Here is a 40803-nt window from a genome sequence, read left to right on the forward strand (position 1 = left end):
TTGCCGTTCTGCAGTTTCACCGCCACCGCGCCTTCTGCGCCAGTGATCAATTGATCGCCGGCATACAAACGATCGCCTTCGAACAGCGGCCGTTTGATGCCGTCGCCCGCCTGAGCGAATACTTGACCGATGATTTTTGTGACCGTACCGATGAGCGTTGCCATGTGAAATCCTCCGCTGCCGACCACCGTCGGCACTGGTTCGCGAAGCAGCCCATGGCTCAATCGGGTTGCCGGGGGCGACGCTCGCACCCTCGACAGTTCGTTTCGCGGGTGCCTTGCCGGAAAACCTCAGCGCATTCAAGCACTTCGGCACCCTGTCCAAGGCAATACACCCACTAGCGCTACGTAACGGTGGTGAATCACCTGAGTGACAAAAATCTGTCGCTCATCGACCGTTACGCGTCCCTCCCCTTCAGCAGTACTTCGCCGTCTAAAGCAAAGTGAATGGAACTTTCCTCAAGCCCTTTTGAGCTCCCTAAAGCGCATAAAACAAAGGCTTTCGAGCTGAACAATGTGCTGCTTTTGAAAAACCGCATAAGTTTTTTTTGGCATAAGCCTTATGAAAATTTTTTCTTAGCTACGCTTCAGGATGTTCTTAGCTCTGATGTTACAAGAGTGAGACGCCGACACCTTAAAATATCGTCAAATATTTGGCGACAGTAACACACCATCAGGACTTACGGAGATGCACCCATGCGCGTACTAACCCCCCTCTGCAGCGCGGTTTTGCTGGCCATGGCTTGCACTTCTCAAGCCCACGCCATGAATCTGACTGAAGCCATTCAAAGCACTATTGCCACTCACCCGGAACTGGCGTCGCGCGTGGATGCGCGACTGTCGGCGGATGAACAAGTCAAAGTCGCCAAGGGCGGTTTCTATCCGTCCGTCGACCTGAACGCCGCTTACGGACGCGGCTATAGCGACAACACCAACACTCGCGCCTTCGGCAATCACAACACCGAAATCCTCAATTACACCCAGTCCGAACTACGGCTGCGGCAGATGATCTTTGACGGCTTCAACACCGCCAACGAGGTCGAGCGCACCAAAGGCGTGTCGAATTCACGCGCCTATTACGCGCAAGGCACCGCGCAGGATCTGGCCCTGCGCACCATTGAGGTCTATCTGGAAGTGCTCAAGCGTCGCGAACTGGTGACGCTTGCGAAGAACAACCTGCAGGCGCACTTGCGCGTCAACGACCAGATCGGCTTGCGCACCGAGCGTGGCGTCGGCAGCACGGCAGACTCCGATCAATCGGTAGCGCGTAAGGCGCTGGCGCAAAACAACCTGGATACCGCCGAAGTGGATCTGGCCGACGCCGAATCGAACTTCTACAGCGTGGTCGGGCGCATGCCCGATGAGCTGGAAACGCCGGCCTCGACCCGCGGCGAACTGCCGACCGAATTGCGCGAAGCCCAGCAGAGCATGGTTGATAACAACCCGTACCTGAAATCGGCACAGGCTGACGTGCAGTCGGCCGAAAGCCAATACGAAGTAGCGAAGTCGCCGTTCTACCCACGCTTCGACGCCGAAGCCGCGGTGGGCGCGAACAACAACGTGCAAGGCGACGAAGGTCACGACAACGAATGGCGTGTCGGCGTGGTGATGAACTACAACCTGTTCCGCGGCGGCAGCGACAAGGCGCGCCTGGCGGCCAACGCCCACGACATCAACCAGGCGATGGACATCCGCAACAACGCCCTGCGCCAGCTCAACGAAAATATTCGTCTGGCCTGGAATGCCATGGAAAACGCGAAGAAACAAACGCCGACCGCGCGCGAGTACGCCGAAACCACCAAACGCGTACGCGCCGCCTATCAGGATCAGTTCGGCCTCGGCCAACGTACCCTGCTCGACCTGCTCGACAGCGAAAACGAGCTGTACAACGCCAACCGTCGCTACACCGAAATTCGTTACACCGAGGAATACTCGATGTACCGCGTGTTGGCGAACATGGGCCAGTTGCTGAGCAAGCAACGAGTGGTGCTGCCGGCCGACGCGATTGCCGCGACCGAGGTGAAAAACCAGGCGCGCTTGCCTGAGTTGAAGTAACACACACAGGCGCCGTGGACACTGATCGTTCCCACGCTCCTGCGTGGGAATGCCTCTAGGGACGCTCCGCGTCCAGTGACGCGGAGCGTCACGGGGCTGCATTCCCGCGCGGGAGCGTGAGAACGATCCGACGATCTGAAGACGTCGTTCACCTCGCATCACCGTTCAACAGAGGCAATCAATATGACCCGCATGGAAACCGGCGCCGCCGGCATCGATCCGCGTTTGAGCTTCGATGATCCGTTACTCGACGGTCTGCTGATTCTCTGCAAACTGCACGGTGCGACGGTCAGCCGCGCCAGCCTGAGCGCCGGGTTGCCGCTGAACAAACAACGCCTGAGCCTGGATCTGCTGCCCCGCGCTGCCGCCCGCGCCGGGTTGCAGGCGCGTCTGCTGCGCCGTGATCTGAAAGATATTTCGTCGCTGAACCTGCCGATTCTGCTGCTGCTCAACGACGGCCGCACGGCGGTGCTGCGGCGTTTTGGCGACGACGGCAAAGCGTTGCTGTTGCCCAGTGAAGCCGACGGCGGCGAGCAATGGGTCAGCCGCGACGAACTCGCCGAACATTACAGCGGCCAGGCCTTGTTCGCCCGGCCGCGGCACGAACTCGAAGACCTGCGCGCGCCACTGGTGCCCCGGGTGCAGGCGTGGTTTCGCGACACCTTGAAGCTGTCGAAATGGCTGTACAGCGACGCGATTCTCGCCAGTTTCCTGATCAATCTGCTGGGCCTGATGGTGCCGCTGTTCGTCATGCAGACCTACGACCGAGTGGTGCCGAACCAGGCCACCTCGACTTTGTGGGTGCTGTCGATCGGCCTGTTGATCGGCACCGGGTTCGAACTGGTCCTGCGCGTCGTGCGTGCGCATTTGCTCGACACCGCCGGGAAGAAAACCGATGTGATTTTGTCCGCGACCTTGTTCGAACGCATCACTGGCATGTCGATGAAGGCGCGGCCAGCGACCATCGGCGGGTTCGCACAAAGCATTCATGATTTTCAGGGCCTGCGCGAATTCCTCACCGCCGTGACCCTGACCAGCCTGATCGACCTGCCGTTTGTGGTGTTGATGCTCGCAGTGATCGGCCTGCTCGGTGGCTGGCTGGTGGTGATTCCGCTGCTGGCGTTTCCGCTCACCATCATTTTCGCCATGGTCATTCAGGTCAAACTGCGCGACACCGTGCAAAAGAGCCTGAGCCTCGGCGCCGAACGCCAAGCGCTGCTGATCGAAACCCTCGGCGGCCTGGAAACCCTCAAGGCCTGCAGCGCCGAAAGCGAACGCCAGCACCAATGGGAAAGCACCCACGGCGCCCTCACCCGCCTCGACAGCCACGCGCGCAACCTCTCGGCGCTGGCGACCAACGGCACCTTGTTCATTCAGCAGTTTTCCGGGATGGCAACGATTGTTGCCGGGGTCTACAGCATCATTGCCGGTAACCTCAGCGTCGGTGCGCTGGTCGCCACCTACATGCTCGGCAGCCGGGTACTCGCTCCGCTGGGGCAGATCGCCGGGCTGATCACCCGCTATCAGCAAGCGCAACTGACCATGAAAAGCACCGATGCGCTGATGGCCTTGCCGCAGGAACGCGACGGCAAGCAGCGGCCACTGGAACGCACGCAACTGCAAGGCGCGCTGGACGTCAGCGGCGTGACCTTCCATTACAACGGCCAGAACGCGCCGGCGCTGAGCAACGTCAGTTTCAGCCTCAAGCCCGGCGAACGGGTCGGCATCATCGGCCGCAGCGGCTCAGGCAAAAGCACCCTGGCGCGGCTGGTGATGGGTTTTTACGAACCCGAAGAAGGCCAGTTGCTGCTCGATGGCCTCGACCTGCGCCAGCTCGATGTCGCCGACCTGCGCCAACAGATCGGCTACGTCGCCCACGACCTGCCGCTGCTGGCCGGCAGCCTGCGCGACAACCTCACCCTCGGCGCCCGCTACATCAGCGACGCGCGCATGCTTGAAGTGGCCGAGCTGACCGGCGTCACCGAACTGGCTCGACAGCACCCGCAAGGCTTCGACCGGCCGGTGGGCGAACGCGGACAATTGCTCTCCGGCGGCCAGCGCCAGGCGGTGCTGCTGGCACGCTCGTTGTTGCTCGACCCGCCGATCATGCTGCTCGACGAACCCACCAGCGCCATGGACAACAGCAGTGAAGACCAGCTGCGGCTGAAACTGCATCAATGGGTGCAGGGCAAAACCCTGTTGCTGGTCACCCACCGCACCTCGATGTTGAGCCTGGTCGATCGCTTGCTGGTGCTGGATAACGGCCGGGTCGTCGCTGACGGTCCGAAAGAAGCGGTCATCGATGCACTGCGCAAGGGCCGTGTCGGCTCGGCGGCGGTCTAGGAGTTGCCCATGTCTGCTTCCACCGATAGCAAGGATCGCGGCTACTTCGACAGCTTCGGCAAAAGCGCCGAGGCCGACTTCATGCCGGAAACCGCCGGCGCCTCGTTGCAGGACTCGCCGCGCAAATCGCGGATCACCGTGTGGCTGGCAGCGGCACTGCTGATCAGCGCGGTGGTCTGGGCCAAATTCGCCGTGCTCGAAGAGGTCACCATGGGCGAAGGCAAGGCGACTCCGTCGAGCAAGGTCCAGGTGATCCAGAACCTCGAAGGCGGCATCGTCACCGAGATTTTCGTTCGCGAAGGCCAGATGGTCGGCAAGGGCGATACCCTGCTGCGCCTGGATGACACGCGCTTTCGCTCGAACAAGGGCGAAAGCGAGGCCGACCGCTACGCGCTTACGGCGCAAGTCGAACGCCTGTCCGCCGAAGCCGAGGGCCGGCCGTTCAAACTCTCCGCGGAGGTGATTGCCAAGGCGCCGCAAGTCGCTGAAGACGAGCGCTCGCTGTACGAACAGCGCCAGCGCCGCCTCGCCAGCGAGCAGCGTACCTTGAGCGAACAGCTGCGGCAGAAAACCCAGGAGCTGGCGGAGTTTCGTTCCAAGCAGGGCCAGTTCAGCTCCAGCCTGGCGTTATTGCAGCAAGAGATGAACATGTCCGAACCGCTGGTGAAGACCGGCGCCGTGTCACCGGTGGAAATTCTTCGCCTCAGGCGCAGCGCGGTGGAAATTCGTGGCTCGCTGAACGCCACCACGCTGGCGATCCCGCGCGCCGAATCGGCGATTGCCGAGATCCGCAGCAAGATCGACGAATCGGAGCAGACCTTCCGCTCCGAGGCCGCCAAAGAGCTCAACGAGAAACGCACCGATCTGTCGAAAATTACCGCCACCAGCATCGCCATCGACGACCGCGTCACCCGCACCACGGTGACTTCGCCAGTGCGCGGGGTGATCAAGCAGATGAAAGTCAACACCATTGGTGGCGTGGTCCAGCCGGGCAGCGACATGGTCGAAATCGTGCCGCTGGAAGACAACCTGCTGATCGAGGCCAAGGTACGCCCGCAGGATGTGGCGTTCCTGCATCCGGGCCAGAAAGCCATGGTCAAGTTCAGTGCCTATGACTACACGATCTACGGCGGCCTGAGCGCCAGACTCGAGCTGATCGGCGCCGACACGATCACCGACGACAAGGGCAACAGCTTCTACCTGATCCAGGTGCGTACCGATAAAAACCATCTGGGCGGGGACGTCAAACCGCTGCTGATCATTCCGGGAATGGTGGCGACGGTGGACATCATCACCGGCGAAAAAAGCGTACTGGATTACCTGCTCAAACCGGTACTGAAAGCGCGGACCGAGGCGATGCGCGAGCGCTAGAGATATCCGGATTTTGTGGTGAATTGACTGGCCCAATCGCTGGCAAGCCAGCTCCCACAGTGTCCGTGTCGACCACAAAACCTGTGAACATCTCAGAACCTGTGGGAGCTGGCTTGCCAGCGATTGGGCCAGCAAGAACACCGACTATCTTTCAGCATGATTACGCTGAAAAGTCTCCTCCCCCATCGCCGCAATCTGCCCTTCGATCAACGCTTCAAACGGCTTGAGCAACGGCTCGAACGAAACCGGCGCTTCCAGGGTCTGCAACGCCTGCACAATCGCCTCGATAGTCGACAATGCCCCAGGCCCCGGCGCCTTGCGCAATCGATAACGCGACACGCCGCCCTCTGCCAGCGTCACCCGTGGCAACGCCGCCAGCAGTGGATTGAGGTGCAGCATCTTGCGTGCCTTGCGCCAGGTACCGTCCGGCACGACCAGCAACAACGGTTCGTCAGTCGGCTCGTAAGCCTGCATCGGCTGCGCATCATCAGCCGGGAATAACAGCCGCGCCTGATAGCCCGGCCGGTTCAACAATGTCGGCAAATCGTCGAACACTTCACCAACGATCAACTCGGCATTGATCAGGCCCAACGCGGCTAGCCGCGCGGTATTCAACGCATGATTGACCTCGCTCGGATGCTGCAACAGCAACACCCGGGTGCGGCTGTCGAGGCTGGGGATCAGTGGGCACAGACAGTGGGTTTGAGGGCGCAGGCAGCGCGGGCATTGTGGTCGGGACATGAAGGGTTACGCCTGATTCAACTGGGCTTTGAGCAAATCGCGGAAGGTCTGGATCAACGGCTCGCGACTGCGACCGCGGCGCATGATCATCGAAAACGGCGCCTGATAGCCGAACGTGGCCGGCAGCAACACGCGCAAGTCGCCCTTGTCGGCCCAGGCCTGGGCGTAGTGTTCCGGCAAATAACCGATGTAAGCACCGGAGAGCACCAGAATCAGCTGCGCTTCCATGCTTTCCACGGTGGCGGCGCTGTGTTTGAAACCATGCCGGGCCAGTTCCGCCTGGCTCCAGTAACCGCGCCCGACCATGCGCTGCTGGGTGATGACCTGCTCGGGAATGCGCCGTTCGTTGAACAGCGGATGGCGACTGCTGCAATACAACCAGTGTTGCTCGCGGTACAGCGGCATGTAGACAAGCCCGCTCATGCGCGTGGAGAACGCGCCGATGGCCAGGTCGAGGCGGTTGTCCTGCACGCCGAGTTGCAATTCATACGGGCTCATCACCGACAAATGCAAATGCACCGCCGGGTGCTCCTGGCTGTAGGCGCCGATGGCTTCGGCAAAGGGCAAGGCCTTGTCACTGACAGTGGAATCGATTACTCCGAGATTGAGGGTGCCACGCAATTCGCCTTTGAGCGCGGCGGCGTATTGCTCGAAGCCCTCGAGCTCGCCGAGCAGGCGCAACGTTTCCTGATGAAACAGCTCGCCCTTGCTGGTCAGGCTGAACCCGCCACGCCCGCGATGGCACAGCACCAGGCCGAGCGCCGCTTCGAGCTGGCTCATGTAGGTGCTGATCGCCGAGGTCGACAGGTTGAGTTCCTGCTGCGCGTTGGCAAAACCCTGATGGCGCACGACGCTGACGAAGATGCGCAAGAGTTTCAGGTCGGGTAAAGCGTTGGCCATTGGTACTCCGGGCTGTGCAACTGTGTGTCTGTGGAAAAAGCCCCTCACCCCAGCCCTCTCCCGGAGGGAGAGGGAGCTGATCTCCATGGCTTTCAAATCCTGAGTTCGACTCGACTTTTCAGATCGATGCAGATTCCGCCAACAACTCGGTCGGCCCCCTCTCCCTCCGGGAGAGGGCTGGGGTGAGGGCAACAATCTTCAGCCCTACACTTCATTCGAACCCGCGAAAGTCTAATCCCCCCACCTCCATTAGTTTAGAAAAATCTGAACTAAGTTTTTGCCCGTAGCGATTCTTCCCCGCCACTACATTTCGCATCATCGCCCCCACAGCGGCGTCCGAACCCGTATTTATCGGCGCGCCGACATAAATAAAACAATGACGATGAGGCCCTACCCGTGGACAAGATTCTTCACCAACCACTGGGCGGCAACGAAATGCCGCGCTTCGGCGGCATCGCCACCATGCTCCGACTTCCCCATGTACCGACCGCTGCCGGTCTGGACGCTGCCTTCGTTGGCGTGCCGCTGGACATCGGCACTTCGCTGCGGCCCGGCACTCGCTTCGGGCCGCGCGACATCCGCACCGAATCGGTAATGATCCGCCCGTACAACATGGCCACCGGTGCTGCGCCGTTCGATTCGCTGTCGGTTGCCGACATCGGTGACGTAGCGATCAACACCTTCAACCTGCTCGACGCCGTGCGCATCATCGAAGAAGCCTACGACAACATCCTCGAGCACAACGTCATCCCGATGACCTTGGGCGGCGACCACACCATCACCCTGCCGATCCTGCGTGCGATTCATAAGAAGCATGGCAAGGTCGGCCTGGTGCATATCGATGCCCACGCCGATGTGAACGATCACATGTTCGGCGAGAAGATCGCCCACGGCACCACCTTCCGCCGCGCCGTAGAGGAAGGCCTGCTCGACTGCGACCGTGTGGTGCAGATCGGTTTGCGCGCGCAGGGTTACACCGCTGATGACTTCAACTGGAGCCGCGATCAGGGTTTCCGCGTGGTGCAGGCCGAAGAGTGCTGGCACAAGTCGCTGGCACCACTGATGGCCGAAGTGCGCGAGAAAGTCGGCGGCGGCCCGGTGTACCTGAGTTTCGATATCGACGGCATCGACCCGGCCTGGGCGCCTGGCACCGGCACCCCGGAAATCGGCGGCCTGACCACCATTCAGGCAATCGAGATCATCCGCGGCTGCCTGGGCCTCGACCTGATCGGTTGCGATCTGGTAGAAGTCTCGCCCGCTTATGACACCACCGGCAACACCTCGCTGCTGGCCGCCAACCTGCTGTACGAAATGCTCTGCGTACTGCCTGGCGTGGTTCATCGCTGAGGGTCGGGTCATGAACGAACGTGATCAGGTTCTGCACGCGGCCGCCGAATTGGTCGCCGCGTTTGCCCGCAACGACCGCGAAGCCTACTTCGGTGCGTTCAGCGCCGATGCGAGCTTCGTGTTTTACACCCTCGAACAGCCACTGCTGTCGCGCGACGCCTGGCAGGCGTTGTGGGACCGCTGGCGCAGCGAGGATGACTTCGAGGTGCTGTCGTGCACCTCAAGCAACGCCTTCGTCAGCCTGCAGGGTGACGTGGCGATTTTCATTCATGACGTGGCCACCGAGCTGCGCATGCAAGGGGAGCAACACTTCAGCCAGGAGCGCGAGACGATTGTTTTCAAAAAACAAGCGTCGAGCCTAGAACAACAAGGCCTATGGCTGGCCTGTCACGAACATTTGTCCGCAATGCCGGAAGGGCTGCCATCCCCTTAGCCAATGGTGACGCTCACGCACGATGAGCGCGCCTGATGATCGGAGCAGATCATGAATAACAACAACAACGAAAAAAGCCTTAGCAGCATTGAAACCAACGGGGTCGAACAGATCCCGGATCATGAGCGCGACGCCCGGCCCAGCGACCTGTTTCGCTTGATCTTCGGCGGCGCCAATACCTTTGCCACGGCGGTGCTGGGCAGTTTTCCGGTGCTGTTCGGTCTGTCGTTTCAGGCCGGCGTCTGGGCGATTGTCCTGGGTGTGGTGGTCGGTGCGCTGATTCTCGCGCCGATGGGCCTGTTCGGCCCGCTCAACGGCACTAACAACGCCGTATCTTCCGGTGCGCACTTCGGCGTGCACGGGCGGATCGTCGGTTCCTTCCTGTCATTGCTGACCGCAATCGCGTTCTTCTCACTGTCGGTGTGGAGTTCGGGTGACGCGCTGGTCGGCGGCGCCAAACGCCTGCTCGATCTGCCGGAAACCGACCTGACCCTGGGCTTGGCCTACGGCTTGTTCGCGTTGCTGGTGCTGACCGTATGCATCTACGGCTTCCGCTTCATGTTGTGGGTCAACCGCATTGCGGTGTGGGCCGCGAGCCTGTTGTTCCTGCTCGGGATCTTTGCCTTTGCGCCGGCGTTCGACAGCCAGTACGCCGGCAGCGTCGCGCTCGGTCAGGCCGGTTTCTGGGCGGCGTTCATTGGCGCGGCGCTGGTGGCGATGAGCAACCCGATTTCCTTCGGTGCGTTCCTCGGCGACTGGTCACGCTACATCCCACGGGCAACGCCGAAGGGCCAGATCATGCTGGCGGTGATCGCGGCGCAACTGGCGACGCTGATTCCGTTCCTGTTCGGCCTTGCCACCGCGACCATCGTGGCGATCAAGGCTCCCGACTACATTGCCGCGAACAATTATGTCGGCGGCTTGCTGGCGGTATCGCCGAGCTGGTTCTTCCTGCCGGTGTGCCTGATCGCGGTGATCGGCGGCATGTCGACCGGCACCACCTCGCTGTATGGCACCGGGCTGGACATGTCCAGCGTGTTCCCGCGTGTGCTGTCGCGGGTCAAGGCGACGTTGCTGATCGGCGTGCTGTCGATTGCCTTCATCTTCATCGGTCGTTTTGCCGCCAACCTGGTGCAGAGCGTGTCGACCTTCGCCGTGCTGATCATCACCTGCACCACGCCATGGATGGTGATCATGATCATCGGCCTGGTGGTGCGTCGCGGCTTCTACTGCCCGGATGACCTGCAAGTGTTCACCCGTGGCGAACAGGGCGGGCGCTACTGGTTCAGCCACGGCTGGAACTGGCGGGGTCTGGGTGCGTGGATCCCGAGCGCGGCGGTCGGCCTGTGCTTCGTCAACCTGCCGGGGCAGTTCGTCGGCCCGCTCGGTGAACTGGCTGGCGGCATCGACATCAGCCTGCCGGTGACCCTGGGCCTGGCGTCGGTGGTGTATCTGACACTGCTCAAGCTGTTCCCGGAACCGCGCGAAGTGTTCGGGCCGACCGATGTGCGCCGGGAAGCTGCAATAAAACCTCAACTGCGTCAGGCCGCCTGACACCGATCCCCGGTGGGAGCGAGCTTGCCCGCGATGACTGCGGCACATCCAACAAAGATGTGCCTGACAGACCGCCATCGCGAGCAGGCTCACGCCTACAAGGGAACTGATTTCAGCCCCAATATAAAAAAGACAATCGGAGACTCGCCATCATGGCTTTGGATTTATTCGTCGTACTCCTCTACGCCGCCGCGATGCTGATACTCGGCTACTACGGCATGCGCAAGGCCAAGACCCACGAGGATTACCTGGTCGCCGGGCGTAACCTGGGGCCGTCGCTGTACATGGGCACCATGGCGGCTACCGTTCTGGGTGGCGCGTCCACCGTCGGCACCGTGCGGCTGGGTTACGTGCATGGCATTTCCGGGTTCTGGCTGTGTGCGGCACTGGGTTGCGGGATCGTCGCGCTGAACCTGTTCCTCGCCAAACCGCTGCTGAAGCTGAAGGTGTTCACCGTCACCCAGGTGCTGGAAAAGCGCTACAACCCGATGGCCCGCACCGCCAGCGCAACCATCATGCTCGCTTACGCGCTGATGATCGGCGTGACCTCGATTCTGGCGATCGGCACCGTGCTGCAAGTACTGTTCGGCCTGCCGTTCTGGATCTCGGTGCTGCTGGGCGGCGGTATCGTGGTGATCTACTCGACCATCGGCGGCATGTGGTCGCTGACCCTGACCGACATCGTCCAGTTCGGCATCCAGACCGTCGGCCTGATGTTCCTGCTGCTGCCGATCTGCCTGTACCGCGTCGTTGGCTGGGATCAACTGGTGGCGCAATTGCCGGCAGCCAGCTTCAACTTCACCAGCATCGGCTGGGACACGATCATCACCTACTTCATGATCTACTTCTTCGGCATCCTCATCGGTCAGGACATCTGGCAGCGCGTGTTCACCGCCAGGAGCGAAAAGGTCGCCAGGTACGCCGGCACTTCGGCCGGGATCTACTGCATCGTCTACGGTCTGGTCTGCGCGCTGATCGGCATGGCCGCGCATGTGCTGATTCCGGATCTGGACAACGTCAACAACGCCTTTGCCGCCATTGTCAAAGTCTCGCTGCCGGACGGCATCCGTGGCCTGGTGATCGCTGCTGCACTGGCGGCGATGATGTCCACCGCCAGCGCCGGCCTGCTCGCCGCCTCCACCACGCTGACTGAAGACCTGCTGCCGAAACTGCGCGGCGGCAAACAATCGAACGTCGCCGTCAGCCGTCTGTTCACCCTGCTGACCGGCGTGGCGGTGCTGGGCATTGCACTGGTGGTCAACGACGTGATCAGTGCTTTGACTCTGGCTTACAACCTGCTGGTCGGCGGCATGCTGATTCCGCTGATGGGCGCGATTTTCTGGAAACGCGCGACCACCGCCGGGGCGATCAGCGCCATGACGCTGGGCTTTATCACTGCGCTGGTGTTCATGGTCAAGGACGGTATGGACGCGAACACGCCGATCTATTACAGCCTCGGGGTCAGTCTGGTGAGCTTCGTGCTGGTCAGCCTGTTTTCGCCGCGTCCGGCGGCTGTGGCGCCTGCGATTTGAACTTGATGTAACGACTTGCTGCTTTCTTCGACGGGTGTGGCGTCGGTTGCCACACCCGTTTTTTTACGTCTGCAGAAAGCCAAAAATCGCAGCCTCCGGCCGCGCCTGCCAGGTATTGGCAAGTGCGGCCGAAGACTGCGATTTCACTGAATCTGGAAATCCGGGGGCGTTAACGCCGACGTGGCTGGCGGCGGCGCTGCTCGTCATCGGTGCGAATCGGCACAGGTTGCATTGGCGGTTCGATCAAGCCGAGCGCAACACCCAAATCGTGCAGCCAGTTTTGAATTTTCTCTTTCATCGTCGTGCCCCCTTCAGGGTGGTGCTGAGCGGCCGGAATTCTGAGGCCGCTTCGCACTGATAATAGTCCGAAGTCCTACGCAATGCTCGGCCAAATCCGCAATGATCTGTTACTGAATTGATCAGGATCGGCTGTCATTGGTTCAGGCTGTTTCGCGGGCTTGCGCCACAGGCGCGGGATAGACCGCTTGCTGCACGTCGATCCAGGCATTCAGATTGGCCCCAAGCATGCCTTTACGCCACATGAGCCACGTTGTCGCACCCACGAACGGCTCGGCCAGCGGATGCACCGCGACGCGCTCGCGCCCCGGCAAACTGGCCAGCATCGACTCGGCCATCAGCGCGACGCCGCTGCCGGCAATCACACAGGCGAGCATGCCTTGATACGACTCGATCTCCATCGCCCGCCCCATCGCCGCGTGATAATGGGCGAACCAGGCTTCCAGCCGCATGCGGTACGAACAGCCCTGGCGAAAGGTGAACACCGCACGCCCCGCGACATCCAGGGCGGTGCGCACCGGCGGATGTTCGGGTTCGGTAATCAACACCAGACGCTCGTCGCACAGCGGCACGCCGTCGAGCCCGGCCAGCTCCAGCGGGCCGTCGACCAGTGCAGCGTCGAGGCGCCCGGTGAGCAAACCTTCCAGCAGCTCGCCGCTCGGCGCTGCCTGCACTTGCAGATTCACTGCGGGATATTGCTGGTGATAGCGCGCCAGCAGTTCGGGCAGATGAATCGCCGCCGTGCTGTACATCGTGCCGAGCACAAAATCCCCGGCCGGTTGCCCGCCCATCACCGCCGCGCTGGCCTGATCGCGCAGGGCGAACAGCTTGCCGGTGTAGTCCAGCAGGACTTTTCCCGCAGGCGACAACTGCAACCGCTGACGCTCACGCACGAACAGTTCGACGCCCAATTGCTCTTCGAGCTGTTTGAGCCGGGTCGACAGATTCGACGGCACCCGATGCAAGCGCTCGGCGGCGCGGGTGATCGAACCTTCCTCGGCGACGGCCTGAAAGATTCGCAGTTGACTGAATTCCACCGACCTTCTCCAGAACAGAACAAGTTACTCACTATTATTCAATTTTAAAGAAAGTCAATCGGTCCTAGCCTGACGGTCATTGCTCTCTCGACGGAAGCCCGACCATGTCGCCTCTGATTCGCTTATCCGCCTGCTTCGTTGCCCTGATGATGGCCATGGGCATCGGCCGTTTCGCCCTGACCCCGCAAATGCCCCACCTGCTCAGCGAAGGCCAGATCGACCTGACGGGCGCAGGCCTGATCGCTGCAGCCAACTACCTCGGTTACCTGCTCGGCGCGGTGGATGCGATGTTTGCGCATCACCCGTCGCAAGTGCAGCGACGCCTGCACGGTGGCTTGTGGCTGTGCGTGTTGCTGACGCTGGCGTCGTTCTGGGCGGATGGCTTCTGGTCGCACTTGCTGCTGCGCTTCGGCACCGGGGTGGCGAGCGCCTGGGTGCTGGTGATGATTACGGCGTTGAGTCAGCCGCTGGCAGCGGCAGCGGGTCGACCACGGCTGGGCGCGCTGGTCTTTGCCGGACCGGGGCTGGGGATTTTTCTGACCGGGTTGCTGGCGCTGGCCTCGCATCGGCTGCAGCAGACATCCGCGACGCTATGGCTGATTTATGCGGCGGCCGCGCTGGTGATGATGTTGAGCGTCTGGCGTCTGTTGCCGACGCCAGTCGCCACGGTTGCAGTGGCTGCGCCGAGGGCGAGCCCGGCGAATCGTGGCATCGGCAGGCTCGCGCTGATTTATGCGTTGTACGGCATCGGCTACATCATCCCGGCGACCTTCCTCTCGCAAATGGCCAATGCGCAATTTGACGGGCGATGGCAGGCCGATCTGTTCTGGCCGTGCTTCGGTCTGGCGGCGGCGCTGGGGGTGTTGCTGGTCAGCCTGCGTCGTCACGATCCGCAAACCACGCGGCACTGGTTGATGGCGACGTTGTGGCTGCAAGCGGGCGGAGTGTTCGCTTGCTTGCTCGGCAGCGGCGTCGGTCTCGGCCTTGGTGTGATCCTGTGCGGCACGCCGTTTCTGGCGTGCATGCAACTGGTGATGCAGCGCTCGCGGGAACTGGCGCCCCACGCCACCCAGCGCAACGCCGGTTTGCTGACTGCCTGCTTTGCCGTCGGCCAGCTCAGTGGCCCGTTGCTGGCGGCATTGAGCAGCCACTTCAGCGGCGGCTTGCAACCGGCGCTGGTGATCGCCGCTTGCGGCTTGCTGATCGCTGGCGGCCTGGCGATGCAGGCGTCTAGCGTTGGCCCAGCGCGCTGCGCAAACGCCGACGCAGCCACTGCTCGGCGCTGACGAAAGTGATGCCGAGCAACACCAGCACGGCGCCGAGAACGAAATTCAGCGTCAGTTGTTCGCCCAGCAGCAACACGCCAAAGGTCACCCCGAACAGCGGCGTCATGAACGAAAACACCGCCAGATTCGCCGCCAGATAGCGACGCAGCAGCCAGAACCAGACCAGGTAACTGAAGAACGACACGACCAGTCCCTGGAACAGCACACTGGCGACCGCCACGGTGGTCAGGTTGACATGAGTGATCTGGCCGCTGAACAGCGCAATCAGCAACAGGCCAAGGAAGCCGACGATCAACTGATAAAAGAGCGTCAACGTCACCGGCGCTTCCGACAGCCGCGAAGCGCGCACCACCACCGTGGTCGCGCCCCAGCAGGCGCCGGCCAGCACGCCAAACGCATCGCCAAGCAGCATGCGCCGATCGAGGTTGTCCCACGACACACCGCCGGCGAAGGCGATCGCGATGCCGATAAAAGCGAGAAGAATCCCCAGCCATTGCAACGGTCGCAGGCGCTCACTGGCCAGCAGAAAGTGCACACCGAGCGCGGTGAAAATCGGCGCGGTATAGAGGAATACAGACATGTGCGCGGCGGTGGTCAGTTGCAGGCCTTCGGCGATAAACAGAAACTCCAGACCGAACAGCGCACCGGCCAGCAAGCCGCCGCGCCAGGTGTTGCCGACCTGACCCCAACCGCCCTTCCAGCAGATCAGCAAGCCGACCAGCAATGCGGAAATCCCCGAACGCGCCGCCGCCTGCATCACCGGTGCGATATCCGCCGCCGCCCACTTGATCAGCACTTGCTGTACACCCCAGATCAGGCACAGGCCAATCATCACTTGCAGGGCAAAGCTATCGGCATTGCGCCGCTCGACACTCACCGCAACACCTCGAACACACACGACATGGGCAGGCCATCCAATGGTCAGAAAACAATGCTGGGGATTATTGATCAGACGCGCGGAAAAAGGCGTCTGGAAAAGACATTTTGTTTATCAGTGACGTCAACTTTTAATGGCGGATGGCTGCGCCATCCATCGCCAGCAGGCTGGCTCCCACACTGATTGTGGTGAATCCCCCAATACTGGGCTGCTCACAATTCCCCTGTGGGAGCCAGCCTGCTGGCGATAGCGGCAGCCGCCACAACATCAATTACCGATCTGTATGACCAAATCGATTCGCCAACAAAAAACCCACCGCACAGGCCACCGCCGTGGCAAAGGCCCCCCACGCCCAGTCCATCAGACTCACCTGCACCGACCAGCCGCGCAACGTCGCCCAGTTGGTCAGGTCGTACGTGCCATACGCCACCAGCCCAAGCAACGCGCCCATCTTCGCCGCACGCTGCCAAGTGAGGGCCGGCAACACCACAAACACCACGCAACCCATAACGTACAGGCAATAAAAAACCGCTGCGGGGATCAGCAGCGGTTTGTCGAGCATCAGCGGACCGAGCAGTTCGCGATAGGTCGGCGCCATCAACAGGCCGAGCCAGACGCCGTCGAGCAAAAGAAACGTCAGCAGCGTGGCGACGTAGGCGATCAGCGTTTTTTTCATCGAACCGTTTCCCTGTGTGCCCATGGAGCATGGGCCATCCAGGGCTCAGGTTAGTTCAATGCGATCGGCATGGATGACAATCTTGCCTTCCTTGTACAGCGAACCGATAGCCTTCTTGAAGTTGCCTTTGCTCACGCCGAACAGGCTGCTGATCAGCGCCGGATCGCTTTTATCGCTGACTGCGAGCGTGCCGCTGTTGTCGCGCAATTTGGCGAGAATCTTCGAACTCAGGCTGCTGGCGGCTTCCTGACCGACAGGTTGCAGGCTCAGGGCAATCTTGCCGTCGGCACGCACTTCCTTGATGTAGCCTTTCTCAAGCATGCCGGCGCGCATGAACTTGAAGATCTCGTTCTTGTGAATCAGACCCCAGTGCTTGTTGTTGATGATCGCTTTGAAGCCCATGTCGGTGGCTTCGGCCACCAGCAAATCGACTTCCTGGCCCGGGCTGTAGTTGGCCGGGGTCTTGTCGAGGTAGCGATCCAGACGCGCCGTGGCGGTGATGCGACGGGTGTGCTTGTCGAGGTAGACGTGCACCACGCAGTATTCGCCGGCGGTCAATTGGCGTTTTTCTTCGGAGTACGGCAGCAACAGATCCTTGGGCAGACCCCAGTCAAGGAACACACCGATGCTGTTGACTTCAACGACCTTCAGGCTGGCAAACTCGCCGACCTGGACTTTCGGTTTTTCTGTGGTCGCGAGCAGTTTGTCTTCGCTATCCAGATAAACAAAAACATTGAGCCAATCTTCATCTTCACTGGGAATATCCTTGGGGATATAACGGTTGGGCAGAAGGATTTCGCCGTCGGCACCGCCATCCAGATATAAACCGAAGTTAGTGTGTTTAACCACTTGCAAACTGTTGTAACGCCCGACTAAAGCCATTTTCCAGAACCCTCATTGCGTGGGCGGCATTCTACCCGTTTTTGGCGTGAGCGTCGGGCGACAGATCCGCGCGTGGCGTTTAATCGGCGCAACGCCTTGATTTATCTGATTGGCGGACGGTCCATATGCCATTCGTCAGACCGACGTGCCCACGCCCGAGCGAATACTCAACACCTGCTCCAGATAAATCTTCTTATTTAAAACAGCAGGTTAGACGGTTATCTCAGAGATAGAAGCGATAATGATGCAGCGCAGCGGTCGGTTATTCCGAAGGATATTTACCAAGCAATTGTCAAGTTATTCCTGTACGATGCCTGGCCGAGTTACTTTCTACAGGTTAATGGCCGCCATGCGTGTAAAAGCATCCACCAGCAAAGCAAAGCCAGCTCCAGCCGTTGAAACCAGCGAATCGATCAACGATCAGATCGCCGCGTTCCTCAAGTCCGGCGGCGAGATTCAGCAAATTGCCAAAGGCGTCAGTGGCCAGACATTCGGCCCGTCCAAGCAGATCAGCCTGGGCAAGAAGTAATACCCGGTTTTACACCCGTCCAGAGGCGCTTTGAGCTTCGAAGCGTCTGGACTGGCACCGCGCAATTCCCTCCGCATTAAACAAAAATCCCTGAAAATCGACGAACGGCCCTCAATGCCGAGCATTCGCCGGTATCCTTGCACGCGTCTAGATCAAGCGTTTCAGCAGGCGCAGCCCTGCCCTCGCGGTTCATGGAGTGACGCATGCGCCCATCTTCCTGTTTATTGCTCGTCAGCCTTTGCGCCAGCGCGTCCGCGTTTGCGCAGGTATTTCAGCGTGAACTGGGCGACTTCGACCTCAAGCTCGGCACCACCCCGAGCCGCAGCATGGCCCAGGGTCTGGTCAAACCGGCGGCGGTCGGCTCGTTCCACGGCGGCCTCGATCTGAGCCATGACAGCGGCCTGTACGTCGGCCAGTACGCACCGAGCATGGGCCTGACGCCGGGCAAGGATCTGGAAATCGACTCCTACGTAGGCTTCAAGCAGCCTTTCGATCAGGTCCTCGGCTACGAAGTCGGCATGATCCACTACAGCTATCCCAGCGTGGATACCCTCGACAGTCAGGAACTGTTTGGCGGCCTGACCCTGCTCGGCAGCCGTTTCGGCGTGGCCCTCAGCAACGACCCGGACAAACAGAACAACACCCTGTTTGCCGACCTCGGCGGCAATCAGCCGTTCGGCATCGGCGTCAGCATGAAATACACCACGCACCAGCTGAACACGCCGGTGGCGGTGGACGGCGGGTACGTCAGCAGTTTCACCGATTGGTCGGTGAAGTTGTCGCGGCCGTTCATGGGCGTCGACCTCGACCTGATCTACAGCAATTCCAGCCTCAGCGGCGACGATTGCTCGGCCTATTCCGGGCACAACAGCCAGTGCGATGGCCTCGTCACCCTGAAAGCCGCACGCGCGTTCTATTGATCGGCTGAACTGCCGCGCGCATCCCGCATCACATAAGAATCAGATTTCCGACGCCAGGCTCTCGCAAGGATTTGCCCATGTCTCGCTGGTTCAAACACATCGCCGCTTTATTGATCTTCACCCTCGCCCTCGGCGCCTGTAGCCGTGTCGGCCTGGCCTACCGCAATCTCGACGTGATCATTCCATGGACGCTCGGCGATTACCTGGACATGAACGGCGAGCAGAAAGACTGGTTCAACGAACGGCTCAGGGAACATTTGAGCTGGCACTGCACCACGCAATTGCCCGGTTATCTGGATTGGCTCGATCGCCTGCAAAGCATGGTCGAAAGCAATCAGGTCACCGACGCTGCCCTGCAGGAACGCACCGCCGAAGCCAAACAGGCGATCGCCCAGACTGCTCGGGAAATCACGCCGTCGGCCATTGAGCTGCTGCAGGGTCTGGATGACAAACAGGTAGCGGAAATGAACGACGCCTTCGCCAAGGACTTGCGCAAGCGCCAGAAGGAATACGTCGAGCCGCCGGTGGCGCAACAGATCAAGGAACGCGGCGAGCGTATGGAAAAACGCCTCGGCGACTGGCTCGGCCCACTCAGCGACAGGCAAAAACAACGGGTGGCGCAGTGGTCCGCGGCGCTAGGCGATCAGAACACCCAATGGATCGCCAACCGCGCCCATTGGCAGCAGCAATTCAGCGCCGCCGTGGCACAGCGCCAGAGCCCTGAGTTCGCCCAACGCATCGAGACGCTGCTGGTCAACCGTGAGCGTTTATGGACGGCGGACTACCGCAAGGCCTACGCCAACACCGAAGCACAGGGCCGCGCGCTGGCAGTGGACCTGATGGCCGACAGCACGCCGCAGCAGCGTGAACGCTTGTTGAAAAAGATCGAGGGCGTGCGTAAGGATTTCAACGACCTGAAGTGCCTGAAGGGCGCAAAGAAACCCTGAGAAAATCGAGATCCCCTGTAGGAGTGAGCCTGCTCGCGATAGCGGTGGTTCAGTCATCAGTGATGTGACTGATCGACCGCTATCGCGAGCAGGCTCACTCCTACAGGTTCAGGTGTTGGCTTCAGGCAATCTGGGCCTTGGACGCCACTTCATCAAACGTCAACTCATCCAGCGCATCCTCCTGCTCATCCAGCACCTGACGCGGATGGTCATTGCCCGGAATGCTGCTGTCGATCAGGCTCAGCAGGCTCGCACCGCGCGGGGTCAGGACGAAGTTTTCGCCGTTGCCACCCTCGTCCTCTGGCCGTGGCTCGATGAAACCGCGTTCCAGCAGCAATTTCTCGTATTGGCACGCCTGCGTTTTCAGATGATCCAGGTTTTCCACCGGCTCACCCGACGCCGCCATATTCGCGGCGTGCTCCTCGGCATAGGGGCGCGGCGTGAAACTGTGTCCGGCGCTGTTCTGAACTTCATGCAGCAAGCGTTCAATCAAATCCCAATTGTATGTGGTCATCCTGATTCAACCTCCGGTGCGCATCGGTAATGGTGCGTTCTCAGGTTGTGACCGGAGCGGCGCACAGCCGTTCAGCCGCGTTTCCGGCACTGACCGACCGGCGGTCTGTCGATTTGCCCGGCGGTTGAACGACTAGTCTTAAACAGCCGGTTCAACCCCGCAGGAGACATCGTCATGAACGTCGAAAACCATCCGGTGGTATCGCGCGAAGAATGGCTCGCCGCGCGCCAGCAACACCTGGCCCAAGAAAAAGCCTTCACCCGCGAACGCGACCGTCTCAGCGCCGAACGCCGCGCCTTGCCCTGGGTCAAGGTCGACAAGGATTACCACTTCCAGGGCCCGAACGGCGAACTGAAGCTCACCGACCTGTTCGGCAAGCACAGCCAGCTGATCATCTATCACTTCATGTTCGCCAAGGGCTGGCAGGAAGGCTGTCAGGGTTGCTCGTTTCTCAGCGACCACATTGACGGCGCCAACCAGCATCTGGCCCATCACGATGTCGCCGTGGTGGCCGTGTCTCACGCACCGTTCAGCGAGTTTCAGGATTTCAAGAAACGCATGGGCTGGAAATTCGACTGGGTGTCGTCAGAGGGTTGCGACTTCAATTATGACTTCGACGTATGTGCACGCGTGGCCGACGTCGCAGCAGGAACGGCTACCTATAACTACGAGAAAACCGACAGCGCCGAGGAAGAAATGCCCGGGTTAAGCGTGTTTTATCGCAACGACCAAGGCGAGATTTTCCACACCTACTCAACCTATGCACGAGGCCTGGACATGCTGGTCGGCGCCTATCACTACCTTGACCTCACGCCCAAGGGCCGCAATGAAGACGAGATCATGGAATGGGTGCGGCATCATGATCGGTATGAAGAAGCTATCCGCTCCGGTTGCAGCCACGGCAGTTGAGACGAATTCGGGATGAACTTTTCCCTGCGTCTCGCCCTCAACCGCGTAACCCGCCTTAACCGGAACTGAGGCCTGCCCCGATGAAAACTCTGATCAAGCTCATCCTCGCCGCTACGCTCGTCTGCGCCCTGCCCGTCTGGGCTTGCACGCCGGAAGAAGCGACGATCAAACGTGAACAACTGGCGAAGGAAGTCTCGAAACTGACCGAGCAGAACCCGGAAAAAGCCAAGGAGATCAACGCTGAGTTGCAGAAAATGGACCTGGGCACGGCGAGCGCCGATCTGCCCGACAAATGCCAGTTGATCGACCAGCGTCTGAAAGAACTGGGCTCGGCAGAGAAAAAAGCTGATAGCTGAAGACATAAAAAAACCGGACATCGTCCGGTTTTTTTGTGCGCGTATTAAACGCTTACTCAGCCGCAGGCTCGGCCGGTTTGCGGCGCTTGAGCGGGGCCATGCCGTCGCTGCTCACCAGTGAATCCGGTTTTGGCCGGTTGGCGCTCTTGCGCTTGGTCGGCGTCTTGGCCGCGGTTTTCTTCTTGTCGCCCTTGGCGTCAGTCTTTTTCTTTTTCACGCCAACAGCCTTGCCCGAGGCCTTGACCTTTTTCGGCCCGCTGTAGGTGCCTTTGACTTCCTTGATGGTGCGGCGCTCGAAGCTCTGCTTCAGATAGCGCTCGATGCTCGACATCAGGTTCCAGTCGCCATGGCAGATCAGCGAGATCGCCAGACCGTCGTTACCGGCACGCCCAGTACGACCAATGCGGTGCACGTATTCATCGCCGCTGCGTGGCATGTCGAAGTTGATCACCAGATCCAGACCATCAACGTCCAGACCACGGGCCGCAACATCGGTCGCCACCAGAATCTTCACGCCGCCCTGCTTCAGGCGATCGATCGCCAGTTTGCGATCCTTCTGGTCTTTTTCGCCGTGCAGCACGAACGCCTTGTATTCCTGCGCCACCAGGCGGCCGTAGATGCGGTCGGCCATGGCGCGGGTATTGGTGAAAACAATCGCTTTCTGGTAGGTCTCGTTGGCCAGCAGCCAATTCACAATCTGCTCTTTGTGCTGATTGTGGTCAGCAGTGATGATTTGCTGACGGGTGGTCGAGTTCAGTTGGCTGACCGCGTTGAGCTGCAAGTGCTCAGGGTTGTTCAGCACCTTGCCGATCATCTCGCGCAGGCCGGAACCGCCGGTGGTGGCGGAGAACAGCATGGTCTGCTGACGGTTCGGGCATTCATCGACCAGACGCTGCACATCTTCGGCAAAACCCATGTCGAGCATGCGGTCGGCTTCGTCGAGCACCAGCACTTCGACTTCCTTGAGGTCGAGGTTGCCGGCGTTGAGTTGCTCGATCATCCGGCCAGGAGTGCCGATGAGGATGTCCGGCACTTTGCGCAGCATCGCCGCCTGGACCTTGAAGTCTTCGCCGCCGGTGATCAGGCCGGATTTGATGAAGGTGAACTGCGAGAAGCGTTCGACTTCCTTCAAGGTCTGCTGGGCCAGTTCGCGGGTTGGCAGCAGGATCAGCGTCTTGATGCTGACGCGAATCTTCGCCGGGCCGATCAGGCGATTGAGGATGGGCAGAACGAAAGCGGCGGTTTTGCCACTACCGGTTTGCGCCGTCACCCGCAGATCACGCCCCTGGAGCGCCAGCGGAATGGCCGCGGCTTGCACAGGCGTTGGCTCGACAAATTTCAGCTCGGCCACAGCTTTAAGCAGGCGTTCGTGCAGGGCGAATTGGGAAAACACGGGTGCTACCTCGAAGATATGCAAAAAAACAGCTGCATAGGTTACCGGTTTCGAGCGCTCAGGCCGAGTTTCTTTGTGCAAACGGGCGCAATCAGTGGTTTTTTTGTTGCCTGAGTTGTCTCCAATCGTAATACGCAGCGTCTTAAATGCTCTAATCCCCCCTCGCGCCTTATAGAAGAAACGTTTCGCTTATGGATATCAAACAGCTCTGGCTCAAAGCTCAGGACCTCTGGGGCACCCTGGAACAGCACCCGCTGTTGCAATCAGGGCTGGCGCTGATGGTGCTGCTGGTTATCGCCCTTGTCCTCGGACGAGTGGCGCGCTATCTGATCCTGCACGCCAGCCGCATGCTCGGGCGTCAGCCAGCGCTGCACTGGATCAACGACTTTCGTCACAACAAGGTGTTTCAGCGTCTGGCGCAGATGACGCCGTCGCTGGTGATTCAGTTCGGCCTGCACCTGGTGCCCGAGCTGAGCAAAAACGCGATGAACTTCCTTGGCAACGTGGCGCTGGCGTTCACCATTCTGTTCCTGCTGCTGGCGGTCAGCGCCCTGCTCAATGCCCTGCTCGACATCTATGCGCGTACCGAACATGCACGTACGCGCTCGATCAAGGGCTACGTGCAACTGGCGAAAATGGTCTTGTACGTGTTCGGCGCGATCATCATCGTCGCCACCCTGATCGACCGCTCGCCGCTGTTGCTGCTGTCCGGTCTGGGTGCGATGTCGGCGGTGATTCTGTTGGTCTACAAGGACACCCTGCTGTCATTCGTTGCCAGCGTGCAACTGACCAGCAACGACATGCTGCGGGTCGGCGACTGGATCGAGATGCCGCAGGTTGGCGCCGACGGCGATGTGGTCGATATCACTCTGCACACGGTCAAGGTGCAGAATTTCGACAAGACCATCGTCTCGATCCCGACCTGGCGGTTGATGTCCGAGTCGTTCAAGAACTGGCGCGGCATGCAGCAATCGGGCGGGCGGCGGATCAAGCGCAGCCTGTTCATCGACGCCAGCGGCGTGCGCTTCATCCGTGACGATGAAGAAGAAAAGCTCTCGCAAGTGCACCTGCTGACCGACTACATGAGCCGCAAGAAAGCCGAACTCAAGGCCTGGAATGAGGCGCAGGGTAACGTCGCGGCGATGTCGGCCAACCGCCGGCGCATGACCAACATCGGCACCTTCCGCGCCTATGCGCTGGCGTACTTGAAGAGTCACCCGGAGATTCAGCCGAACATGACCTGCATGGTGCGGCAGATGCAGACAACCGCCCAGGGCATTCCGCTGGAAATCTACTGTTTCACCCGCACCACCGTTTGGGCCGATTACGAGCGGATTCAGGGGGACATTTTCGATTACCTGCTGGCGGTGTTGCCGGAGTTTGGCTTGAGTCTGTATCAGCAGCCGAGTGGTGGGGATTTGCGTTCGGGGTTGTTGCCGGCGGTGTTGGGTTCGGCGAGCATTCCCGAGCCTGAAAAGCATTTGATGTAGTTCACAAACGAATGTGGGAGCCAGCCTGCTGGCGATTGAGGTGTGTCAGTCACATCGATAATGACTGACACTCCGCTATCGCCAGCAGGCTGGCTCCCACAGGGTTATATGTGAATCAAGAGTTATGCGGTCGCCGGGGATTTGCGGATACCCAACCGGCTGATCCAAACGGCGGCGAGAATCACACTCCCGCCAAGGAACAACCGCCCCAGTTCCTCATGCTGATTCCAGATCAGCAGGTTCAACAACAACCCCACCGGCACATGCAGGTTGTTCATCACCGCCAGCGTGCCGCCGTTGACCATGCACGCGCCCTTGTTCCACCAGTACAGACCCAACGCCGTTGACACCAGCCCCAGAAACAACAACACGCCCCATTGCAGTGGCGCTTCGGGCAGAAAATTGGCTTTACCGAACAGCAGAAACGCCGGCAATACCACGGCGAGTGCGCCGAGGTAGAAGTAGCCGAAGCGCCGGTAATGCGGCAGATCGCTCGGGTGTTTCGCCACCAGATGCTTGTACAGCACCTGCCCCGCCGCGTAAGTGAAGTTGGCCAGTTGCAACAGCAGGAACCCCATGAAGAAATCCGGGCTGATGCTGTCGAAGCGAATCACCGCCGCCCCGCCCACCGCCACCAGCGCAGCAATCAACGCCCAAGGATTAAAGCGGCGGTTCAGCGCGTCTTCGATCAACGTCACATGCAGCGGCGTCAGGATGGTGAACAGCAAGACTTCCGGCACGGTCAGCACACGGAAGCTCAGGTACAGGCAGACGTAAGTCACACCGAACTGCAATGCGCCGATCAGCAGCATGCCGCGCATGAACGCCGGCTCCACCGAACGCCAGCGCGTCAACGGAATGAACACCAGCCCGGCCAGCACCACGCGCACCAGCACCGCAAAATAACTGTCGACATGCCCCGCCAGGTATTCGCCGATCAGACTGAAGGAAAACGCTTGGATCAGCGTGACAAAAAGTAGATAGCCCATGCTCGCCTCGGAAATCGAATGGCGGCGACGATAGCGGTTTTCGATTCTGCAACCAACACAAATCCCCTGCAGGAGTGAGCCTGCTCGCGATCGCGGTCGTTCAGGCGCATCTGTATTGGCTGACACACCGTCATCGCGAGCAGGCTCACTCCTACAAGGGGAATTATGTCGATCATCAAATCCCAGGCAAAAAAAAGCCCGATCTCGCTAAAGCGTTCAATCGGGCTACAGCACTCAGGAGCAAAAGTGCAAAGGGAGGTTCGTTGCGCGTAAAGCCTTGAAGGGGTTGCGCCAGGTCACTAGACCATCCAGCGATTATCTGGCGATTAACATATCAAGCGACCTGGGACAGTTTGGCGTTGGCCTGATTGAGGCCCTTCTCCTGGAAGTCGCCACCGAGGTTCATGCCCTCGGCGTGAATGAACGTCACGTCGTGGATGCCGATGAAACCCATGACCTGACGCAGATACGGTTCCTGATGATCCGCCGGGCCACCGGCATACACCCCGCCACGTGCCGTCAAGACAAAGGCACGCTTGTCATTGAGCAGGCCTTGCGGACCGCTTTCGGTGTACTTGAAGGTCACCCCGGCGCGCAGCACATGGTCCAGCCAGGCCTTGAGCGTGCTCGGAATGGCGAAGTTGTACATCGGCGCCGCCATCACCAGCACGTCGGCCGCCAGCAGCTCATCGGTCAAGGCGTTAGAGCGGTCCAGCGAGGCTTGTTCGATTTCGTTACGTTGTTGCGCAGGCTTCATCCAACCGCCCAGCAGGTTGGCGTCCAGGTGCGGCACCGGGTTAACGGCGAGGTCACGCACGGTGATCTGATCGTTCGGGTGCGCGGCTTTCCACTGAGCGATGAAGGTCTGGGTCAGTTGACGGGAAACCGAGTCTTGCTGACGGGCGCTGCTTTCGATGATCAGAACGCGGGACATGCTGTGTAGCCTCCATCCGAATATGTTGTAGGTCGATGGAGTGAACATTAAACAGGGCTGAATCGATTAAAAAGCGCAATTATCCGCTGTAACCGATCGATAAATTCGTTTATAAGCTAACCCATACCCCTTGTAGGAGTGAGCCTGCTCGCGATAGCGGTGGATCAGCCGATATCACCGGCAACTGACACACCCGCTATTGCGAGCAGGCTCACTCCTACAGGGGATTACCGTTATTTCGGGGTGCAGGTCAGTTTGATGCGCAGCTTGATGATTTCGCGGGTGAACTTGGCCGTGGCGTTTTTATGTTTGCCGGCCGGCACGTCGATACTGCGCGTGCGCGGCGCTTCCGGACCGTTGCTGAATACCGCGCGACACGTCGCATCGACGTCACCGTAGTTGGCCACCCGAATCGAGCCGATGTCGTTATCGGTGTCGAAGGTCTCGTAGTCGATCTTCATGCCGTTGAGGTCTTTCTGCACATCGATCGGATAAGCAAAAGCCGTCAACGGCAGCAACGCCAGCACCACACAACAGAATTTTTTCATTCGCCGCTCTCCATGGGGAACGGCCAGCTTAGGACAAGAGGAGCTATTGATGAAAGCGCCCCGCGTGACACTGGATCAATGGCGAACGTTGCAGGCCGTGGTCGACCACGGCGGATTCGCCCAGGCCGCTGAGGTCTTGCACCGTTCGCAGTCGTCGGTGAGCTACACCGTGGCGCGCATGCAGGACCAGCTCGGCGTGCCGCTGCTGCGCATCGACGGCCGTAAAGCCGTGCTCACCGAAGCCGGCGGCGTGCTGCTGCGCCGTTCCCGGCAACTGGTGAAACAGGCCAGCCAACTCGAAGACCTTGCCCACCACATGGAGCAAGGCTGGGAAGCCGAAGTGCGGCTGGTGGTCGACGCGGCGTACCCGAGCGCGCGTATCGTGCGGGCATTGACCGCGTTCATGCCGCAGAGCCGCGGCTGCCGGGTGCGTCTGCGCGAAGAAGTATTGTCGGGCGTTGAGGAAGTCCTGCTCGAAGGCGTTGCCGACCTGGCGATCACCGGTCTGAGCATTCCCGGTTATCTGGGTGCGGAATTAAGTGACGTCGAGTTCGTCGCCGTCGCCCACCCTGATCACCCGTTGCACCGGCTCAATCGCGAGCTGAGCTTTCAGGATCTGGAGACCCAGATGCAAGTGGTGATCCGCGACTCCGGTCGCCAGCAGCCGCGCGATGTCGGCTGGCTCGGCGCCGAACAACGCTGGACGGTCGGCAGCCTTGCCACTGCCGCAACGTTTGTCAGCAGCGGACTGGGCTTTGCATGGCTGCCCCGGCACATGATCGAGCGGGAACTCAAGGATGGCTCGCTGAAACTGCTACCGTTGGACCGAGGCGGCAATCGCAATTCCAGCTTCTATCTGTATTCGAACAAGGACAAACCCTTGGGCCCGGCCACGCAAATCCTTATCGAACTGCTGCGCACCTTCGATACCTTGCCGCTGGACGCCCCGTTCGCCGCCCCCGAGCAAGCCTGACACGGAGTTCACCGATGGCCTTTTTCGAGCACGATGGTTGCAGCCTGCACTACGAAGAATATGGCCACGGCGCCCCGTTATTGCTGGTCCACGGGCTTGGTTCGAGCACGCTGGACTGGGAGATGCAGATCCCGGCACTGGCCGCGCATTACCGGGTGATCGTCCCGGATATTCGCGGTCACGGCCGCTCGGACAAGCCGCGTGAGCGTTACAGCATCGCCGGTTTCAGCGCCGACCTGCTCGCGCTGATCGAATATCTGAACCTCGGCCCGGTGCACTATGTCGGCCTGTCGATGGGCGGGATGATCGGCTTCCAGCTCGGCGTCGATCAGCCGCAGGCACTGAAAAGCCTGACCATCGTCAACAGCGCACCACAGGTCAAACTGCGCAGCCGCGACGATTACTGGCAGTGGTTCAAGCGCTGGAGCCTGATGCGCCTGCTCAGCCTCGAGACCATCGGCAAAGCCCTCGGCAGCAAGCTTTTTCCCAAGCCGGAACAGGCCGACCTGCGACGAAAAATGGCCGAACGCTGGGCAACAAACGACAAACGTGCTTATCTCGCCAGCTTCGATGCGATTGTGGGTTGGGGGGTTCAGGAACGACTTTCCCGGGTGACCTGTCCAACCCTCATCGTCAGCGCCGACCGCGACTACACGCCTGTGGCGCTGAAAGAAACCTATGTAAAACTGCTACCGAATGCGCGGCTGGTGGTGATCGCCGACTCGCGCCACGCCACCCCGCTCGATCAACCCGAACGCTTCAACCACACGCTGCTGGAGTTTCTCGCCGCAGCCGACATTCAATCTCAGGATCACTGACCCATGCTGAAAAAACTCGCCCTCGCCGCTGGTACCGTGCTGTTTGCCGCCAACCTGATGGCTGCCACCCCAGCCAAGGCGCCCCATGTTTTGCTCGACACCACCAACGGCCAGATCGAAATCGAACTGGACCCGGTCAAGGCACCGATCAGCACCAAGAACTTTCTTGAGTACGTCGACAGCGGCTTTTACACCAACACGATTTTCCACCGCGTGATCCCGGGCTTCATGGCACAGGGCGGCGGCTTCACTCAACAGATGCAACAAAAAGACACCAAGGCGCCGATCAAGAACGAAGCCAGCAACGGCCTGCACAACGTTCGCGGCACCCTGTCGATGGCCCGCACCTCCAACCCGGATTCGGCCACCAGCCAGTTCTTCATCAATGTGGCTGACAACGCGTTCCTCGATCCGGGCCGTGATGCCGGTTACGCGGTGTTCGCCAAAGTGGTCAAGGGCATGGACGTCGTGGATATCATCGTCAACTCGCAAACCACTACCAAACAAGGCATGCAAAACGTGCCTGTCGACCCTGCGATCATCAAGTCGGCCAAGCGCATCGACTGATTGCTGCAGGGCATTACGAGCGGCGACGGCCTGATCCCGCGCCGCTCACACTGATAAAAGGAGAGCCCGTTTTCCGGGCGATTATCTGATGCTCTATCGCCGTTTCGAACAACTGATCGATATCTTCCGCGACGCCCCGACGGCGTCTCCTCCAGACCGCGTCTGGCCTTTCTATACCTATTATCTGAAGCAGGTCTGGCCGAGTTTCGCCGCCCTGCTGGTCGTCGGCCTGTTTGCTTCGCTGATCGAAGTGGCGCTGTTCAGTTACCTGAGCCGCATCATCGATCTGGCGCAGGGCACGCCCAACCCGAATTTCTTCAGCGACCACGCCCTCGAACTGACGTGGATGCTGGTGGTGGCCCTGGTGCTGCGGCCGATCTTTTTCGCCCTCCACGACCTGCTGGTGCACCAGACCCTGAGCCCCGGCATGACCAGCATGATTCGCTGGCAGAACCACAGCTACGTGCTCAAGCAGAGCCTGAATTTCTTCCAGAACGACTTCGCCGGGCGCATCGCCCAGCGGATCATGCAGACCGGCAACTCGCTGCGTGATTCGGCGGTGCAGGCGGTCGACGCGTTGTGGCACGTGGTGATCTATGCGATCAGTTCGCTGGTGCTGTTCGCCGAGGCCGACTGGCGCTTGATGATTCCGCTGCTGACGTGGATCGTCGCCTACATCGGCGCGCTGTATTACTTCGTCCCCCGCGTCAAAGAACGCTCGGTGGAAGCTTCCGACGCGCGCTCGAAACTGATGGGCCGCATCGTCGACGGCTACACCAACATCGCCACGCTGAAACTGTTCGCCCACACCAACTTCGAACAGCACTACGCCAAAGAGGCCATCGAAGAACAGACCGTCAAAGCACAAATGGCCGGCCGTGTGGTGACCAGCATGGACGTGACGATCACCACCATGAACGGCTTGCTGATCGTCGGCACCACGGCGCTGGCCTTGTGGCTGTGGACGCAGTCGCTGATCACGGTCGGGGCGATTGCCCTGGCGACCGGGCTGGTGATCCGCATCGTCAACATGTCCGGCTGGATCATGTGGGTGGTCACCGGGATCTTCGAAAACATCGGCATGGTCCAGGACGGTTTGCGCACCATTTCGCAACCGGTCAGCGTCACCGATCACGAGCAGGCCAAACCGTTGCAAGTGGCCCGTGGCGAAGTGCGTTTCGAGCACGTGGATTTTCACTACGGCAAAAAACGCGGGATCATCGGCGACCTCAACCTGAACATCAAACCGGGGGAAAAGATCGGTTTGATCGGCCCGTCCGGTGCTGGTAAATCGACGCTGGTCAACCTGCTGCTGCGCCTGTACGACGTCGAGGGCGGGCGGATTCTGATCGATGGCCAGAACATCGCCGAAGTCGGCCAGGAAAGCCTGCGCGAGCGTATCGGCATGATCACTCAGGACACCTCCTTGCTGCACCGTTCGATCCGCGACAATTTGCTTTATGGCAAACCCGATGCGACCGACGCCGAACTCTGGGAAGCGGTGCACAAGGCTCGCGCCGATGAGTTCATTCCGCTGTTGTCCGATGCCGAGGGCCGTACCGGCTTCGACGCGCATGTCGGTGAACGCGGGGTGAAACTGTCCGGCGGCCAGCGGCAACGTATCGCCATCGCTCGGGTGCTGCTCAAGGACGCACCGATCCTGATCATGGACGAAGCCACCTCGGCGCTGGACTCAGAGGTCGAAGCGGCGATTCAGGAAAGTCTGGAAACTTTGATGCAGGGCAAAACCGTGATCGCCATTGCCCACCGCCTCTCGACCATTGCGCGGATGGACCGGTTGGTGGTGCTGGAAAACGGCAAGATCGCCGAAAGTGGTACCCACGCCGAATTGCTCGCCCATCGCGGCTTGTACGCGCGGCTGTGGGCGCATCAGACCGGAGGCTTTGTCGGCATCGATTAAATCTGCCGAACACCACAAGACCTGTAGGAGTGAGCCTGCTCGCGATGGCGGAGTGTCAGCATCAATAACATTGACTGACACACCGCCATCGCGAGCAGGCTCACTCCTGCAAGGGTTCTAGGTCTGGCGGTAGGGCAAGGCGCTGCGGGCTTCTTCGGCATAAGCAAGGACGCCGGCCCGTTCCTGCTGGAGGAAATCTTTCACCGCCGCCTTCAACCCCGGGTGGCGCAAGTAATGCCACGAATGGGTGATCACCGGCTCGAACCCGCGAATCAACTTGTGTTCACCCTGCGCACCGGCATCAAAGCGCTGATAGCCGTGGGCGATCGCATAGTCCATGCCCTGATAGAAACACGTCTCGAAATGCAGCCGATCGAACTCGGCCAGGCAGCCCCAGTAACGTCCGTAGAAACTGTCGCCACCGACCAGACTAAAGGCCATCGCCACCGGCCGAGAACCTTGTTTGGCCAGTACCACGCGAATCGCTTCGGGCATGCGCTCGGCGAGCAGACTGAAAAACTCACGGGTCAGGTACGGCGCCTGGCGCCGCACCGCGTAGGTATTGGCGTAGCAGGCGTAGACGAAATCCCATTGCGCCTCGTCCAGCTCACGCCCCTCCAGCCACTCGAATTCGAAGCCCTGCTCCGCCACTTGCTCACGCTCCTTGCGCATCTGTTTGCGCTTGCGTGAACTGAGCGCATCGAGGAAATCCTGGAAGTCGCGGTAGCCGCGATTCTGCCAGTGATACTGGCAGCCAATGCGCTGCAGCCAGCCAAGCTGTGCGGCCATCGCCGCGTCGGTGAACGGGTCGGTGAAATTGATGTGCGCGCTGGAAAGCCCTTCGATCTCCAGATAGCCCGGCAAACTCTTGAGCAGTTCGTAACCGTCTTCGACCTTCGCCGCCAATAGCCGCGGACCGCCGACCGGGCTGAACGGCACGGCGCTGAGATACTTGGGGTAATACTCGATGCCGGCACGGGCACAGGCGTCGGCCCAGCCGTGATCGAAAACGTATTCGCCGTAGGAATGCCACTTGCGATAACCGGGTAACGCGGCGATCAGGCGATCCCCTTCAACATGCAGCAAATGCTCGGGCTGCCAACCGCTGTGCGGGCCGACGCTGCCGCTGTCCTCCATCGCACTGAGGAAAGCGTGACGCAGAAACGGCTGGTTTTCCGGCACCAGTGCGTCCCAGCTCGCCGGGGCGATTTGCGACAGGTTTTGCAGGCATTGCAACGGCATCGACAAGCTCTCCAGACAGACTTCAGCGCCCGGCGAGTATCGCCGATTGCGCACGGTTGCACACCCGCCATCGCGACGACAGTGCTCTAGCCCGATAGTTCAGGGCGCATCGCGATCGTCATCAACCTGCCATCACCGTGCCACTGCTCTGTCATAAACGATCGCGATACTGGCGCCTGTTTTTAGAGCGCCGGGTTCTAGCCCGGACACAGTTTTCCGACGTCAACGTCGGTTGTGCCCAGGATGGTTCAGCCATCCCTTTCATCTTCGGAGATTGCTATGCGTCTTGCTTCCACGAAAACTGCGGCAGCCCTGTGTGGCGGCCTGTTGCTGGCCATGAGTGTTCCGGCCAGTGCCGCAGTCGACGCCAAACTGCTCGACATGCTCAAGGCCAACGGTTCGATTTCCCAGGCGCAGTACATCGAACTGCAAACGGAGCTGGCCAAGGATCAGAAGGCTCAGCAAATCGCCCAGCAGGCGCAGCAAGAGACCAACGAACAAGTCGCGGCTGTCGCCAAGAAGAGCAACGAACAAAGCGCCTTCGACCAGAAACTGGCCTGGGCGGCCAAGACCCAGTTCAAAGGCGATGTGCGTGTCCGTCAGGAAACCATCAAGATCGACGGCGAACCGAACAACGGCGGCCGCGACAAGGACCGTCAGCGCATCCGTGCCCGTCTGGGCGCCTATACCGAGATCAACCCACAGGTCGACACCGGCATTCGTATCGCCACTGGCGGCGGTGACGACGCGCGTTCGACCAACCAGGACCAGGACAACTACTTCGACAAGAAGCAGATCTGGCTCGACCTCGGCTACATCGACTACCACCCTGACCAGATCAAGAACCTGCACGTCATCGGCGGCAAGATGCTGCAACCGTGGGTGAGCATGGGCGACGTGATCTGGGACAGCGATATCAACCCGGAAGGTCTGGCACTCACTTACAAGTACCCACTGGGCGGCAGCGCCGAGCTGTTCGGCAGCCTGGGTAACTACAACCTCAAGGACAACGTCGACGGCGACGGCGTGCAGTTCCGCCACGACCTGCGTCTGACCGCCGGCCAGTTGGGCAGCCGCTTCAACATCACCGATAACCTGAAAGTGACTTTGGGTGGCAGTGTCTACGCCTACCAGAACGACGACGACAGCCGTTGCACCGGTACTTCGACACCGTGCGCCCTGGCCGTCAACGGCAACTCGGCCAACAACGAATTCCGTCTGTATGAAGGATTCAGCCAGGTCGACATCGGCGGTCTGCCGATGCCACTGTCTTTCTACGGTCAGTACGTGAAAAACAACGATGCCGTGACCGATCAGGACACCGCCTGGTTGCTCGGCGCAAAATCGAAAGTGTTCGGCCTGAACCTCGACTACAACTACCGCGACGTGCAGCGCAACGCCGTGGTCGGTGCCTTCACCGACTCCGACTTCGCCAACGGCACTACCGGTTCGCGTGGTCACAAGTTCAAGGTCGGTTACGACATCGACAAGAACTTCGCCATCGGCGCGACCTACTTCCTGACCAAGGCCGACTTCGCCAGCCGCGGTCAGCGCGATGCAGATGCCAACACGCTGCAACTGGACGCCGAAGCCAAGTTCTAAGAAAACAGCTCCAGGCTTCGAGCGACAAGCTGCAAGTCACCGCTCCCCTTGCGGCTTGTCGATCGAAGCTGGTTTTCCTGCAGCCCGGTGCCGCTTCAGCGATCCCCATCATCCGTTCGCTGGCGCTACACCGGGCTGATTTTTTCAGGAATTCTCGTCACGCCTCTGCGTCGCCAGACGTTCAGCCAGGGCATCCACTCCCTGTTCCGGTTTCTCCGGCATCGCCTTCAGTGTCGCCTGCATCAAACGCATCTGCCGCATGAAACGCCGGCAGTTGGGGCAGAACATCAAGTGATGGCGCACCATCAGCTTTTCCCGAAAACTCAACTGGTCATCGAGATAGTCGCTGGAGCGCGCCACTTGTTCCTTACAGGTCAGCATTCTCCGGTCTCCTCAAAATGCTCCACGGTCGCGAAGACTTTCAGCCGCGCACGATGCAGCAGCACACGCACGTTGGAGAGCGAGATCTCCAGAAGATTACAGATTTCGTCCAGCTCCAGTCCCTGACGCTCGCGCAACAGCAAGACGCTGCTCTGCAGTTCCGACAGGCTCAGCAGCGTGTGCTCCAGGCAGTCACGCAATTCGCCTTCGGTGAGCAGCGCTTCGGGCGTGTCCTGATGCCAGGCGAACGGCGCTACCAGCCAATGGCCGTCACTCGAGGAAAAACGATCGTCGTCGATGCTGCCGTGAGGCGATGGCAAATCATCCATCAGCACTTCGCGGCGATTGAGCTTGTAGCGGCTTTTCGCCGAATTGGCGGTGATGGTCAGCAGCCAGGTCTTGAGGCTGGAACGCCCCTCGAAGCTCCCGAGATGGCGCACCACCGACAGCCAGGCGTCCTGCACTACCTCCTCGACATGGCGCTGGCCGACGATGGCATAAGCCACGGCGCGCATGGCGCTCTGATACGTCGTCACCAGTTCCTTGAATGCCTGTTGCTCGCCGGCCAGCAGGCGCGTGAGCAGAAGGGTATCGTCAGCCGCCATCCATCATCCCCTTGTTCCGATTCCATAGACGAACGCGGCAGGTGATGGACCTGCCGCTCTCTGCGGAAAAATTACAGCGTTAGAACCGATTCGGATGTAGGAAAGGTCGCCGCGATTAAGCGGAAATTAAACCGATTTCACCGCTTGCGCAGAATCACGCTGCCGATCGAATAGCCTGCACCGAACGAACTGAGCACCGCCAGCGAGCCGGAGGCGAGGTCGTCCTGATATTTGTGGAATGCAATCACCGAACCGGCCGAACTGGTGTTGGCGTAGGTGTCGAGAATAACCGGCGCTTCCTCTTCGGTGGCTTCGCGGCCGAGCAGTTTGCGCACGATCAGGTGGTTCATGCTCAGGTTGGCCTGGTGCAGCCAGAAGCGCTTCACATCGGCGACATTGAGCTGGTTTTCCTGCAGATGCTCGCCGACCAGTTCGGCAACCATCGGGCAAACGTCCTTGAACACCTTGCGGCCTTCCTGCACGAACAGCTTGTCGCGCGTGCCAATGCCTTCCTCAGCCGCACGATTGAGGAAACCAAAGTTGTTGCGGATGTTGTTGGAGAACTTGGTCAGCAGCTTGGTGCTGACCACGTCGAACTGGTATTTGGACGTGGCCAGATCGGCCCGCTCGATGATCACGGCCGTAGCGGCGTCACCGAAAATGAAGTGGCTGTCACGGTCGCGGAAGTTGAGGTGACCGGTGCAGACTTCCGGGTTGACCATCAGAATCGCCCGCGCCTGGCCCAGTTGCACACTGTTGGCCGCCGCCTGAATGCCGAAGGTCGCCGAGGAGCAGGCCACGTTCATGTCGAAACCGAAGCCCTGAATGCCCAGCGCTTCCTGGACTTCGATGGCAATGGCCGGATAGGCGCGTTGCAGGTTGGAGCAGGCAACGATCACGCCGTCGATATCGGCGGCGGTCTTGCCGGCACGCTGCAAGGCTTGCTCGGCCGCGCCCACGGCCATCTGGCAGAGCACCGACCATTCGTCGTTGGAACGCTCCGGCAGGCGCGGGGCCATGCGTTGCGGATCAAGGATGCCGTCCTTGTCCATGACGAAGCGGCTCTTGATGCCCGAGGCTTTTTCGATGAACGCGGCGCTGGATTCGGTCAGGGCCTGGACTTCGCCGCTGGCGATGGCCTCGGCATTGTCGGCATTGAACCGGGCGACGTAGGTGTTGAAAGATTCCACCAGCTCTTCGTTGGAGATGCTGTTGGCCGGGGTGTACAGGCCGGTGCCGCTGATGACGACGTTATGCATGCTCGTTTCTCTAATCTGTTCAGGCAGAAAGTGCTGGAACCGTCGTACCAACACACAAAGGGTCTATTGCCGTCCGGGGGACGCAAACCTGGCATTGTTTTATTCCGCGGCGCGACACAGCGAAGGCTCTGGGTCGCGAAACCGGCGTTTATGGTGGCGAAGTTTGCCATAAACCCAGGGTTTTGGCGCCATTCTCCTGCTAAACGCCGCTCCCCCTGTAGGAGTGAGCCTGCTCGCGATAGCGATCTGTCTGCCAGTGATAATGTGACTGACACACCGCAATCGCGAGCAGGCTCACTCCTACAGGGGATTGCGCATGGCTCGAGATCAAGGCTCGACCTGGCTCCACTGCTTGCTCAGGCGCTTGTCCGAGATCGGCACTTTCGTGCCCAACTGCTGGGCGAACAGCGAGACGCGGTATTCCTCCAGCCACCAGCGGTACAACTCAAGCTGCGGATCGCGTTTGCCTTCCTGCGCATGCTTGGCCGCACGGGCCTGGTATTGCGCCCAGAGGCCGGCGAGTTCGCTGCTCCAGACCCGGTCCTTCTGCAATTGCGCAGCAAGCTTGTCGAAACGCTGTTCGACTGCTTTCAGGTAACGCGGCAGCTCCTTGAGCCACTGCATCGGCGTTTCACGGACGAACCCCGGATAGACCAGATGGCCGATTTGCTGCTTGATGTCATTCAGCGCCACGGCTTGAGCGAGGTCGATCTTGCCCTTGAAGCGTTTTTGCAAACCGTGCCAGAGCTTGAGAATTTCCAGGGTCAGGCGCGCCACGCGTTCGGCGTGCTCGGTCCAGTTGCCGCGTTTGCGCTCGGCCAGTGCCGCCAGACCGGCACCGTCACGGGGCAACGGGTCTTCGCCGTCCAGGATGCAGCTGTCAAGACTGGCCAGCAGAATGTCTTCCACCAGCGCATCGACGCGGCCCAGCTCACGATAGAGCAAGCCCAGCTCGGTTTGCCCCGGTAACTTTCCGCGCAGGAATTTGGCCGGCTCGGCCAATTGCTGCATCAGCAAGCGCTGCAAGGCTCGCCGATGCTGGAACTCGGCCTCGGCCGGCGTCGAGAAGCGCCCTTCCTTGACCGTACCGCCCTCCTCGACCAGCGCCGGGTACACCGTCATCGACAGGCCAGCAATCTTTTGCTGAGTCTTTTGCGCCACCGGCGCGAAGACTTTCGCCTCCACCGGCTGCTGACTCTTGGCACTCTGCGGCACCGCCAGTGCCGCCTGGCTGGCTTCGGCAAAGCGCGCGGTCAGCTCGGCCAGATCGCGGCCTTCGCCGAGGAACTTGCCTTGGCCATCGACGATCTCCAGGTTCATGCGCAGATGGCTTTCCACCTGCTGCGCAGCTTCCGCCCACGCCTCGTCGCTGACCCGCGCACCGGTCATGCGCAGCAGTTCACGACCCAATGCTTGCGGCAGCGAACCTTCGGCGAAGGTCATGCGCTGCAACGCGGCTTTGATGAAATCCGGCACCGGCACAAAGTTCTTGCGCAGGGCTTTCGGCAGATTGCGCACCAGCGCAATGCATTTGGCCTCGATCAGCCCCGGCACCAGCCACTCCAGGCGCTCCGGCGGCAGCATCGGCAACAGCGGCGCCGGCACTCGCAGGGTCACGCCGTCGCGCGGGTGATTGGGTTCGAAGTGATAGGCCAGCGCCAGTTCCAGATCGCCGATGTGCAGCGTGTCCGGGTAATCGCGTGCGGTGACTTCACTGGCCTCGCGGGCCAGCACGTCCTCTTCGCGCATGATCAGCAGTTGCGGGTCTTTCTGGCTGTTGACCTTGTACCAGCTATCGAAGGTCGCAGTCTGGTGGATCTCGGCCGGCAGACGCGCATCGTAGAAGGCGTAGAGGGTTTCTTCGTCGGCAAGAATGTCACGGCGGCGCGCCTTGGCTTCCAGTTCGTCGAGCTGCTCGAGCAATTGCTGGTTGGCGCTCAGGCATTTGGCTCGGGACTGAATCTCGCCGCGCACCAGGCCTTCGCGGATAAACAGCTCGCGCGACACCACAGGATCGACCGGGCCGTAATGCACCGGGCGCCGGCCGACGACGATCAGGCCGAACAAGGTGATCTGCTCGAAAGCCACCACCTGACCGCGCTTCTTTTCCCAGTGCGGTTCGAAGTGGTTTTTCTTGATCAGGTGCCCGGCCAGCGGTTCGATCCAGTCGGCGTCGATCTTGGCGACCATGCGCGCATAGAGCTTGGTGGTTTCCACCAGTTCAGCGGCCATCAGCCATTGCGGGCGCTTTTTGCCGATACCCGACGACGGATGAATCCAGAAGCGTCGCTGCCGTGCGCCGAGGTAATCGCCGTCTTCAGTTTTCTGGCCGATCTGGCTGAGCAGGCCGACCAGCACCGCTTTGTGCAGTTTCGGATAGTCGGCCGGCTCTTTGTTCAGGCTCAACTGCAGGTCGCGGCAGATCAGGCTCAACTGGCGATGCGAGTCGCGCCATTCGCGCAAGCGCATGTAATTGAGGAAGTTCTTGCGGCACCAGTTGCGCAGCGGACTGGCCGTCAGCGCCTGGCGCTGCTCTTCAAAACCGCGCCATAGATTGACCAGTCCGGCGAAGTCGGAATCGCTGTCTTTCCATTGTGCGTGGGCCTGATCGGCCGCTTGCTGACGCTCCGGCGGACGCTCGCGCGGGTCCTGAATCGACATGGCGCTGGCGACGATCAGCACTTCCTGCAGGCTGCCGAGTTTCGCCGCTTCCAGCAGCATGCGGCCCATGCGCGGATCGACCGGCAGGCGCGCCAATTGGCGACCCAGCGGCGTCAGCTGACTGTTGCGGTCGACTGCCGAAAGCTCCTGCAGCAGGTTGAACCCGTCGCTGATCGCCTTGCCATCCGGCGGCTCGATGAACGGGAACGCGGTGATTTCGCCAAGGCGCAGGTGCAGCATCTGCAAGATAACGGCGGCGAGGTTGGTGCGCAGGATTTCCGGATCGGTAAATTCCGGGCGACCGAGGAAGTCTTCCTCGCTGTACAGGCGCACGCAGATACCCGGCTCGACCCGGCCGCAACGGCCCTTGCGCTGATTGGCGCTGGCCTGGGAAATCGCCTCGATCGGCAAGCGTTGAACCTTGGCGCGGTAGCTGTAGCGGCTGATGCGCGCGGTGCCGCTGTCGATCACGTAGCGGATGCCCGGCACGGTCAGCGAGGTTTCGGCAACGTTGGTCGCCAGGACTACGCGGCGACCGGGGTGCGACTGGAAAATCCGCTGCTGCTCAGCCGGCGACAGGCGCGCGTACAGCGGCAGGATTTCGGTGTGTTTGAGTTGCGCCTTGCGCAACATGTCGGCGGCATCGCGGATCTCGCGCTCGCCGGGCAGGAACACCAGCACATCGCCGGGGCTGCGGCGTTCGCTGCGCTCATAAGCGGCGATCTCGTCGAGGGTGGCGAGGATCGCCTGATCGACGGTCAGGTCATCCTCGACACGGTTGCCCTCCTCGTCCTGCTCCAGTGTCAGCGGGCGATACCAGGTTTCCACCGGGAACGTGCGGCCGGAGACTTCGACAATCGGCGCATCGTCGAAGTGCTTGGAAAAGCGCTCCAGATCAATGGTCGCCGAGGTGATGATGACTTTCAGATCCGGACGGCGCGGCAGCAGGGTTTTCAGGTAACCGAGGAGGAAATCGATGTTGAGGCTGCGTTCGTGGGCTTCGTCGACGATGATCGTGTCGTAGCGTTCCAGATAGCGGTCGTTCTGGGTTTCCGCGAGCAGTATGCCGTCGGTCATCAGCTTGATCAGGGTGTTGGCGTCGCTCTGATCCTCGAATCGCACCTGATAGCCGACCAGCGACCCGAGCGGTGTGCCGAGTTCTTCGGCGACGCGACTGGCGACACTGCGCGCAGCGATTCGACGCGGCTGGGTGTGGCCGATCAAACCGTGCTGGCCGCGACCGATTTCCAGACAGATCTTCGGCAACTGGGTGGTTTTGCCCGAACCGGTTTCGCCGGCGATGATCAGCACCTGATGCTGTTCCAGGGCCTTTTTGATTTCGTCACGTTTGGCCGCGATCGGCAGGCTGTCGTCGTAACGAATCACCGGCAGGCTGGCCTTGCGCGCCAGCACCTGATCACAGGACGCCTGCATGCGCGCCACCCACTGAGCCAGTTTCGCCTCGTCGGGTTTCTTGCGCAGCTCAAGCAACTGCCGGCGCAACCGGTGACGGTCGGCGAGCATGGCGTGATCGAGGTTTTTCAGCAGTTTGTCGATGGAGGGCGATTCGTCGGTCATCGGGTAGGCAATTCGGTCGTCTGTTTATGCAGGGGGGCGATTGTCGCAGATTTGGCGGATTTGTGGCGTGTCAGGGGGATTGCTGCCCTCACCCTAGCCCTCTCCCGGAGGGAGAGGGGACCGATTGGGGAATATGCCAGAGGTGCATCGACCTGAAAGACTTTCCGAATCCATAATCACCAAGATCTTTCAGGTAGGAGTTGGACGCAGGACACCTCGGTCGGCCCCCTCTCCCTCTGGGAGTGTATGTACCGGAGACATGGTAGACACATGTTCGGAGACATGGTGGACGGTTTTAGATCTTCTTACCTGCCGTCACGATCTGCAAGTTCAAGTC

General features: G+C 60.5%; 37 protein-coding genes. 19 read left to right on the top strand and 18 right to left on the bottom strand.

Annotated elements, in window-relative coordinates; translation table 11 throughout:
* Positions 1–164, bottom strand: a 164-nt coding sequence (locus tag ACYYKW_RS20985; protein WP_464991060.1) for a retention module-containing protein, incomplete at its 3' end; no start/stop codon positions are given.
* 531 nt (positions 165–695) lie between these two features.
* Here ACYYKW_RS20985 and ACYYKW_RS20990 point away from each other — a divergent pair.
* From ACYYKW_RS20990 to ACYYKW_RS21000, 3 genes are all read left to right on the top strand, one after another.
* The gene (locus ACYYKW_RS20990) at positions 696–2054 is read left to right on the top strand and encodes a TolC family outer membrane protein (protein WP_093103615.1); all 1359 of its coding nucleotides are present in this window, start codon (positions 696–698) and stop codon (positions 2052–2054) included.
* Between the two features lie 183 nt (positions 2055–2237).
* Positions 2238–4397, top strand: a complete 2160-nt coding sequence (locus ACYYKW_RS20995) for a type I secretion system permease/ATPase (protein ID WP_464991043.1) — start codon at positions 2238–2240, stop codon at positions 4395–4397.
* Between the two features lie 9 nt (positions 4398–4406).
* Positions 4407–5768, top strand: a complete 1362-nt coding sequence (locus tag ACYYKW_RS21000; protein WP_464991044.1) for an HlyD family type I secretion periplasmic adaptor subunit — start codon at positions 4407–4409, stop codon at positions 5766–5768.
* Between the two features lie 144 nt (positions 5769–5912).
* Here ACYYKW_RS21000 and ACYYKW_RS21005 read toward each other — a convergent pair whose 3' ends face one another.
* Positions 5913–6509: a tRNA-uridine aminocarboxypropyltransferase gene (locus ACYYKW_RS21005; RefSeq protein ID WP_464991045.1), complete on the bottom strand. Its 597-nt coding sequence runs from the start codon at positions 6507–6509 to the stop codon at positions 5913–5915.
* 6 nt (positions 6510–6515) lie between these two features.
* The gene (locus ACYYKW_RS21010; RefSeq protein ID WP_090282283.1) at positions 6516–7409 is read right to left on the bottom strand and encodes a LysR family transcriptional regulator; all 894 of its coding nucleotides are present in this window, start codon (positions 7407–7409) and stop codon (positions 6516–6518) included.
* A gap of 396 nt (positions 7410–7805) precedes the next feature.
* Between ACYYKW_RS21010 and speB the strand changes: the two genes are divergently transcribed.
* From speB to ACYYKW_RS21030, 4 genes are all read left to right on the top strand, one after another.
* Positions 7806–8756, top strand: coding sequence for an agmatinase (speB, locus tag ACYYKW_RS21015; RefSeq protein WP_464991046.1), 951 nt, complete (start codon positions 7806–7808; stop codon positions 8754–8756).
* Positions 8757–8766: 10 nt separating this feature from the next.
* On the top strand, positions 8767–9189 hold the full coding sequence (locus ACYYKW_RS21020; RefSeq protein WP_464991047.1) for a YybH family protein: 423 nt from the start codon (positions 8767–8769) through the stop codon (positions 9187–9189).
* A 51-nt stretch (positions 9190–9240) separates the two neighbouring features.
* Positions 9241–10743 (top strand): purine-cytosine permease family protein, encoded by a 1503-nt coding sequence (locus tag ACYYKW_RS21025; protein WP_464991048.1) that lies wholly within the window; start codon positions 9241–9243, stop codon positions 10741–10743.
* A 152-nt stretch (positions 10744–10895) separates the two neighbouring features.
* Positions 10896–12275 (top strand): sodium:solute symporter family protein, encoded by a 1380-nt coding sequence (locus tag ACYYKW_RS21030; RefSeq protein ID WP_464991049.1) that lies wholly within the window; start codon positions 10896–10898, stop codon positions 12273–12275.
* 169 nt (positions 12276–12444) lie between these two features.
* On the opposite strand, the gene ACYYKW_RS21035 is transcribed toward ACYYKW_RS21030, so the two are convergent.
* Entirely contained in the window at positions 12445–12573 is a 129-nt protein-coding gene (locus ACYYKW_RS21035) for a PA1414 family protein (protein WP_003198971.1), read from the bottom strand.
* A 142-nt stretch (positions 12574–12715) separates the two neighbouring features.
* Complete coding sequence (ptrR, locus tag ACYYKW_RS21040) at positions 12716–13609, bottom strand: putrescine utilization regulator PtrR (RefSeq protein ID WP_336355130.1); 894 nt, start codon at positions 13607–13609, stop codon at positions 12716–12718.
* Positions 13610–13713: 104 nt separating this feature from the next.
* Here ptrR and ACYYKW_RS21045 point away from each other — a divergent pair, with 104 nt between their 5' ends.
* Positions 13714–14895: an MFS transporter gene (locus ACYYKW_RS21045; RefSeq protein ID WP_464991050.1), complete on the top strand. Its 1182-nt coding sequence runs from the start codon at positions 13714–13716 to the stop codon at positions 14893–14895.
* Here the strand turns inward: ACYYKW_RS21045 and ACYYKW_RS21050 are convergent.
* The 3 genes from ACYYKW_RS21050 to ACYYKW_RS21060 all read right to left on the bottom strand — a co-directional run bounded on the left by ACYYKW_RS21050 (position 14840) and on the right by ACYYKW_RS21060 (position 17330).
* Positions 14840–15772, bottom strand: a complete 933-nt coding sequence (locus ACYYKW_RS21050) for a DMT family transporter (RefSeq protein WP_464991051.1) — start codon at positions 15770–15772, stop codon at positions 14840–14842. The genes ACYYKW_RS21045 and ACYYKW_RS21050 overlap by 56 nt on opposite strands.
* 271 nt (positions 15773–16043) lie before the next feature.
* A complete protein-coding gene (locus tag ACYYKW_RS21055) occupies positions 16044–16448 on the bottom strand; it encodes a DUF2177 family protein (RefSeq protein WP_464991052.1) in 405 nt (134 codons plus the stop codon).
* 45 nt (positions 16449–16493) lie between these two features.
* On the bottom strand, positions 16494–17330 hold the full coding sequence (locus ACYYKW_RS21060; protein WP_336355126.1) for a CvfB family protein: 837 nt from the start codon (positions 17328–17330) through the stop codon (positions 16494–16496).
* Positions 17331–17670: 340 nt separating this feature from the next.
* Between ACYYKW_RS21060 and ACYYKW_RS21065 the strand changes: the two genes are divergently transcribed.
* The 3 genes from ACYYKW_RS21065 (at position 17671) to ACYYKW_RS21075 (ending at position 19726) form a co-directional block, all read left to right on the top strand.
* Positions 17671–17859 carry a hypothetical protein gene (locus ACYYKW_RS21065; RefSeq protein ID WP_016985943.1) on the top strand — a complete coding sequence of 63 codons (189 nt, stop codon included), beginning with the start codon at positions 17671–17673 and terminating at the stop codon, positions 17857–17859.
* 203 nt (positions 17860–18062) lie between these two features.
* Positions 18063–18779: a TorF family putative porin gene (locus ACYYKW_RS21070; RefSeq protein WP_093103651.1), complete on the top strand. Its 717-nt coding sequence runs from the start codon at positions 18063–18065 to the stop codon at positions 18777–18779.
* A 77-nt stretch (positions 18780–18856) separates the two neighbouring features.
* Positions 18857–19726 carry a DUF6279 family lipoprotein gene (locus ACYYKW_RS21075; protein WP_464991053.1) on the top strand — a complete coding sequence of 290 codons (870 nt, stop codon included), beginning with the start codon at positions 18857–18859 and terminating at the stop codon, positions 19724–19726.
* 121 nt (positions 19727–19847) lie between these two features.
* Here the strand turns inward: ACYYKW_RS21075 and ACYYKW_RS21080 are convergent, their stop codons facing one another.
* On the bottom strand, positions 19848–20240 hold the full coding sequence (locus ACYYKW_RS21080) for a transcriptional regulator (RefSeq protein WP_090282272.1): 393 nt from the start codon (positions 20238–20240) through the stop codon (positions 19848–19850).
* 174 nt (positions 20241–20414) lie between these two features.
* On the opposite strand from ACYYKW_RS21080, the gene ACYYKW_RS21085 reads away from it, so the two are divergent.
* Positions 20415–21149, top strand: coding sequence for a DUF899 domain-containing protein (locus ACYYKW_RS21085; RefSeq protein WP_336355123.1), 735 nt, complete (start codon positions 20415–20417; stop codon positions 21147–21149).
* 80 nt (positions 21150–21229) lie between these two features.
* Entirely contained in the window at positions 21230–21505 is a 276-nt protein-coding gene (locus ACYYKW_RS21090) for a hypothetical protein (RefSeq protein WP_464991054.1), read from the top strand.
* A 52-nt stretch (positions 21506–21557) separates the two neighbouring features.
* Here the strand turns inward: ACYYKW_RS21090 and ACYYKW_RS21095 are convergent, their stop codons facing one another.
* Positions 21558–22898, bottom strand: coding sequence for a DEAD/DEAH box helicase (locus ACYYKW_RS21095; RefSeq protein WP_093103662.1), 1341 nt, complete (start codon positions 22896–22898; stop codon positions 21558–21560).
* A gap of 191 nt (positions 22899–23089) precedes the next feature.
* Between ACYYKW_RS21095 and ACYYKW_RS21100 the strand changes: the two genes are divergently transcribed.
* Positions 23090–24388 (top strand): mechanosensitive ion channel family protein, encoded by a 1299-nt coding sequence (locus ACYYKW_RS21100; RefSeq protein ID WP_464991055.1) that lies wholly within the window; start codon positions 23090–23092, stop codon positions 24386–24388.
* Between the two features lie 122 nt (positions 24389–24510).
* On the opposite strand, the gene ACYYKW_RS21105 is transcribed toward ACYYKW_RS21100, so the two are convergent.
* From ACYYKW_RS21105 to ACYYKW_RS21115, 3 genes are all read right to left on the bottom strand, one after another.
* Complete coding sequence (locus ACYYKW_RS21105) at positions 24511–25377, bottom strand: carboxylate/amino acid/amine transporter (protein WP_336355120.1); 867 nt, start codon at positions 25375–25377, stop codon at positions 24511–24513.
* Positions 25378–25711: 334 nt separating this feature from the next.
* Positions 25712–26311 carry an FMN-dependent NADH-azoreductase gene (locus ACYYKW_RS21110; protein ID WP_090282262.1) on the bottom strand — a complete coding sequence of 200 codons (600 nt, stop codon included), beginning with the start codon at positions 26309–26311 and terminating at the stop codon, positions 25712–25714.
* Positions 26312–26544: 233 nt separating this feature from the next.
* Positions 26545–26859 carry a 3-phosphoglycerate kinase gene (locus ACYYKW_RS21115; protein ID WP_083353346.1) on the bottom strand — a complete coding sequence of 105 codons (315 nt, stop codon included), beginning with the start codon at positions 26857–26859 and terminating at the stop codon, positions 26545–26547.
* 49 nt (positions 26860–26908) lie between these two features.
* On the opposite strand from ACYYKW_RS21115, the gene ACYYKW_RS21120 reads away from it, so the two are divergent.
* The 4 genes from ACYYKW_RS21120 (at position 26909) to ACYYKW_RS21135 (ending at position 31138) form a co-directional block, all read left to right on the top strand.
* Positions 26909–27832 (top strand): LysR family transcriptional regulator, encoded by a 924-nt coding sequence (locus ACYYKW_RS21120; RefSeq protein ID WP_090282261.1) that lies wholly within the window; start codon positions 26909–26911, stop codon positions 27830–27832.
* Positions 27833–27846: 14 nt separating this feature from the next.
* Entirely contained in the window at positions 27847–28650 is an 804-nt protein-coding gene (locus ACYYKW_RS21125) for an alpha/beta fold hydrolase (RefSeq protein ID WP_464991056.1), read from the top strand.
* A gap of 3 nt (positions 28651–28653) precedes the next feature.
* Positions 28654–29217, top strand: coding sequence for a peptidylprolyl isomerase (locus ACYYKW_RS21130; protein WP_464991057.1), 564 nt, complete (start codon positions 28654–28656; stop codon positions 29215–29217).
* Positions 29218–29305: 88 nt separating this feature from the next.
* Positions 29306–31138, top strand: coding sequence for an ABC transporter ATP-binding protein (locus tag ACYYKW_RS21135; protein ID WP_203421141.1), 1833 nt, complete (start codon positions 29306–29308; stop codon positions 31136–31138).
* Positions 31139–31255: 117 nt separating this feature from the next.
* Here ACYYKW_RS21135 and ACYYKW_RS21140 read toward each other — a convergent pair whose 3' ends face one another.
* A complete protein-coding gene (locus ACYYKW_RS21140) occupies positions 31256–32380 on the bottom strand; it encodes a GNAT family N-acetyltransferase (protein ID WP_464991058.1) in 1125 nt (374 codons plus the stop codon).
* A 279-nt stretch (positions 32381–32659) separates the two neighbouring features.
* Between ACYYKW_RS21140 and ACYYKW_RS21145 the strand changes: the two genes are divergently transcribed.
* On the top strand, positions 32660–33982 hold the full coding sequence (locus tag ACYYKW_RS21145; protein ID WP_093103685.1) for a putative porin: 1323 nt from the start codon (positions 32660–32662) through the stop codon (positions 33980–33982).
* A 144-nt stretch (positions 33983–34126) separates the two neighbouring features.
* On the opposite strand, the gene ACYYKW_RS21150 is transcribed toward ACYYKW_RS21145, so the two are convergent.
* From ACYYKW_RS21150 to hrpA, 4 genes are all read right to left on the bottom strand, one after another.
* A complete protein-coding gene (locus ACYYKW_RS21150) occupies positions 34127–34363 on the bottom strand; it encodes an anti-sigma factor family protein (protein ID WP_090282255.1) in 237 nt (78 codons plus the stop codon).
* Positions 34357–34968 carry an RNA polymerase sigma factor gene (locus ACYYKW_RS21155; protein ID WP_336355114.1) on the bottom strand — a complete coding sequence of 204 codons (612 nt, stop codon included), beginning with the start codon at positions 34966–34968 and terminating at the stop codon, positions 34357–34359. The genes ACYYKW_RS21150 and ACYYKW_RS21155 overlap by 7 nt, the downstream gene beginning before the upstream one ends.
* A gap of 137 nt (positions 34969–35105) precedes the next feature.
* Entirely contained in the window at positions 35106–36227 is a 1122-nt protein-coding gene (locus ACYYKW_RS21160; protein ID WP_336355113.1) for a beta-ketoacyl-ACP synthase III, read from the bottom strand.
* 327 nt (positions 36228–36554) lie between these two features.
* A complete protein-coding gene (gene hrpA, locus ACYYKW_RS21165) occupies positions 36555–40466 on the bottom strand; it encodes an ATP-dependent RNA helicase HrpA (protein WP_464991059.1) in 3912 nt (1303 codons plus the stop codon).
* Between the last annotated feature and the right edge of the window lie 337 nt (positions 40467–40803).

Source organism: Pseudomonas sp. 15C, from assembly GCF_055484735.1.

Excerpts from the sequence above, each read along its gene's own strand:
- ACYYKW_RS21140 (WP_464991058.1), bottom strand. The coding sequence starts at position 32,380 with ATGCCGTTGCAATGCCTGCAAAACCTGTCGCAAATCGCCCCGGCGAGC.
- ACYYKW_RS21005 (WP_464991045.1), bottom strand. The coding sequence starts at position 6,509 with ATGTCCCGACCACAATGCCCGCGCTGCCTGCGCCCTCAAACCCACTGT.
- ACYYKW_RS21070 (WP_093103651.1), top strand. The coding sequence starts at position 18,063 with ATGCGCCCATCTTCCTGTTTATTGCTCGTCAGCCTTTGCGCCAGCGCG.
- ACYYKW_RS21075 (WP_464991053.1), top strand. The coding sequence starts at position 18,857 with ATGTCTCGCTGGTTCAAACACATCGCCGCTTTATTGATCTTCACCCTC.
- ACYYKW_RS21120 (WP_090282261.1), top strand. The coding sequence starts at position 26,909 with ATGAAAGCGCCCCGCGTGACACTGGATCAATGGCGAACGTTGCAGGCC.
- ACYYKW_RS21125 (WP_464991056.1), top strand. The coding sequence starts at position 27,847 with ATGGCCTTTTTCGAGCACGATGGTTGCAGCCTGCACTACGAAGAATAT.
- ACYYKW_RS21090 (WP_464991054.1), top strand. The coding sequence starts at position 21,230 with ATGAAAACTCTGATCAAGCTCATCCTCGCCGCTACGCTCGTCTGCGCC.
- ACYYKW_RS21085 (WP_336355123.1), top strand. The coding sequence starts at position 20,415 with ATGAACGTCGAAAACCATCCGGTGGTATCGCGCGAAGAATGGCTCGCC.
- ACYYKW_RS21160 (WP_336355113.1), bottom strand. The coding sequence starts at position 36,227 with ATGCATAACGTCGTCATCAGCGGCACCGGCCTGTACACCCCGGCCAAC.
- ACYYKW_RS21105 (WP_336355120.1), bottom strand. The coding sequence starts at position 25,377 with ATGGGCTATCTACTTTTTGTCACGCTGATCCAAGCGTTTTCCTTCAGT.
- ACYYKW_RS21055 (WP_464991052.1), bottom strand. The coding sequence starts at position 16,448 with ATGAAAAAAACGCTGATCGCCTACGTCGCCACGCTGCTGACGTTTCTT.
- ACYYKW_RS21155 (WP_336355114.1), bottom strand. The coding sequence starts at position 34,968 with ATGGCGGCTGACGATACCCTTCTGCTCACGCGCCTGCTGGCCGGCGAG.
- ACYYKW_RS21035 (WP_003198971.1), bottom strand. The coding sequence starts at position 12,573 with ATGAAAGAGAAAATTCAAAACTGGCTGCACGATTTGGGTGTTGCGCTC.
- hrpA (WP_464991059.1), bottom strand. The coding sequence starts at position 40,466 with ATGACCGACGAATCGCCCTCCATCGACAAACTGCTGAAAAACCTCGAT.
- ACYYKW_RS21060 (WP_336355126.1), bottom strand. The coding sequence starts at position 17,330 with ATGGCTTTAGTCGGGCGTTACAACAGTTTGCAAGTGGTTAAACACACT.
- ACYYKW_RS21135 (WP_203421141.1), top strand. The coding sequence starts at position 29,306 with ATGCTCTATCGCCGTTTCGAACAACTGATCGATATCTTCCGCGACGCC.
- ACYYKW_RS21145 (WP_093103685.1), top strand. The coding sequence starts at position 32,660 with ATGCGTCTTGCTTCCACGAAAACTGCGGCAGCCCTGTGTGGCGGCCTG.
- ACYYKW_RS21045 (WP_464991050.1), top strand. The coding sequence starts at position 13,714 with ATGTCGCCTCTGATTCGCTTATCCGCCTGCTTCGTTGCCCTGATGATG.
- ACYYKW_RS21080 (WP_090282272.1), bottom strand. The coding sequence starts at position 20,240 with ATGACCACATACAATTGGGATTTGATTGAACGCTTGCTGCATGAAGTT.
- ACYYKW_RS21020 (WP_464991047.1), top strand. The coding sequence starts at position 8,767 with ATGAACGAACGTGATCAGGTTCTGCACGCGGCCGCCGAATTGGTCGCC.
- ACYYKW_RS21030 (WP_464991049.1), top strand. The coding sequence starts at position 10,896 with ATGGCTTTGGATTTATTCGTCGTACTCCTCTACGCCGCCGCGATGCTG.
- ACYYKW_RS20995 (WP_464991043.1), top strand. The coding sequence starts at position 2,238 with ATGACCCGCATGGAAACCGGCGCCGCCGGCATCGATCCGCGTTTGAGC.
- ACYYKW_RS21065 (WP_016985943.1), top strand. The coding sequence starts at position 17,671 with ATGGCCGCCATGCGTGTAAAAGCATCCACCAGCAAAGCAAAGCCAGCT.
- ACYYKW_RS21110 (WP_090282262.1), bottom strand. The coding sequence starts at position 26,311 with ATGTCCCGCGTTCTGATCATCGAAAGCAGCGCCCGTCAGCAAGACTCG.
- ACYYKW_RS21010 (WP_090282283.1), bottom strand. The coding sequence starts at position 7,409 with ATGGCCAACGCTTTACCCGACCTGAAACTCTTGCGCATCTTCGTCAGC.
- ACYYKW_RS21025 (WP_464991048.1), top strand. The coding sequence starts at position 9,241 with ATGAATAACAACAACAACGAAAAAAGCCTTAGCAGCATTGAAACCAAC.
- ACYYKW_RS21115 (WP_083353346.1), bottom strand. The coding sequence starts at position 26,859 with ATGAAAAAATTCTGTTGTGTGGTGCTGGCGTTGCTGCCGTTGACGGCT.
- ACYYKW_RS20990 (WP_093103615.1), top strand. The coding sequence starts at position 696 with ATGCGCGTACTAACCCCCCTCTGCAGCGCGGTTTTGCTGGCCATGGCT.
- ACYYKW_RS21150 (WP_090282255.1), bottom strand. The coding sequence starts at position 34,363 with ATGCTGACCTGTAAGGAACAAGTGGCGCGCTCCAGCGACTATCTCGAT.
- ACYYKW_RS21100 (WP_464991055.1), top strand. The coding sequence starts at position 23,090 with ATGGATATCAAACAGCTCTGGCTCAAAGCTCAGGACCTCTGGGGCACC.
- ACYYKW_RS21130 (WP_464991057.1), top strand. The coding sequence starts at position 28,654 with ATGCTGAAAAAACTCGCCCTCGCCGCTGGTACCGTGCTGTTTGCCGCC.
- ACYYKW_RS21000 (WP_464991044.1), top strand. The coding sequence starts at position 4,407 with ATGTCTGCTTCCACCGATAGCAAGGATCGCGGCTACTTCGACAGCTTC.